At 42.0% G+C, this 57,671-nt stretch carries 57 protein-coding genes (1 of these 57 only partly in view); 23 read left to right on the top strand and 34 right to left on the bottom strand.

The window, feature by feature from the left end; genetic code table 11:
* The 4 genes in view from ACST14_RS10510 to ACST14_RS10495 are tightly spaced (at most 19 nt apart) and all read left to right on the top strand, a layout consistent with a single transcriptional unit that may run on beyond the window.
* On the top strand, nucleotides 1-804 hold the 3' portion of the coding sequence (locus ACST14_RS10510) for an OmpA family protein (protein WP_459463333.1). The gene continues 1,203 nt to the left of window position 1, outside the view; the window shows 804 of its 2,007 coding nt (coding positions 1,204-2,007); the start codon falls outside the window, past its left edge; its stop codon occupies nucleotides 802-804.
* Nucleotides 797-2,134 carry a dihydroorotase gene (locus ACST14_RS10505; protein ID WP_459463331.1) on the top strand — a complete coding sequence of 446 codons (1,338 nt, stop codon included), beginning with the start codon at nucleotides 797-799 and terminating at the stop codon, nucleotides 2,132-2,134. Before ACST14_RS10510 ends, ACST14_RS10505 begins: the two co-directional genes overlap by 8 nt.
* Before the next feature lies 1 nt (nucleotide 2,135).
* Nucleotides 2,136-2,723, top strand: coding sequence for a ribonuclease HII (locus tag ACST14_RS10500; protein WP_459463329.1), 588 nt, complete (start codon nucleotides 2,136-2,138; stop codon nucleotides 2,721-2,723).
* A gap of 19 nt (nucleotides 2,724-2,742) precedes the next feature.
* On the top strand, nucleotides 2,743-6,606 hold the full coding sequence (locus tag ACST14_RS10495; RefSeq protein ID WP_459463327.1) for a S8 family serine peptidase: 3,864 nt from the start codon (nucleotides 2,743-2,745) through the stop codon (nucleotides 6,604-6,606).
* Here ACST14_RS10495 and ACST14_RS10490 read toward each other — a convergent pair.
* Nucleotides 6,603-7,358, bottom strand: coding sequence for a class I SAM-dependent methyltransferase (locus ACST14_RS10490; protein ID WP_459463325.1), 756 nt, complete (start codon nucleotides 7,356-7,358; stop codon nucleotides 6,603-6,605). The genes ACST14_RS10495 and ACST14_RS10490 overlap by 4 nt on opposite strands.
* Nucleotides 7,358-8,296 carry a GDP-L-fucose synthase gene (fcl, locus tag ACST14_RS10485; RefSeq protein WP_459463323.1) on the bottom strand — a complete coding sequence of 313 codons (939 nt, stop codon included), beginning with the start codon at nucleotides 8,294-8,296 and terminating at the stop codon, nucleotides 7,358-7,360. Before fcl ends, ACST14_RS10490 begins: the two co-directional genes overlap by 1 nt.
* 105 nt (nucleotides 8,297-8,401) lie before the next feature.
* Between fcl and ACST14_RS10480 the strand changes: the two genes are divergently transcribed.
* The 3 genes from ACST14_RS10480 to can are packed head-to-tail and all read left to right on the top strand — an operon-like array spanning nucleotide 8,402 to nucleotide 11,727.
* Entirely contained in the window at nucleotides 8,402-9,538 is a 1,137-nt protein-coding gene (locus ACST14_RS10480; RefSeq protein WP_459463321.1) for a toxin-antitoxin system YwqK family antitoxin, read from the top strand.
* A gap of 30 nt (nucleotides 9,539-9,568) precedes the next feature.
* A complete protein-coding gene (locus tag ACST14_RS10475; RefSeq protein ID WP_459463319.1) occupies nucleotides 9,569-11,095 on the top strand; it encodes a SulP family inorganic anion transporter in 1,527 nt (508 codons plus the stop codon).
* A gap of 2 nt (nucleotides 11,096-11,097) precedes the next feature.
* Nucleotides 11,098-11,727, top strand: a complete 630-nt coding sequence (gene can / locus ACST14_RS10470; RefSeq protein WP_459463317.1) for a carbonate dehydratase — start codon at nucleotides 11,098-11,100, stop codon at nucleotides 11,725-11,727.
* Nucleotides 11,728-11,784: 57 nt separating this feature from the next.
* Here can and aspS read toward each other — a convergent pair whose 3' ends face one another.
* A complete protein-coding gene (gene aspS / locus ACST14_RS10465; RefSeq protein WP_459463315.1) occupies nucleotides 11,785-13,548 on the bottom strand; it encodes an aspartate--tRNA ligase in 1,764 nt (587 codons plus the stop codon).
* Between the two features lie 90 nt (nucleotides 13,549-13,638).
* Between aspS and crtD the strand changes: the two genes are divergently transcribed.
* Together crtD and ACST14_RS10455 are read left to right on the top strand one after the other, a co-directional pair.
* Nucleotides 13,639-15,108: a 1-hydroxycarotenoid 3,4-desaturase CrtD gene (gene crtD / locus ACST14_RS10460; protein WP_459463313.1), complete on the top strand. Its 1,470-nt coding sequence runs from the start codon at nucleotides 13,639-13,641 to the stop codon at nucleotides 15,106-15,108.
* Nucleotides 15,109-15,132: 24 nt separating this feature from the next.
* Complete coding sequence (locus ACST14_RS10455) at nucleotides 15,133-15,609, top strand: DUF4293 domain-containing protein (protein WP_459463311.1); 477 nt, start codon at nucleotides 15,133-15,135, stop codon at nucleotides 15,607-15,609.
* A 3-nt stretch (nucleotides 15,610-15,612) separates the two neighbouring features.
* On the opposite strand, the gene ACST14_RS10450 is transcribed toward ACST14_RS10455, so the two are convergent.
* Nucleotides 15,613-16,581 (bottom strand): KpsF/GutQ family sugar-phosphate isomerase, encoded by a 969-nt coding sequence (locus ACST14_RS10450; protein ID WP_459463309.1) that lies wholly within the window; start codon nucleotides 16,579-16,581, stop codon nucleotides 15,613-15,615.
* A gap of 82 nt (nucleotides 16,582-16,663) precedes the next feature.
* Here ACST14_RS10450 and ACST14_RS10445 point away from each other — a divergent pair, with 82 nt between their 5' ends.
* The 8 genes from ACST14_RS10445 to ribD all read left to right on the top strand — a co-directional run bounded on the left by ACST14_RS10445 (nucleotide 16,664) and on the right by ribD (nucleotide 27,936).
* Nucleotides 16,664-18,976, top strand: coding sequence for a RecQ family ATP-dependent DNA helicase (locus ACST14_RS10445; RefSeq protein WP_459463307.1), 2,313 nt, complete (start codon nucleotides 16,664-16,666; stop codon nucleotides 18,974-18,976).
* A gap of 7 nt (nucleotides 18,977-18,983) precedes the next feature.
* Nucleotides 18,984-20,270, top strand: a complete 1,287-nt coding sequence (purD, locus tag ACST14_RS10440) for a phosphoribosylamine--glycine ligase (RefSeq protein WP_459463305.1) — start codon at nucleotides 18,984-18,986, stop codon at nucleotides 20,268-20,270.
* A complete protein-coding gene (locus ACST14_RS10435) occupies nucleotides 20,260-21,771 on the top strand; it encodes a PSP1 domain-containing protein (RefSeq protein WP_459463303.1) in 1,512 nt (503 codons plus the stop codon). Before purD ends, ACST14_RS10435 begins: the two co-directional genes overlap by 11 nt.
* The gene (locus ACST14_RS10430) at nucleotides 21,662-22,240 is read left to right on the top strand and encodes a gliding motility lipoprotein GldH (RefSeq protein ID WP_459463301.1); all 579 of its coding nucleotides are present in this window, start codon (nucleotides 21,662-21,664) and stop codon (nucleotides 22,238-22,240) included. The genes ACST14_RS10435 and ACST14_RS10430 overlap by 110 nt, the downstream gene beginning before the upstream one ends.
* Nucleotides 22,241-22,244: 4 nt before the next feature.
* Nucleotides 22,245-22,727, top strand: a complete 483-nt coding sequence (locus ACST14_RS10425) for an Lrp/AsnC family transcriptional regulator (protein ID WP_459463299.1) — start codon at nucleotides 22,245-22,247, stop codon at nucleotides 22,725-22,727.
* 62 nt (nucleotides 22,728-22,789) lie between these two features.
* The gene (locus ACST14_RS10420; protein WP_459463297.1) at nucleotides 22,790-23,881 is read left to right on the top strand and encodes an efflux RND transporter periplasmic adaptor subunit; all 1,092 of its coding nucleotides are present in this window, start codon (nucleotides 22,790-22,792) and stop codon (nucleotides 23,879-23,881) included.
* A 7-nt stretch (nucleotides 23,882-23,888) separates the two neighbouring features.
* Entirely contained in the window at nucleotides 23,889-26,963 is a 3,075-nt protein-coding gene (locus tag ACST14_RS10415) for an efflux RND transporter permease subunit (RefSeq protein WP_459463295.1), read from the top strand.
* Nucleotides 26,953-27,936 carry a bifunctional diaminohydroxyphosphoribosylaminopyrimidine deaminase/5-amino-6-(5-phosphoribosylamino)uracil reductase RibD gene (ribD, locus tag ACST14_RS10410; protein ID WP_459463293.1) on the top strand — a complete coding sequence of 328 codons (984 nt, stop codon included), beginning with the start codon at nucleotides 26,953-26,955 and terminating at the stop codon, nucleotides 27,934-27,936. Before ACST14_RS10415 ends, ribD begins: the two co-directional genes overlap by 11 nt.
* Here ribD and ACST14_RS10405 read toward each other — a convergent pair.
* Nucleotides 27,884-29,206: an Nramp family divalent metal transporter gene (locus tag ACST14_RS10405; RefSeq protein WP_459463291.1), complete on the bottom strand. Its 1,323-nt coding sequence runs from the start codon at nucleotides 29,204-29,206 to the stop codon at nucleotides 27,884-27,886. The genes ribD and ACST14_RS10405 overlap by 53 nt on opposite strands.
* A 71-nt stretch (nucleotides 29,207-29,277) precedes the next feature.
* Here ACST14_RS10405 and ACST14_RS10400 point away from each other — a divergent pair, with 71 nt between their 5' ends.
* Entirely contained in the window at nucleotides 29,278-29,943 is a 666-nt protein-coding gene (locus ACST14_RS10400; protein ID WP_459463289.1) for a metal-dependent transcriptional regulator, read from the top strand.
* Here the strand turns inward: ACST14_RS10400 and ACST14_RS10395 are convergent.
* Genes ACST14_RS10395 through ACST14_RS10380 form a run of 4 tightly spaced genes read right to left on the bottom strand, consistent with a single transcriptional unit; the run spans nucleotide 29,935 to nucleotide 35,495 of the window.
* Nucleotides 29,935-32,871 carry a DEAD/DEAH box helicase gene (locus ACST14_RS10395; protein ID WP_459463287.1) on the bottom strand — a complete coding sequence of 979 codons (2,937 nt, stop codon included), beginning with the start codon at nucleotides 32,869-32,871 and terminating at the stop codon, nucleotides 29,935-29,937. The genes ACST14_RS10400 and ACST14_RS10395 overlap by 9 nt on opposite strands.
* A gap of 47 nt (nucleotides 32,872-32,918) precedes the next feature.
* A complete protein-coding gene (gene prmA, locus ACST14_RS10390; protein ID WP_459463285.1) occupies nucleotides 32,919-33,740 on the bottom strand; it encodes a 50S ribosomal protein L11 methyltransferase in 822 nt (273 codons plus the stop codon).
* Nucleotides 33,741-33,744: 4 nt separating this feature from the next.
* On the bottom strand, nucleotides 33,745-34,692 hold the full coding sequence (locus tag ACST14_RS10385) for an MlaD family protein (RefSeq protein ID WP_459463283.1): 948 nt from the start codon (nucleotides 34,690-34,692) through the stop codon (nucleotides 33,745-33,747).
* A 5-nt stretch (nucleotides 34,693-34,697) separates the two neighbouring features.
* A complete protein-coding gene (locus tag ACST14_RS10380; protein WP_459463281.1) occupies nucleotides 34,698-35,495 on the bottom strand; it encodes an N-acetylmuramoyl-L-alanine amidase family protein in 798 nt (265 codons plus the stop codon).
* A 90-nt stretch (nucleotides 35,496-35,585) separates the two neighbouring features.
* Here ACST14_RS10380 and ACST14_RS10375 point away from each other — a divergent pair, with 90 nt between their 5' ends.
* Nucleotides 35,586-38,291: a putative LPS assembly protein LptD gene (locus ACST14_RS10375; RefSeq protein ID WP_459463279.1), complete on the top strand. Its 2,706-nt coding sequence runs from the start codon at nucleotides 35,586-35,588 to the stop codon at nucleotides 38,289-38,291.
* Here the strand turns inward: ACST14_RS10375 and msrA are convergent.
* The gene (msrA, locus tag ACST14_RS10370; protein WP_459463464.1) at nucleotides 38,288-38,941 is read right to left on the bottom strand and encodes a peptide-methionine (S)-S-oxide reductase MsrA; all 654 of its coding nucleotides are present in this window, start codon (nucleotides 38,939-38,941) and stop codon (nucleotides 38,288-38,290) included. The genes ACST14_RS10375 and msrA overlap by 4 nt on opposite strands.
* A gap of 58 nt (nucleotides 38,942-38,999) precedes the next feature.
* Between msrA and ACST14_RS10365 the strand changes: the two genes are divergently transcribed.
* Nucleotides 39,000-39,617, top strand: a complete 618-nt coding sequence (locus ACST14_RS10365; protein ID WP_459463277.1) for a phosphatase PAP2-related protein — start codon at nucleotides 39,000-39,002, stop codon at nucleotides 39,615-39,617.
* Here the strand turns inward: ACST14_RS10365 and ACST14_RS10360 are convergent.
* The 3 genes from ACST14_RS10360 to ACST14_RS10350 all read right to left on the bottom strand — a co-directional run bounded on the left by ACST14_RS10360 (nucleotide 39,614) and on the right by ACST14_RS10350 (nucleotide 43,200).
* The gene (locus ACST14_RS10360; protein ID WP_459463275.1) at nucleotides 39,614-41,530 is read right to left on the bottom strand and encodes a polysaccharide biosynthesis protein; all 1,917 of its coding nucleotides are present in this window, start codon (nucleotides 41,528-41,530) and stop codon (nucleotides 39,614-39,616) included. The genes ACST14_RS10365 and ACST14_RS10360 overlap by 4 nt on opposite strands.
* Nucleotides 41,531-41,643: 113 nt before the next feature.
* Nucleotides 41,644-42,669: a thiamine-phosphate kinase gene (gene thiL / locus ACST14_RS10355; protein WP_459463273.1), complete on the bottom strand. Its 1,026-nt coding sequence runs from the start codon at nucleotides 42,667-42,669 to the stop codon at nucleotides 41,644-41,646.
* A gap of 48 nt (nucleotides 42,670-42,717) precedes the next feature.
* Nucleotides 42,718-43,200, bottom strand: a complete 483-nt coding sequence (locus tag ACST14_RS10350) for a hypothetical protein (protein WP_459463271.1) — start codon at nucleotides 43,198-43,200, stop codon at nucleotides 42,718-42,720.
* A gap of 83 nt (nucleotides 43,201-43,283) precedes the next feature.
* Between ACST14_RS10350 and ACST14_RS10345 the strand changes: the two genes are divergently transcribed.
* The 3 genes from ACST14_RS10345 to ACST14_RS10335 are packed head-to-tail and all read left to right on the top strand — an operon-like array spanning nucleotide 43,284 to nucleotide 45,841.
* Nucleotides 43,284-43,511 (top strand): cytochrome b5 domain-containing protein, encoded by a 228-nt coding sequence (locus ACST14_RS10345; RefSeq protein ID WP_406778161.1) that lies wholly within the window; start codon nucleotides 43,284-43,286, stop codon nucleotides 43,509-43,511.
* A gap of 1 nt (nucleotide 43,512) precedes the next feature.
* Nucleotides 43,513-44,370: an N-acetylglucosamine kinase gene (locus ACST14_RS10340; protein WP_459463268.1), complete on the top strand. Its 858-nt coding sequence runs from the start codon at nucleotides 43,513-43,515 to the stop codon at nucleotides 44,368-44,370.
* Between the two features lie 58 nt (nucleotides 44,371-44,428).
* Nucleotides 44,429-45,841, top strand: coding sequence for a TonB-dependent receptor (locus ACST14_RS10335; protein WP_459463266.1), 1,413 nt, complete (start codon nucleotides 44,429-44,431; stop codon nucleotides 45,839-45,841).
* Nucleotides 45,842-45,870: 29 nt separating this feature from the next.
* On the opposite strand, the gene carA is transcribed toward ACST14_RS10335, so the two are convergent.
* The 21 genes from carA to rpsQ all read right to left on the bottom strand — a co-directional run bounded on the left by carA (nucleotide 45,871) and on the right by rpsQ (nucleotide 57,671).
* On the bottom strand, nucleotides 45,871-46,971 hold the full coding sequence (gene carA, locus ACST14_RS10330) for a glutamine-hydrolyzing carbamoyl-phosphate synthase small subunit (RefSeq protein ID WP_459463264.1): 1,101 nt from the start codon (nucleotides 46,969-46,971) through the stop codon (nucleotides 45,871-45,873).
* A gap of 95 nt (nucleotides 46,972-47,066) precedes the next feature.
* Nucleotides 47,067-47,753 carry a 50S ribosomal protein L17 gene (gene rplQ / locus ACST14_RS10325; RefSeq protein ID WP_459463262.1) on the bottom strand — a complete coding sequence of 229 codons (687 nt, stop codon included), beginning with the start codon at nucleotides 47,751-47,753 and terminating at the stop codon, nucleotides 47,067-47,069.
* An 87-nt stretch (nucleotides 47,754-47,840) separates the two neighbouring features.
* Complete coding sequence (locus ACST14_RS10320) at nucleotides 47,841-48,830, bottom strand: DNA-directed RNA polymerase subunit alpha (protein WP_459463260.1); 990 nt, start codon at nucleotides 48,828-48,830, stop codon at nucleotides 47,841-47,843.
* Between the two features lie 74 nt (nucleotides 48,831-48,904).
* Nucleotides 48,905-49,510, bottom strand: a complete 606-nt coding sequence (gene rpsD, locus ACST14_RS10315) for a 30S ribosomal protein S4 (RefSeq protein ID WP_459463258.1) — start codon at nucleotides 49,508-49,510, stop codon at nucleotides 48,905-48,907.
* 100 nt (nucleotides 49,511-49,610) lie between these two features.
* Nucleotides 49,611-50,006, bottom strand: a complete 396-nt coding sequence (rpsK, locus tag ACST14_RS10310; RefSeq protein ID WP_130895422.1) for a 30S ribosomal protein S11 — start codon at nucleotides 50,004-50,006, stop codon at nucleotides 49,611-49,613.
* Between the two features lie 45 nt (nucleotides 50,007-50,051).
* Nucleotides 50,052-50,429 carry a 30S ribosomal protein S13 gene (gene rpsM, locus ACST14_RS10305; RefSeq protein WP_459463255.1) on the bottom strand — a complete coding sequence of 126 codons (378 nt, stop codon included), beginning with the start codon at nucleotides 50,427-50,429 and terminating at the stop codon, nucleotides 50,052-50,054.
* A 46-nt stretch (nucleotides 50,430-50,475) separates the two neighbouring features.
* Nucleotides 50,476-50,592 carry a type B 50S ribosomal protein L36 gene (gene ykgO, locus ACST14_RS10300; protein WP_130895424.1) on the bottom strand — a complete coding sequence of 39 codons (117 nt, stop codon included), beginning with the start codon at nucleotides 50,590-50,592 and terminating at the stop codon, nucleotides 50,476-50,478.
* Nucleotides 50,593-50,623: 31 nt separating this feature from the next.
* A complete protein-coding gene (gene infA / locus ACST14_RS10295; protein WP_127803117.1) occupies nucleotides 50,624-50,842 on the bottom strand; it encodes a translation initiation factor IF-1 in 219 nt (72 codons plus the stop codon).
* Nucleotides 50,843-50,852: 10 nt separating this feature from the next.
* Nucleotides 50,853-51,659 (bottom strand): type I methionyl aminopeptidase, encoded by an 807-nt coding sequence (gene map / locus ACST14_RS10290; RefSeq protein ID WP_459463253.1) that lies wholly within the window; start codon nucleotides 51,657-51,659, stop codon nucleotides 50,853-50,855.
* 1 nt (nucleotide 51,660) lies between these two features.
* Complete coding sequence (gene secY, locus ACST14_RS10285; protein ID WP_459463251.1) at nucleotides 51,661-52,983, bottom strand: preprotein translocase subunit SecY; 1,323 nt, start codon at nucleotides 52,981-52,983, stop codon at nucleotides 51,661-51,663.
* 17 nt (nucleotides 52,984-53,000) lie between these two features.
* Entirely contained in the window at nucleotides 53,001-53,447 is a 447-nt protein-coding gene (gene rplO, locus ACST14_RS10280; protein WP_459463249.1) for a 50S ribosomal protein L15, read from the bottom strand.
* 46 nt (nucleotides 53,448-53,493) lie between these two features.
* Nucleotides 53,494-53,673, bottom strand: a complete 180-nt coding sequence (rpmD, locus tag ACST14_RS10275; RefSeq protein WP_205753085.1) for a 50S ribosomal protein L30 — start codon at nucleotides 53,671-53,673, stop codon at nucleotides 53,494-53,496.
* Between the two features lie 34 nt (nucleotides 53,674-53,707).
* Nucleotides 53,708-54,226, bottom strand: coding sequence for a 30S ribosomal protein S5 (gene rpsE, locus ACST14_RS10270; RefSeq protein WP_459463247.1), 519 nt, complete (start codon nucleotides 54,224-54,226; stop codon nucleotides 53,708-53,710).
* A 9-nt stretch (nucleotides 54,227-54,235) separates the two neighbouring features.
* A complete protein-coding gene (gene rplR, locus ACST14_RS10265) occupies nucleotides 54,236-54,583 on the bottom strand; it encodes a 50S ribosomal protein L18 (RefSeq protein ID WP_459463245.1) in 348 nt (115 codons plus the stop codon).
* A 42-nt stretch (nucleotides 54,584-54,625) separates the two neighbouring features.
* Nucleotides 54,626-55,183 (bottom strand): 50S ribosomal protein L6, encoded by a 558-nt coding sequence (gene rplF / locus ACST14_RS10260; protein WP_459463243.1) that lies wholly within the window; start codon nucleotides 55,181-55,183, stop codon nucleotides 54,626-54,628.
* A gap of 58 nt (nucleotides 55,184-55,241) precedes the next feature.
* Entirely contained in the window at nucleotides 55,242-55,637 is a 396-nt protein-coding gene (gene rpsH, locus ACST14_RS10255) for a 30S ribosomal protein S8 (protein ID WP_130895432.1), read from the bottom strand.
* A gap of 75 nt (nucleotides 55,638-55,712) precedes the next feature.
* Nucleotides 55,713-55,982, bottom strand: coding sequence for a 30S ribosomal protein S14 (gene rpsN, locus ACST14_RS10250; protein ID WP_130895433.1), 270 nt, complete (start codon nucleotides 55,980-55,982; stop codon nucleotides 55,713-55,715).
* Nucleotides 55,983-56,025: 43 nt separating this feature from the next.
* On the bottom strand, nucleotides 56,026-56,580 hold the full coding sequence (rplE, locus tag ACST14_RS10245; RefSeq protein ID WP_459463241.1) for a 50S ribosomal protein L5: 555 nt from the start codon (nucleotides 56,578-56,580) through the stop codon (nucleotides 56,026-56,028).
* Nucleotides 56,581-56,623: 43 nt separating this feature from the next.
* Nucleotides 56,624-56,959: a 50S ribosomal protein L24 gene (rplX, locus tag ACST14_RS10240; RefSeq protein ID WP_459463239.1), complete on the bottom strand. Its 336-nt coding sequence runs from the start codon at nucleotides 56,957-56,959 to the stop codon at nucleotides 56,624-56,626.
* A 41-nt stretch (nucleotides 56,960-57,000) separates the two neighbouring features.
* Nucleotides 57,001-57,369, bottom strand: coding sequence for a 50S ribosomal protein L14 (rplN, locus tag ACST14_RS10235; protein WP_377978501.1), 369 nt, complete (start codon nucleotides 57,367-57,369; stop codon nucleotides 57,001-57,003).
* 44 nt (nucleotides 57,370-57,413) lie between these two features.
* Nucleotides 57,414-57,671 carry a 30S ribosomal protein S17 gene (rpsQ, locus tag ACST14_RS10230; RefSeq protein WP_406778149.1) on the bottom strand — a complete coding sequence of 86 codons (258 nt, stop codon included), beginning with the start codon at nucleotides 57,669-57,671 and terminating at the stop codon, nucleotides 57,414-57,416.

Below are 57,671 nucleotides of genomic sequence, written 5' to 3'. Positions count from 1 at the left end.
AGCTCAAACCGCGTAGGTGGTAAAGGGGATGATGACATTTATTATTTTGAGTCCACGGGTTCTGAGGATCGCTGGTGGTCGAATGAAATCACGATTACAGAAAGTACTGAGCCAGTAAAAGTGGCTTTATATCATCTAAGAACACAAATCCTTAATGCTAGAAACAAGCCGATCGCTAACGCTAAAGTAGGAGTTAAGCGCAATGGAGAAATTCAGCCGGTGATGTTTACGGACGCCAAAGGATATTTGGAAATCATCGACTTAAATCCTGCCGACCAAATCAGCTTCAACGCCAGCAAGGAGAAATTCTTAACCAAACGCAGCGAGTTTTTGATGGATGGCCGGGATATTCCGAAGCAATTATTGAAGAAGGAATTGACTGACACGACTTTTGACCATAAAATCATCCTAGGCCAAGCCGAAGTGGGCGAGGAAATAGGTGCCTTATTTGACGTAAACCCTATTTATTACGATTTAGATAAATCAACTATTCGTCCAGATGCCGCCGTCGAATTAGACAAAATTGTACAGGTTTTAAAGGATAATACGGATATTTCCATCGAATTAGGCTCACACACGGATGCGCGTGCGAGTGCGAGCTATAACATGAAATTATCGCAAAGACGAGCTGAATCAGCCGTTAAATATATCATCGAACACGGAATCGAGGCAGCTAGAATCAAAGCCAAAGGCTATGGAGAAACGCAACTCATCAACGGTTGCAGTGATGGCGTAGATTGCAACGAAGAAGCACACCAAGAAAACCGCCGAACTGAATTTAAAATCACTGATTTAAATGACTAATTACGTTCTAAAAAATGCCCAAATCGTTAATGAGGGCAAAATTATCGCATCCGATCTTCGAATAGCGGATGGACGCATTGCTAAAATCGCTTCAGATATCCACCCGGCAGCAGGGGACGTCGTAATAGACCTTAGTGGAAAACACATTTTCCCAGGTATGATCGACGATCAAGTGCATTTTAGAGAGCCTGGCTTGACCCATAAAGCAACTATCGCTAGTGAAGCGCGCGCAGCTGTGGCGGGAGGAGTGACGAGTTTTATGGAGATGCCGAACACGATTCCCAATGCTTTAACTCAGGAATTATTGGCGGATAAATACGCGATTGCGGCGGCTGGATCTTTGGCAAACTACTCCTTCTTCATGGGGGCCGGAAATGATAATTTAGAGGAGGTTTTAAAGACAAATCCGCGCGATGTTTGCGGAGTTAAAATATTTATGGGCTCATCGACGGGCAATATGCTGGTAGATAATACGCAGACTTTGGAAAAATTATTCTCCAGCTGCGAAATGCTGATCGCGACCCATTGTGAAGACGAACCCACGGTAAGAGCTAGAACGGCCGTTTTCAAGGAAAAATACCCAGAAAACGCTCCTGCTTACATCCATCCTTTAGTTAGGAACGAAGAAGCTTGCTATTTATCATCTTCGATGGCGGTGGATTTAGCGAAGAAAAACAATACTCGATTGCACATTTTGCACATTTCCACCGAGGAGGAATTAGCCTTGTTTGAAACGGGTAAAGCGGTGAAGGACAAGAGAATTACGGCAGAAGTTTGCGTGCACCACCTTTGGTTTGACGCCTCTCAATATGATACGCTTGGCAATCAAATTAAATGCAATCCTGCGATTAAAGATGCGCGCCACAAGGCGGCTTTACGTAAGGCTTTGGTCTCCGGGGAACTCGATATTATTGCCACAGATCACGCGCCACACACCTGGGAGGAGAAATCCCAGGAATTTTGGAAGTCGCCAGCAGGTTTACCCTTAGTGCAACACCCCTTATTAATTATGATTGAAATTGCCAAGGAAGGTCACATAAGCCTCGAGCTCATCGCCGAGAAAACGGCGCATGCCGTAGCGGATTGTTTCCAAATCGAAGAGCGCGGCTACATTCGCGAGGGATATTGGGCTGATTTAGCAATCATTGATTTACAAAAACCGACAAGCGTTTCTAAGGAGAATATTCTATTCCAATGTGGCTGGTCGCCTTTAGAGGGTCAAACCTTTTCCGCCTCCGTAGAACAAACCTTTGTTTCTGGTCAACTGGCCTATTCCAATGGCTCGTTCAACGAAGCCGTTCGGGGAAAACGCTTATTATTCAAGCGCTAACATGTCCTCGCTGCTCCCCTTTTATGCACCTATCGGGCTGGAAGCCGGCTTAGATGAAGCAGGGAGAGGTTGTTTAGCGGGTCCAGTAGTTGCCGCAGCGGTTATTTTGCCGCGGGATTTTCACCATCCTTTTCTAACGGATTCAAAGCAAATGACCTTGCGTCAACGCAATGAATTAAAGCGTTTAGTGCGCGAATATGCGATTGATTATGCCATCGCGGAGGTAGATGCGGCAAAAATTGACGAAATCAACATATTAAAAGCGAGCATTTTAGCCATGCACTTAGCGGTGGATAAATTAACGCATCGTCCGGAACACCTGTTGGTCGACGGAAATCGTTTTTATAGCTACCCTTTAACCCCGCATACCTGCATTGTGAAGGGGGATTCCAAGTATTTTTCGATAGCTGCTGCCTCTATTTTGGCCAAAACCTACCGGGACGAATGGATGGAAAAAGCAGCTTCTGAGCACCCTGGTTATGGTTGGGAACGGAATGCCGGCTATCCTACGCTTCAACACAGAAAAGCCATACTCGAAAAGGGTCAAACAATACTCCACCGAAAAACGTTTAAGGTAGAAATAAAATAATTTCTTAAATTAGCCTTCTATGAAGCTACGTATATTCTTTCTTTTCCTGATCAGCTACTCTGCACTGGCACAAGAATCCTTCCGCAAAGAGCGCGCTAACCGATTCGGCGTTGAACAAGATTTAATTTATCAGAACGCTCAGGCGACCGCAAAGAAAAAAGGAATCCCGCTTAAACTGGATTTAGGAAAAGACAAAGTCCTTCATTTCCAAGGCTTTTCTGAAATAGGGGAAGCACTCTATTTAAAGGCTGAATCGAATGCGCAGGCGGCGAAGATGACTAAGACGAACCTGCTACATCCAGGCGGAACTTTAGGCACTGGACTTACAGGTAAATCTGATTCAATAAAAGGAAAATTAGGAATGTGGGACGGCGGAGGAGTATTAACGAGCCATCAAGAATTCGGTGGTAGAGCTACGGCAGCACCAGCACAAACTGCGAGTACAAATGATCATGCTACTCACGTAGCTGGAATTTTAGTAGCAGGCGGCGTTAGCCCTTCAGCGAAAGGAATGGCTTATGAGGCGGATTTGAAGTTTTGGGATTTTTCGAATGATAATTCAGAAATGAGTACGGCTTCCACCTCCTTATTAATAAGCAATCACTCCTACGGTTATCAAGCTGGCTGGGTATACGACGAAACTAAAAAGAAATGGCAGTGGTGGGGAAATGACGCGGTAAGTGAAAATGAGGATTTTAAATTCGGATTATACGACGCCAATACCCAGACCTGGGATCGCATCGCTTACACTGCCCCTAATTACCTCATCGTAAAATCAGCTGGAAACAATAGAAATGAAAATGGTCCTGCCTCAGGAGAATACTATTTTTTACGTTCTACGAGCGATTCATCTAACAAAGCAAGAGCAAAAAACGATGGATATGATATCATTTCTACCTCTGGAACATCGAAAAACATCCTAACGGTAGGAGCTGCGTCTATTTCTTCCCTTATTCCCACGAAGGGATCCGACGTAAGTATTTCAAGCTTTACAAGCTGGGGTCCTACAGATGATGGACGAGTAAAACCTGATGTGATGGCCATAGGAACCAGTATGTTCTCTACAGATAACTCAAACGATAAAGCCTACGATACTAAAAGTGGAACTTCCATGTCTTCTCCACAAGCAGCAGGTTCTCTCTATTTAATTCAACAATTATACAATCGTCTAAATAAAAATACCTTTATGTTATCTTCCACTTTAAAAGCGGTGGCGATACATACTGCTTTAGATATGGATGCACTAGGCCCAGACTATAAAACGGGTTTTGGATTGATTCAATTAGATAGAGCGGCGGCTTTAGTGCGAAATGATGGAAACGGCCATTTACTAAAAGAGGAGAAATTAAATCAAGGGCAAACAAAAACCTACACATTTACAAGTTCAGGCAATGGCCCTTTAAAGGCAACGATCGCCTGGACAGATCCAGAAGCGTCGACGTCATCAGCTTTGAATGACCGTACTCCCCGATTAGTAAATGATCTAGACATACGTTTAACTAGTGGTTCGACGACTTATTTACCTTTCATCTTAGACCCTGCGAACCCTGCAGGCTTAGCTATCCCCGGTGATAATATCCGCGATAATGTAGAGCAAATAGTTATCCCTAATACCCTTCCTGGACAGACATTTACCTTAACAGTTAGCCACAAAGGTACCTTAAAGAATAGCGTTCAAGACTTTGGAATAGCGGCTTCAGGAATAGGTGGAACGGCTTATTGTGCTATTACTCCCACGACTACCACGACTAATTTTCAAACATTTACCTTAGGAACGGTCAAGGATTCAACCGGGCTTAAACCGGCATTTACTGCAGAATTTGGAGCTGCAGTTCCAGTGAAATTTAATTTTGCCGGATCCGGATCTAGACAGGTCCGCTTATACGCAGATTGGAATCAAGATGGAGATTTTATCGATTCAGGAGAGGAGTTATTTAATTCGGCAAATACTGCCACTACAATAAGCATTCCAAGCACCTTAAAGCAAGATAATTATTACCGAATGCGTTGGGTAGCAGAAAATGGCACAGGATCTGCGCCATCCTGTGGAGGAATTAGCTCTGGAGAATCTAAGGATTATGCTTTGCAAATCTTACAGGCTTCGAAAGATGTTTCCGCCGTTTCCATTGCTCAAATCACTCCTGGTTTTTGCGCTAGCAATGGAGTGACTAATTTTGTGGCCCGCATAAAAAATGCGGGATCTTTGACTCAAACAAATGTTCCAGTTTTATTAGAAATTAAATCTGGTACCTCGACTATAGGTACTGCTACTGGAACTGTAAGTAGTTTAGCTTCAGGCAGAGAAGTAGATGTAACACTTTCCGGAAACGTGACCTTAGTGGCGGGATCTAGCTATTCCTTCGAGCTGAAAACACAGTTAACAGCCGACCAAAATTCAGCGAATGACTTATTCACAATTAGCAAAACGATTGAAAATCCAGCCTCACCTGTGGTTACGGGAACGATTTGTAGCGGAGCAACTGAATTGAATTTAGCAGCGACTACTGGTAGTCCGCTTTGGTATAATGGTACAACATTTTTAGGTGCCGGAGCGACATTGAAAACACCGTCTACCGGGACTTTTTATGCGGCATTTGATAATTTAAGTACGACAATGGGCCCGGCGACAAAAGCAGATTTTGGGTCAGGTAATTACTACAGCAACTTTGGCCCTGAACCTATTTTCGTTGTCACCCAACCTACTATTTTAGAGTCAGCAGTCGTATACATAGGTACCTCAGGAACGGTGACTTTTGGAATATTTGACAAAGACACGGGCGAATTAATCGCCTCCGTTGCGAAAGATCTGACCGCAACTCGAACTTCTGCTAACGCCACTACAGTAAACAGTCAATTAATCGACGATAAAACGGACCCAGGACAAACGGTGACCTTAAATCTACCGTTCCCTAAGGCTGGTAAATACTTATTATCCCATGTATGTTCAAATGGCGCGTCTATTTTCAGAAGTAATCGTACGAAAGCAGATACAGTGAATGCCGTAACAAATATAGGCTACCCTTATACCATTCCTGGAGTACTTAGTTTAACTAGTGCTTTATTTAATGGAGCGGAAATTCAATCTGCCTACTATTACCTATATGGCATGAAGTTCAAATCGTATGCCTGCCCTAGCCCGAGAGTACAAGTGAATGTCACGACGGGCACTAGTCCTGTGGTCGCTGTTAGTCCGACAGGGGCTTCTAAACTTTGCCAAGGTGACAAGTTACTGTTAACAGGTACTCCTGCCTCCGGAACGCCTACCTACCAATGGTATAAAAATAGTGTAGCCATTCCTGGAGCTACAACGAATAAATTAGAGGTAAGTACCTCAGGAGCTTACGCGTTGTATTCAAGCTTCGATGGCATTTGTCCTGTATTATCACCTGCGTCCACTATTACAGTAACGAGTCCATTAGAACCGTTAATCACCTTTAATCAAGGTATTTTGACGACATCTGCTGGAACAGAGATCCAATGGTATTTGAACGACGTAGCCATCTCAGGAGCTACAGCCACTACGTATAAACCGACAGCTAATGGTATTTATAAAGTGAAATTAAAGGATGCCAATGGCTGTTTAGCCTCCGCATCTTATGGCATAACGATTTTAGCTGCCACGGCTGACAATCCTTATTCAACTTTTTATGCCTTCCCTAATCCGGCCAGCGAAGAATTACACATTGCAATCCCTAGCCCTTTTGTAGCATCCTCCTACCGAATCCGTATCAGTGATATGCAAGGGAGGGAGATGAGAGATTATAAAGTGGAGAGTAGAGATTATAGCTTAAGGGTAGATATCTCCGCTTTACCGGCTGGAAATTATGTACTGAATTTCCCAGAATTAGAAAACCAGGTAACCATTAAATTTCAGAAGAATTAAATTTTAGTTGTAGTTTTAGTTTTAGCCCAAACAAAGATCATTCGAGGCGATACTGCCTCATCGAAAGGCGCTAGTCTGTAGTCGCCTTTCAGGTCGACTAGGATAAATCCTGCTTGTGCGGCATAGGCGATGAAGTTATTCTTCGCCACTAATTCCACTTTTTCTACGAAAGAATAGTTTTGCCCATTATCTGTAAAATCAATTGATTTATACAAGTATCCTGCCTCTGACCAACGCTTTATCTGGAAAGAAATTCCGTCTCGTTCTACCGTTTCTATAGGGACTAAATTCGCTAGAATATAGGTCGGATTGAAGAAATCCAACACTAATAAGCCTCCCTCTTTTAAACCTGCAGAGAAGGTATTAAAGGCTTTTTGATTGTCATTTTGATCATCGAAATAGCCAAAACTAGTGAAGAAATTAAAGATGGCATCGTAGTGATTTTCTAAAGGCAAAGGTTCCCGTAAATCGTGCACAAAAAACAAGAGATCTTTGTTTTCAAACTCTTGGGCTGCCTCGATATTCGAAGGGGATAAATCAAAGGCGTCCACGGTGAATCCCAGTTGCGCTAACGTGATGGCGTGACGACCTTTTCCGCAGGCCGCATCTAAAACACGTGCTCCGGCAGTTAAACGTAGCTTTTGTTGAAGTGAGGTAATAAAACCTGCCGCTTCACTTTCGTCCCGCTGCGCATACAGAATGTGATAATAAGGGGAATCAAACCAGGTACTAAACCACTCTTTAGACTCCATTATTTGCGAATATTGACATTCGTTAAGAAATCATGGTAAGCTAAAGCGATCCCGTCTTTCAATTCAATTTTATGTTTCCAACCTAATGAATGCAATTTAGATACATCCATCAATTTTCTGGGGGTACCATCGGGGCGAGTTGAGTCCCATTGAATAGCCCCTTCAAATCCAACGATTTGCTTTACCGTTTCGGCTAATGCTTTAATCGTTACGTCAATTCCTGTCCCGATGTTCACCAGTTCAGAATCGCTGTAGGTTTCCATTAGATAGACACAAGCTTCCGCTAAATCATCCGCGTGTAAAAATTCGCGCATTGGGGATCCTGTTCCCCAAAGAGTCATGGAAGCATCACCGCGTTCTTTTGCTTCGTGAAACTTTCGAATCATGGCAGGCAACACGTGGGAGTTTTCTAAATCATAATTATCATTCGGACCGTAGAGATTCGTAGGCATCACCGAGATGAAATCACATCCGTATTGTGCCCGGTAGGCCTCGCACATTTTAATGCCGGCAATCTTCGCAATCGCATAAGGCTCATTCGACTCCTCCAGATATCCACTTAATAAATAAGACTCTTTTAGAGGTTGAGGCGCTAATTTAGGGTAAATGCAAGACGAACCTAAGAATTGTAATTTCTTGACTTTATTCACAAATGAGGCGTGAATGATATTGTTTTGGATGGCCAAATTTTCGTACAAAAAATTGGCTCGATAGGTGCTGTTCGCTATAATTCCGCCTACTTTAGCGGCTGCTAAAAACACATAATCAGGTTTTTCGCTGGCAAAGAAAGCAGCTACCTTCGCTTGGTCACGTAGGTCTAATTCAGCTGAAGTCTTCAGCAACAAATTCGTATATCCTACACTTTGTAATTTTCTAACGATAGCGGAACCCACCATTCCGCGGTGTCCAGCTACATATATTTTTGCTTCTTTTTCCAATGTTGTAATCCAATAAGGCCTCAAAAAATCCTTACAAAAATACACAAAGTCTCTGAGGTAATAAGTTTAATTCGTAGTTTTGGGAAAATTTATAGTGCGCTTATAATGCTGACTCGTTTACCCCTTTTCTGTCTACTTATTTGTTTGAGCCTTTTCGTTCAAGCACAGAATAGAGCTATTACGACCAATAAACCCCTCATAGACACCTCTGTTCATGAAAAAGGATTATTTAGCGGTCGATTCTCTACAGGTTTAGAAGACAAAGCGGCGGAAGCGAAAAAATTCAAAGAAGATAGCAAAGCCTTTATTGAGAGCTTGGGTGTGAAGGATTTGGGCAAAAAAATAGTCAAAACCGCTAAGAAAAAATTTCAACCAAAAGACGAATACGAAGGCATCAAAACCGAACGCAAACTAGGCAATTACGGAAGTGGCGTTCGAATGACCGTGGAAGAAGTTAATGTAGTCAAATATATAGAAGATGAGGTTTTAAGCCCCTATTCACAAGATATTTTCATCTTTGACCCATCACAATCCCGCGTTGTTTCGATTCCATTAAAAGACGCGAAGAACGCTCAAGTCTGCCACGGACCTTTCAAGAAATATGTGAATCAAAAACTCATCGAGGAAGGTTTCTACTTTATGGGCGCGAAGGATGGGCGCTGGGAAAACTATGGCCCTGAAAATGAATTAGAAAATAAGGTCTACTTCGAAAAAGGGTATACATCAGGGTCTATCATTCATTATTACGATGCGTCTAAAAAGAAAATTCAAGAGGTCATTCCTCGCTTTTATGGGAAAGTGCGCGGCACCTATTATTCCTTCTATCCGAGTGGAAGTCTTAAGGAAGACGGTCGCTTAGACGATAGCGTAAAAGTAGGCCGCTGGAGAGAATACCACGAGTTTGGTCGTGGCGGTCGCTTGAAAAAAGAATGGATATTCGCAAAGGATAAATTCGATACCTCCGAGCCTATTTTAATTCAGGAACGAGATCAACAATCGAAAGTGATTTTTCAGACCAAAGAACCTCTTTCCCAGCACAAGTCTGAAAATATCCCTCCGATTAACTCAGATGATGAAGATTTAGTGGATGAGGATTCAACCGAAAATTCGGACTATGTTCACCATTTGCATCCATATGCATTTTCGTACAGTTCAATTCGACTACTAATTCCTGGGGAAGACGCTGATCTTGCCTCAGGATATTTGAATATCCACCAAACCCCGCCTGATTTTACTGTTTAATTGATTTTCTACAACCATTTAAACAACTTTATGAAACAATCAGAATACATTCAATCCTTCATTAAAGGGGATTGGAAATCAGGAATTGCAGTCTTTTTAGTCGCTTTACCCCTTTGCCTAGGTATCGCTTTAGCTTCTGGAGCTCCCTTATTAGCTGGCCTTGTGGCTGGTATCGTGGGAGGAATTATCGTTTCTCTTATATCGGGATCAGAACTGTCTGTCAGTGGCCCAGCTGCAGGATTAACCATCATCGTGGCGACAGCCATTATTGAATTAGGTTCATTTCCGGGCTTTTTAGTAGCTGTCATACTTGCCGGTGTAATTCAAATTGCACTTGGGCTGCTGAAGTTGGGTAAAATCGGTGGATTCTTCCCTTCATCTGTCATTCGAGGCATGTTAGTTGCGATCGGAATTGTTATTATTTTAAAGCAAATTCCACATGCCATTGGGGATGATTTGGACTTTATTGGAGAATTAGAATTTAACCAAAAAGATGGAAAAAATACCTTTTCGGAAATTTTAGCCTCCTTTTCTACCCTGAAAGCTGGGGCTTTACTCATTTCTGCCATCGGATTAATTATTCTGTTTTCTTGGACGAAGCTAGGTGAAACATTTCGCTTTATGAATGCGCTTCCTGCCTCCTTATTTGTGGTTTTGGCGGGAGTGGCGATGAATGAAAGTTTTGCTTTATGGGCGCCTGATTGGTATTTAGGGGATTCGAAAGACCACATGGTGAATCTGCCCATTTTTGCTTCGACTAGCGAGCTTTGGGGTGGATTAGTTTCGCCTGATTGGAGTTTTCTTACAAATTCCAAAGTGTATTCCATCGCCTTGACATTAGCGATTGTTGCTTCACTAGAATCCTTATTATCCTTAGAGGCGACAGATTCATTAGACCCCTTAAAGCGAATTTCGTCACCAGATAGAGAGCTTTTAGCGCAAGGTGTGGGAAATGTAACCAGTGGATTATTAGGCGGGATTCCTATTACTTCGGTGATTGTGCGATCCTCCACAAATGTCTATTCAGGTGGAAAAAGCCGCATGTCTGGATTTTTCCATGGTATTTTACTTCTTGTCGCGGTGCTTGCTTTGCCGCTGTATTTGAATAAAATACCATTAGCCTGTTTAGCCAGTGTTTTATTGTACACGGGCTATAAACTTGCCCATCCTTCCGGTTTCAAAAAAGTGATTGCAGAAGGTTGGAAGCAATGGGTTCCCTTTTTAGTCACTATCGCCGTGGTCGTAGGTGTAGACTTGTTATGGGGAATCTTTATCGGGACTTTGGTAGGCTTAGTATTCGTCGTACTGACGAATTATTCGTCTGTCTTCACCGTTTTCATAAAGGGAAATGAGGTATTAATTAAATTCCAAAAGGACGTAACTTTCTTACACAAAATGGCCTTAAAAGAAGCGCTACGGAAGATTCCAACGGGATCTGAGGTATTTATTGATATTTCCAAAGTCCATTTCATGGACCACGACATTAATTTACTTATTCAAGAATTTATCGCCACAGCTCACGAAAGAGGGATTGAGGCAGATTTAAAACAGAAATAATCATGAAAGAATACAAAAAATTACTTTTGAGTAATAAGGCTTGGGCTAGTGAAAGACTAGAATTAGACCCGTCCTATTTTGACAATTTGTCGAAAACCCAAACCCCTCTTTTCCTTTGGATCGGTTGTGCTGACAGCCGCGTACCTGCGGAAGAAATCACGAATGTGGGTCCAGGTGATATTTTCGTTCATAGAAATGTGGCAAATATGGTAGTGCATACAGATATTAATTTATTATCCGTTTTGCAATATGCCGTAGAGGTTTTAGAGGTGAAACACATTATCGTTTGCGGACACTATAATTGTGGTGGGGTGAAAGCGGCGATGACCAATCAAGATTTTGGCCTAATTAATAAATGGCTTCGCAACATCAAAGAGGTCTATGAAAAACACTACGAAGATTTGCATGACATCAAGGATGAAACGGCTCGCTTCAATAAACTAGTGGAATTGAATGTCGCGCAACAGATCCAAAACTTAGCCAAGACGTCTATCGTCCAGAAAGCTTGGAAAAAACGCCAATTCCCTCACTTGCACGGTTGGGTATTCGATATCCACAAAGGCGAGATTAAAGAGGTGTTGAATATCAACGCCGGAGAATGGGAAAGCCCGGTGTTTAAATACGAGCTTTAACAAAAAAAGAAGGGGCCGCTGCGCGGCCCCTTCTTTCATTCTATTCAGTAAATTAAATTATACCGTCGTCTTAATCTTCAATTCATCTAACTGAGCTTGCGCTAAAGGAGATGGAGAATCAATCATCACGTCACGTCCCGCATTGTTCTTAGGAAAAGCAATGTAATCGCGTATCGAATCTGTTCCACCAAATAACGAGCAAAGGCGGTCAAAACCAAAGGCTAAACCACCGTGCGGCGGCGCCCCATATTCAAAGGCATCTAATAAGAATCCGAATTGAGCTTGCGCTTCCTCCGGAGTAAATCCAAGTACTTCGAACATTTTCGATTGCAGGTCTTTTTGGAAAATACGAATCGAACCTCCTCCTACTTCCACGCCATTCACGACTAAATCGTATGCGTTCGCGCGAACTTTACCCAATTCCCCAGCTAACATCAACGGAATATCCTCTGGCTTAGGACTAGTAAATGGATGGTGCATCGCAAACCAGCGATCTTCCTCCTCACCGTATTCTAATAGTGGGAAATCCACTACCCAATGTACTTTATAGTTATTCGGATCACGTAATCCCATACGTGTTCCCATCTCTAAACGTAATTCGTTCAATTGCTTGCGCGCTTTGTCTCCATCGCCTGAAAGCACTAAAATTAAGTCCCCTGGCTCCGCGCTAAACGCCGCTGCCCAAGTCGCTAAATCTGCTTCAGAATAGAATTTATCTACGGATGATTTCACCACGCCATCTGGTTGAACGCGGGCATAAATTAAACCTTTTGCGCCGATCTGTGGACGACGAACAAAATCCGTCAATTCATCCAGTTGCTTGCGGGTATATTCGGCTGCACCTTTCACACAAATACCGACTACCGTGTTCGCCGTATCAAAAACTTGGAAATCTTTTCCTGACGTCAAATCCACGCCATCGCCTTTCAATTCCACGAATTTCATATCAAAACGAATATCTGGCTTGTCCGAACCATAGTTTTTCATCGCGTCCGCATAGGTCATACGTGGCACCGTCCCGATGTCGACTCCTTTTACGTTTTGAAACAAATGACGAATCAATCCTTCAAACATATTCAGGATATCTTCTTGCTCCACGAAAGACATTTCACAGTCGATTTGAGTAAATTCTGGCTGCCGATCTGCGCGCAAATCTTCGTCCCGGAAACACTTCACAATTTGGTAGTAGCGGTCAAAACCCGAGACCATCAACAATTGCTTAAAGGTTTGTGGAGACTGTGGCAAGGCATAAAATTCGCCTGGATTCATCCGGGAGGGCACCACGAAATCACGCGCACCCTCTGGGGTTGATTTAATTAAAACGGGTGTTTCCACCTCGATAAAATCTTGCTTATCTAAGTAATTGCGTACTTCGCGACCCACGTGGTGACGCAATTGCAAATTTTCACGAATCGGATTACGACGCAAGTCTAGATACCGGTATTTCATGCGAATATCATCGCCACCATCCGTTTCATCTTCAATTAAGAAAGGAGGTAATTTAGCGGGATTCAATACGCGTAACTCGCTCACTTTGATTTCAATATCTCCGGTAGGCATCTTATCGTTTTTAGACAATCGCTCTACCACTATACCTTTAGCCTCCACCACAAATTCACGACCTAAACTACGGGCTAGCGTTAAAGCCTCCGCAGACGATTTTCCTTCCTCTAACATCAATTGAGTGACTCCGTAACGATCCCGAAGATCCACCCAAATCATTCCCCCTTTATCTCGTGAGCGCTGAACCCAGCCACAAAGTATTACCTCGGTGCCCGCGTGTTCGATGCGCAATTCGCCATTTGTATGTGTACGTAGCATAGAAAAATTTAAAATTCGAGCAAAATTACGGAAAAGGTCAGGGAGTGAAAAACATTTACCCTTTTATTCTTTTTTAGCTAATTTTGAGTTATGCCAAAAATAGGAATAGTCGGATCAGGTATGGGTAGCTTGGGCTTTGCCATTCGCAGCGCGGTAGCAGGGCACGAAGTCAGTGTTTTCGAGGCTAATGCCTATGTCGGTGGCAAACTAGCCCAAATTGAAATGGATGGCTTTCGTTTCGATGCCGGCCCGTCCTTATTCACGATGCCTCATTTAGTGGATGAATTATTCACGCTGGCAGGTAAAAATCCCCGAGATTATTTCTCTTATGAGCGATTGCCGGAGATTTGCCGCTACTTTTGGGAAGATGGCACCCGCCTGCAGACGAACGCTGCACCGGAAGAAACGGCGGCGGCGATCGCGGCTTCTCTAGGCGAATCGTCGGAAAATGTGGCGAGTTTTTTACGCGGAATCGGCGAGAATTACCACATCATTAGCGAATTGTTTTTAGACAATTCCTTACATTCTTTATCTACGTGGACAGGACCAAAAGCGCTAAAAGGTTATGCGAACCTGCACCGTTTGGGCTTATTCAGTACGATGCACCGCTCTCACCAGCGGCGTTTTAAGAACCCTAAAACGGTTCAATTATTCGACCGCTATGCCACCTATAATGGCTCGGATCCCTACCAAACGCCTGCAACTTTATCGATCATCCCCCATTTAGAATACAATATCGGTGCCTTTTTTCCGAAAGGAGGCATTATTAGCATTCCGCGTGCTTTGCATCGCCTGGCAACGGAATTAGGCGTGAAGTTTCATTTAGAGGAAAAGGTTTCTAAAATAGTGACGGAAAATAATACCGCCACAGGTCTAGAGACAAACAAAGGTTCGTACACATTCGATTACATCGCCAGCAACGCGGACATTCGGCCGAGTTACGAGAAATTACTGTCACAAGAACCAGCGCCTAAGAAGCTATTAACCCAGCCCAAATCCAGTTCCGGCATCATCTTCTACTGGGGAATGGACCGCAGCTTCGACGAATTAGGCGTACACAACATATTCTTCTCAGACGATTATCAAGGCGAATTTAAGGCCATCTTCGAGGACAAAACCATCAACAACGACCCCACCATTTACTTGCACATCTCTTCTAAAATGGAAAAGAACGATGCCACGGAAGGTGGCGAAAACTGGTTCATTTTGATGAACGTTCCGGCGAACGAAGGGCAGGATTGGGATGCGCTCGTGGCGAAAATGCGTAAAAATGTGATCGAGAAAATTTCGAGAACTTTAGGCGTGGATGTAGCGAAACACATCGTGGCAGAGGATTATTTAGACCCGATACGCATCGAAGAACGAACCTCTTCTTCTGGTGGCGCACTCTATGGAAATGCCTCGAACAACCGCTTTGCGGCCTTTTTACGCCATCCGAATTATAGAAATGCCATCAAAAACCTGTATTGGGTGGGTGGTAGCGTCCATCCGGGAGGTGGAATTCCGCTTTGTTTATCTTCGGCAAAAATTGCAGCGAAGCTTTTTGTAGAAAATGCGTAATTTCGCCTATTAATTGATAAAAATATGATTCAGAGACCACAATCCATTTTCTTAGCCCTAGTAATCATTGCGAATAGTATCGCGACATCGGGCATTTCTATTTGGCAAAAAATAGGTTCATCTGGCCAAAAAGCCGAGCTTTTCGCCAACCAATGGCAATTATTCCAAAACGAAAAAGAAGTGGCGGCGCATAGTACCATCGCGATCGCACTTTTAGTGACTTTATCGACGATAATCACCTTAGTGACTGTCTTCTCATTCAAAAACCGTATCCGTCAAATGATGCTAGGTTTGATCAATTCCCTGGTATTAGCAGGAGCGATGGGTTATGCTTTTTGGGTAATTTTCAAGGAGGCGGTGCCTACTTTTGAGCCAGAGATTCAGGGCAAATATGGTTACGGATTCTACGCGTTGGTGGTTTCGCTGCTAGCGAATATGATTGCGAACCGTTTGATCCGCAAGGACGAGATGCTAGTGCAATCGTCGAATCGTATGCGGTAAATTTTAGACGATACCCTCTTTCAACAGGTCGTGGAGATGTACAAATCCCACGGCCTTTTTATTTGCCGTCACCACCAACTGTGTGATATTTTTACTTTGCATGAGTGCCAAAGCTTCGGTAGCAAATGCCTCCACTTCAATCGTTTTGGGAGTTGTATTCATCATATCCGCCAAAACGATAGTAGACCAATCTTTCGAATTCTCTAACGTACGGCGAACGTCACCGTCTGTAATGATTCCCACTAAATCCCCTTTCGCGTCTAACACCGCTGTGGCGCCTAAACGCTTCGATGAAATCTCGTGAATGGCCTCTTGAATAGATGCGGAATGCGGAATAGCAGGAAACTCGTGTATCGGATAAAGATCCGCCACTTTTAAATAAAGGCGTTTGCCTAGGGCGCCGCCTGGATGGTATTTGGCAAAATCATCCGCCGTAAATCCTTTGCATTCTAACAAACAAACCGCTAGCGCATCGCCTAAAGCCAAAGCTACCGTCGTGGATGTGGTAGGTGCTAGATTCAATAAATCTGCCTCTTGATCCGCTAAGGCATGTAATATATAATCAGATTGCTGGCCTAAATAAGAATTCTTATTCGAAACCATCGCAATTAACTTCACTTTCAAACGCTTAATCAACGGCACTAACACCTTTATTTCCGGCGTATCGCCAGACTTCGAAATGCAAATCACCGCATCGCCGTCCTGAATCATTCCTAAATCCCCATGAATCGCATCCGCCGCGTGCATAAACAAAGCCGGAGTCCCGGTGGAGTTCATGGTGGCGACGATTTTTTGGGCAATAATGGCCGACTTACCTATTCCTGTAAATACAATTCTTCCTGGAATACTTAATAAATGTTCCACACAAGCCTCAAAACGGGAATTAATTCCGGCGCTCACTTGCAGAATTGCCTCTGCTTCCTGAGTTAAAACATTTTTTGCTGTAGATTGGATATTTTTGCTTAATTTCAATGTTAGAAGAATTTATAGGGGCAAAGATAAGTAGAAGCCCGCAGAAATTAACAATCGCCGAAACATCACATATAATCAAATTATGCCCCATCCAATAACTATCGATAGCTTAAAGGAACAGCTAAAAAAAACCTTTGGATTCAGCCAATTTAGGGGAGAACAAGAAGCCATTATTTTAAATACCGTTCAAGGCAAGAATAGCTTTGTTCTGATGCCTACGGGCGCGGGTAAATCGCTTTGTTATCAATTACCTGCTATTGTGATGGAGGGAACAGCCATCGTCATCTCCCCATTAATCGCTTTGATGAAGAATCAAGTGGACCAAATGGTGGCTTTTGGCATTAATGCTCAATTTTTAAATTCCTCTTTAACGCGTGCTGAAATCAACCGCGTAAAAGCTGAGGTCATTTCTGGAGTCGTTAAATTATTATATATCGCCCCAGAATCGCTGAATAAGCAAGAGAACTTGAACTTCTTAAAACAAGCTAAAATCTCCTTCGTAGCCATCGATGAGGCACATTGCATCTCGGAATGGGGACATGATTTCAGACCTGAATACCGCAAAATACGTACCATCATCGAGACGATCGATGAGAAAATGCCCATCATTGCTTTAACGGCAACGGCGACACCGAAGGTGCAAATCGACATCCAAAAGACCTTAAATCTAGAAGATGCAACCGTATTTAAAACCTCCTTCAATCGCAAGAATCTCTATTATGAGATCCGCTCGAAGAAAGATATAGACAAGCAATTAATTCGTTTCATTAAGTCGCATAACGGGAAAGCGGGAATCATTTATTGCCTTTCAAGAAAGCGCGTAGAGGAAATTGCTGAATTATTGCACGTGAATAGTGTGAAAGCCCTGCCCTACCACGCCGGATTAGAACCACAGGTAAGAATGTCGAATCAAGAAGCTTTCTTGAATGAAGAGGTGGATGTGATGGTGGCGACGATCGCTTTTGGAATGGGAATCGATAAACCTGATGTGCGTTTTGTGATTCACTATGACGCCCCTAAATCATTAGAGGGTTATTACCAAGAAACGGGGCGGGCTGGACGCGATGGTTTAGATGGGACTTGTATCCTATTTTATACCTACGACGATATATTGAAATTAGATAAGTTTAATAAAGATAAAGCCGTTACAGAGAAGGAGAATGCCAAAATTCTACTATCTGAAATGGTCTATTACACGAATTTAGGTGTTTGCCGACGTAAGCAATTATTGCATTATTTTGGAGAGCACATGGCAGAAAACTGCGGATTCTGTGATAATTGTATGCACCCTACACCTACTTTTAAGGCTGAAGACGAAGTAAGTTTGGTCTTGAAAGCAGTGCAACAAACGGGGGATCAATTCGACGCCGAACACATCGCAGACTTCTTAGTAGGTAAATCCAATTCCTTCATTGCGAGCCACGAGCAGGAGAAGTTATCCTTGTTTGGGACAGGAAAAAATCTTTCCTGGATTAGCCCTGAAGTAGATGAGGACGACGACGATGATGACGACGATTCAGATGAGGACACGCCTAAGAAGCCGAAAATGCGCAAAACCGCATCAAAGCCAGTGCCCATCGAAGACGAAAAATCACCTTGGATCTCGTTTATTAAGCAAATGGCGATCTTTGGCCTCCTAGAAAAAGACATCGAAAATTATGGTGTTCTTAAAATTTCTAAGGCCGGTACCGCTTTCCTAAAGCAATCCTTCCCTATTACCTTTTACCGAGATCATGACTACGAAAAAGAGGCAGAGCCTACAGAAAGTGATGATGATAGCGCGGCATTAGGCGCGAAAGCCTATGATGATGCGCTTTTCGAAATTCTGAAAACCCTACGCAAGAAAATTGCGAAAGAGAAAAATTTACCTCCTTACGTTATTTTCCAGGATCCTTCTTTGGAAGAAATGGCAACCACTTATCCGACTACACAGGACGAAATGGCCCAAATCAACGGGGTAGGAATGGGTAAAGTGGTGAAATTTGGTAAACCTTTCATCGAAGTAATTAATCGCTATGTGGAGGAAAACGAGATCGAAACAGCGAAAGAAGTGGTGGTTAAATCGACGGTTAATAAGTCCAAAATAAAGATTTACATCATCCAACAAGTGGATCGTAAAATCGACTTAGACCTGATTGCCGAACAAAAAGAGGTCAGCATGGCGGAATTGATAGAGGAAATCGAGACAATCTGCTTCTCTGGAACGAAACTTACCCTGGACTATTACATTAATCAGGTCATCGAGCTAGATAAGCAAGACGAGATTTACGAATATTTTATGTCTGCTGACACTGATGACATCGCGGATGCATTAGAAAATTGTGAGATTGAAGATGTGACCGAAGAGGAACTTCGATTAATGCGTATTAAGTTTTTAAGTGAATTAGCCAATTAATCAACATATGAACGTTTTAATTTTAGGTGCTGGAGGCCGTGAACACGCTTTTTCTTGGAAGATTAGCCAAAGCCCTATCCTAGGTAATTTATACATTGCCCCTGGTAATCCAGGAACCGCACAATGCGGAACGAATTTAGCTATCGGTGTGACCGATTTTGAAGGAATCGTGGCGGCCATTCGCAAACATGACATCGGATTAGTGGTGGTAGGTCCAGAAGAACCTCTTGTAAAAGGCGTTCGAGACTTTATCGAATCACACGACGATCTAAAACACGTGGGCATTGTAGGCCCTGGCGCAGACGGAGCCCAAATCGAAGGCAGTAAAGACTTCTCGAAGAACTTTATGCATAAATACGGCATTCCTACAGCTGCGTCACAAACATTTACAAAAGATACGATTGCTGACGGCATAGCCTACCTTCAAAAACAATCTCTTCCCATCGTGTTAAAAGCAGATGGATTAGCGGCTGGGAAAGGGGTAATTATCGCATTAACCCTTCAAGAGGCTGAAACTGCTTTGAATGAGATGCTTTTAGAGGCGAAGTTTGGCGATGCAAGTTCTAAAGTCGTGATTGAACAATTCCTTCGAGGCATCGAATTATCTGTTTTTGTCCTATCAGATGGAGAAAATTATGTGGTCCTTCCTGAGGCGAAAGATTATAAGCGCATTGGCGAAAATGACGAAGGTTTAAACACGGGAGGAATGGGAGCGGTCTCACCGGTTCCATTTGCGAATGAAAAATTCATGGAGGTGGTTCGTGCCAAAGTGATCGAACCGACGGTGAAAGGTTTGAAAGCCGAAAATATTGACTACAAAGGATTCATCTTCATCGGTTTAATGAACCACGAAGGCGAGCCTTATGTGATCGAATACAATGCAAGAATGGGGGATCCTGAAACCGAGGTAGTTTTACCAAGAATCGAATCAGATTTCCTATCTTTGTTAATTGCAGCCTCTAATGGCACGCTGAGCGAACAAAAAATTTCGATTTTGGATCAATTCGCTGTTACTACGATGTTAGTCGCAGGTGGATATCCAGAAGAATACCGCAAAGGCGATGTCCTATCAGGGCTAGAAAAAGTGGAAGACGCGATCGTTTTCCACGCAGGAACAACGTCGAAAGACGGTGAAATTAGTACCAGTGGTGGCCGTGTAATGGCCGTAACTGGGACTTCGAATACCTTGGAAAGAGCAATCCAGAAATCACAAAAGGCCGCTCAAACCATTCAATTCGAAGGCAAAAACTTTAGACGAGACATCGGATTAGATGTATTAAGATATGGCATGTAAATCGTGTTCTAGCGGATCTTGTGGATCTGCGAGCGAAACTGGTGAAGTAAAAGGTTGTCAAAGTAATGGCGGCTGTGGCACCGGTGGCTGCAATAAAATGAATGTCTTTGACTGGCTTTCAGACCTAGATGTACCTTCTTTTCAACGCTACGACATCGTAGAGGTGAAGTTCAAAGGGGGTAGAAAAGAATATTTCCGTAATGCGGATGTTTTAGAATTGCATACGGGGGATTCCGTGATGGTCGATTCGAGCAGCGGAACCCAATTAGGCGTCGTTTCCCTTCAAGGGGAATTAGTTAGGCTTCAATTATTGAAGAAAAACATCAAAGACGACGATAAGATCAAAACGATCTTCCGTTTTGCAACGGATAAAGACATCGAAAAGCATGAGCTATCGATGGCGCGCGATTTACCCACTATGTACCGTGGCCGTCAAATCATCCATGATCTTAAGATAAATATGAAATTATCGGATGTGGAATTCCAATCCGATGGATCAAAAGCGACCTTCTATTATTCTTCAGAAGACCGTGTCGATTTCCGAGAATTAATCAAATTACTCGCGACCGAATTTAAGATTCGGGTCGAGATGAAACAGATTTCATTACGCCAAGAGGCGGGTCGATTAGGTGGAATCGGGGTTTGTGGACGTGAGTTGTGCTGCTCTACTTGGTTATCTGATTTCAAAAACGTGACCACCTCAGCGGCACGCTACCAGAATCTATCCCTCAACCCAGTTAAATTAAGTGGTCAATGTGGTCGCTTGAAATGCTGTTTGAACTACGAATTAGAGACTTATATGGATGCCCTTAAAAGCATTCCAGCCATCGAAGGCCGAATTAAAACTAAGCGCGGGGAAGCTGTCCTTCAAAAGACGGATATTTTCAAGCGGATGATGTGGTTTGGCATTGTGGGAGAGGAAGCTATTTGGATTCCGGTGAGTTGTGATCGCGTAGCGGAAATCGTTGATTTAAATAAAAAAGGTATTATTCCCGAGTCGTTTGAGGATCTGAATCCAGATGCTCCTACAGTGGAAAAACCTACGTTATCTGAGCTAAACTCTGATTTAGAGCGGATGGATAAGAAATATGGTGGTGTAAAATCAGGAAATCGCAATAACCGCAAGCCAGGTGGAAATCGGGAAGGTGGTAATCGCGGACCACGTCCAGAAGGACAAGATCGTGGGCCTCGCCCGGATCGTGGACCTAGACCGCCGCGTCCAGAAGGTGAAAACCGCGGACCTCGTCCGGAAGGGCAAGATCGCGGACCTCGTCCGGATCGTGGACCTAGACCGCCGCGTCCAGAAGGTGAAAACCGAGGACCACGTCCAGAAGGTGAAAACCGCGGACCTCGTCCGGAAGCACAGGAGGGACAAACCCGTCCAGAAGGCAATGCGCCTCAGGCGGATGGATCAACGGCTACACCGAAGCCATTCAAGAAGAAAAAGAAGTTTAAACCAAGACCTCCTAGAGATGGTGCAGCACCTACCCCTGAAGCTTAGTTTTGGAATAATCATACTATTGGGCCTACTGCTAACCGCCTGTGGTGACGCTGGAGTTGCTTTAAACGAGACAAAAAGTTTTGATGAAATGGGTTGGATTCAAAAGCAACCCGTAGTTTTCAAAGTAACTATTCCCGATTCTGTCAGCAGCTATGCGGTGTATGCCGTGTTGCGACAAAATAACTCCTACCCTTTTTACAATTTGTATTTCAGCCCTAGCATTATGGATGCAAAAGGCAAAACAATACAAAAAGGCTTAGCCGAAGCTATTTTATATGACCCAAAGACGGGGAAACCGAAAGGTGCTGGTTTTGGTGATATCTATGAGAAAAAATTTCTTGTATATCCTGCTTTGAAATTTCCTCAAAAAGGACTCTATAAAATTCAAATGGAACAATCGATGCGCGTGGATACGCTGGCGGGGATGGTTTCCTTTGGCCTCCTCCTAGAAAAAAACGAGAGAAAATAAGAGCATGGCAAAAATAGATGAAATCGATAAAAAGATTCTCGCATTTCTACACGAAGATGCCTTTCTTTCGAATAAAGAAATGGCTCTAAGACTAGGAATGAGCGCAACACCTATCCATGAACGAATTAAGCGAATGGAAAAGGATGGTGTGATTACGGGCTACCGGGCGATGATTAACCCTGCCAAACTAGGTAAAACATTGACTGTTTTTTGTGACATTTCTTTAAAAGAACATGCTGCGGAATATTTGAATCAATTCGAAAAAGATGTGATGAATTTAAAAGAGGTAGCAGAATGCTATTGCGTGTCAGGACACAGCGATTTTCTCCTCAAAATAGTTGTCACAGATATGGATGAATACCGAGATTTCATTTTACACAAACTAGCGAGTATAAAAAATATTGGCAATGCACAGAGTCATTTCGTGATGAATGAAATAGAAAATGAGCACTTTATGCCCTGGATTTCTAATTCTTTAACCAATTAAGCCTATAAGATAGGGTAAGCCTTTTTGCAGATTTGATTACCTTAGTATGTAAACCTATTACCATGAATAAAATAACAAAGACATTACTGTCGATACTATCCATTGCCATCATCTTAGGATTGGCATTTTACCCGAAAATTAAATCCACTTTTTTCTCAAATGAGACGAAGGGAAAAGGCAAAGAAAAGGGGGGTCCTGGCGGAAAAGGGGGCAAGACGGCGGTGATTGTAACCGTTGTTAAATCAACTCGTTTGGACGATATGATCAATTCAACAGGGTCTATTTTACCTAATGAAGAAGTTGAAATCCGTTCAGAAATCGCCGGACGTATCATTTTATTGAATATCCAAGAAGGTGATGTGGTCGCAAAAGGCACCGTTTTACTTCGCATAAATGACGATGATTTACAGGCCCGTCTTCGCAAACTAGGCTTTAATAAAAAATTAGCCGAGGATAATGAAGCGCGCCAAAAAATCCTTCTTCAAAAAGAAGCGATTTCACAGCGCGAATATGATATTGCCGTGAACTCGGTCAATACGATTTCGGCAGATATCGAAGATTTAAAAGCACAAATCTTAAAAACTACTTTACGTGCACCATTCGCGGGAAGAATTGGTTTCCGTTATGTGAGTATGGGAAGTTATATATCTCCTAGCACTCAAATCGCGACTTTAACCAATACGAATCCAGCAAAAATCGAATTCTCCATTCCGGCAAAATATGCCACACAAGTAAAAAATGGGGGTACTATTGAGTTCATGACAGAGAACGAGGATAAAACTTTCATTGGCCGCGTTTATGCCATTGATCCTAAAATCGACCCTCAAACACGTACATTACAAATTAGAGCACAATCCCCAAATCCAGGAAATCAACTAGTTCCTGGTGCTTTTGCGAAGGTGAATTTGATTTTGAAAACAAAAGGGTCTGCGATCTTAATTCCGACGGAAGCTGTTGTTCCTGAAGCAAGAGGTAGCAAGGTTTTTGTCGTGAGAAATGGAAAATCAGTTTCTACCAAGGTGACTTTGGGAACACGTGGCGATAAGACCGTGGAAATTTTAGATGGTTTAGCGATCGGAGATACCTTGATTACGAATGGTATCCTTCAAGTGAAACCGGATGGCGAAGTAGAAATTAAAGAAGTCGTAAAATAATCCAGCTATGGCATCTTTCTCAGAGATCAGTATAAAAAGACCCGTACTTGCGATTGTGATGTCCATCACAATCATTGTATTCGGTATCATCGGATATACCTATTTAGGGGTCCGGGAATATCCATCGGTGGATCCGCCAGTGGTGAATGTGCAAACCTCCTATACGGGAGCGAATGCAGACATTATTGAATCCCAAATCACGGAACCACTAGAGGAATCGATTAATGGTATCGCTGGTATTCGTACCCTTTCAAGCTCTAGCCGCGATGGCCGTTCCAGTATCACCGTCGAGTTTGACTTGTCGGTTAATATTGAAGATGCGGCGAACGATGTACGTGATAGGGTATCGCGCTCGATGGGGCAACTTCCTAAAGACGTGGACCCTCCTATCGTGGCGAAAGCGGACGCAGACGCAAGTCCGATTTATAATATTAACGTATTTTCTACAACGCGTAACCTCCTTTCATTAAATGAATTAGCTACACGAAATATCAAGGAGAAATTCCAAACCATTCCAGGTGTTAGCTCGGTACAATTATGGGGAGAGCAAAAATATGCGATGCGTTTGCATATCGATCCGGAACGCTTAGCGTCTTTCCGATTGACGGCGCCGGATATTGTGAATGCTTTGGCCAAACAAAATATCGAACTTCCTTCTGGAAGTATCGAAGGAGCAAATACAGAATTAACCGTGAGAACTCAGGGTCGCATGACCACAGAGGAGGATTTCAACAATTTGATCATCAAAGAAGAAGGGGGTCGTTCGGTGAAATTTTCTGATGTAGGAAGGGCTGAGCTTTCGCCAGAGAATAACAAGACCTTCTTTAAACGGGATTTGAAGCCGATGATTTCCATCGCGGTAATTCCTCAACCAGGTTCGAATCAAATCGAAATCGTCGATGCCATTCACAAGAAAGTGGAGCAAATTCGCTTGACTTTACCGGCAGATGTGGAGATGAAAGAAGGTTTCGATAATACCCGTTATGTGCGCAAGTCGATCGAAGAAGTACAAGAAACAATTTTTGTGGCTATTTTACTCGTGACCATCATCATCTTTTTGTTCTTGCGGGATTGGAGATCCACGATTATTCCTTTGACGGCCATTCCGGTCAGCTTGATCGGTGTATTCTTCTTTATGTATTTAGCGGGTTTCTCTGTAAACGTGTTAACCTTATTAGGTATCGTTCTTTCTATTGGACTCGTCGTGGATGACGCGATTGTGGTTTTAGAGAATATTTACACCAAAATCGAGGAAGGTCTCAGTCCTTGGGACGCCGCGATCGAAGGATCGAAAGAAATCTATTTTGCCGTTATTTCGACTACGGTTACGTTAGCGGCGGTATTCTTGCCGGTGATTTTCTTGCAAGGTATTACGGGGCGTTTATTCCGTGAATTTGGAATAGTGGTCGCGGGATCCGTGATTATTTCTGCCTTTGTGTCTTTGACCTTAACTCCCATGTTAAGCTCGCGATTACTCAAGGGAGCCCATACTAAACCGTGGTTCTATACAGTTACTGAGCCTTTCTTTGTCGCTTTAACGAAAGGCTACCAAGATTCCTTAGCTACCTTTATTAAAATTCGGTGGATGGCTTGGGTAATTATGATCACTTTATTTGGCATTATTTACGCCCTATTCAAATTCGAAGCAATACCATCGGAATTAGCTCCTTTAGAAGATCGAAGTGGCCTTCGTATTAATGCGACGGCACCAGAAGGCGCCACTTTTGAGTATATGTTAAATTATACGGATGAGATGGCGAAGTTTTTAATCTCTGAGATTCCTGCCAAAGAACGGTATGCCGTTTACTCGATTACCTCCCCTCCTTTTGGAAATGGCGGGTCAAACACAGGAAGTATGCGCGTGATTTTAGCAGATCCATCAGGTAGGCGAACGCAACAACAAATTGCGGACGTGCTACAACCGAAGATTAAGAAATTTACGGGAGCGCGCGCGACCTTGATTCAGGAGCCCACTTTATCCACTGGACAACGTGGTGGGGGTGGCTTGCCCGTAGCATTCGTAATTCAGGCTTCTACTTTTGAGAGTTTGAAGAAGAATATTCCTTTGTTTATGGCTAAAGTTCGGGAGAGCTCGAAGTTCGAGGTGGCAGATGTTAACTTGAAATTTACTAAGCCTGAACTACGTCTAGAAATTAACCGCGATAAAGCCCAAAACCTCGGTGTTTCCATCCAAGATGTGGCAACAACCTTGCAGCTAGGCCTTTCGGGTAGACGTTTTGGCTATTTCGTTATGGATGGAAAGCAATACCAAATCATCGGTCAAATCGACCGCCCCATGCGTAATGACGTATCTGATTTAAAGTCACTCTACGTGAAAAATAATCGCGGGGATTTGATACAGCTAGATAATCTAGTGAAGATCACGGAGCAAAGTACGCCTCCACAGCTCTTCCGTTATAACCGCTACGTAGCGGCCACGGTGACCGCGCAAATGGCAAAAGGGGTTACCTTAGGGGAAGCCTTGAATGAGATGGATAAATTAGCAAAGGAGACTTTTGACGTATCTTTCTCTACTGCTTATGATGGACAAAGTAAGGAATTCAAAGAGTCTAGTTCTTCGCTACTTTTCGCCTTTGCTTTAGCGATTTTATTGATCTATTTGATCCTTTCGGCCCAATTCGAAAGTTTCATCGATCCATTTATCATCTTGTTTACCGTTCCTTTAGCGGTAGCAGGTGCCTTATTAACGCTTTGGGACTTCAGCCAAACCTTGAACATTTTCTCTCAAATTGGTATCATCGTCCTCATCGGACTGGTCACGAAGAATGGTATTTTGATCGTAGAATTCGCGAACCAACGCAAATTGTCTGGATCTGAAAAAATAAAAGCGGTACAAGAAGCAGCTGTCGCTCGTTTCCGCCCGATTATTATGACCTCGCTTTGTACGATTCTTGGTATTTTGCCGATCGCCTTAGCTTTAGGTTCTGGATCTCAAAGCAGGGTTTCCATGGGTATCGCCGTAGTAGGTGGCATGTTATTCTCTACGACCTTGACCTTGTACATCATTCCAGCGATTTACAGTTATTTATCGAGTAACCGAAAACCAGTACATGCTGAATAAAGAGATTTGGATGCAGCGCGCTTTCGACCTAGCCTTGTTAGGTACAGGGCGCGTTGCACCTAATCCTCTAGTAGGTTGTGTCATCGTACAAGGGGATCGCATCATAGGCGAAGGTTATCACCAGCAATTCGGTGGTCCACATGCAGAAGTCAATGCAATTCTTTCCTGTACTGAATCTGTTGAAGGTGCCACGGCCTTTGTGACCTTAGAACCTTGCTCGCATTTTGGCAAAACACCTCCCTGTGCTGATTTATTGATTCAATCCGGCATCAAAGAAGTTTTTATCGCTAACCTAGATCCGAATCCTCTGGTGTCAGGAAAAGGAGTATCTGCATTAGAAGCCGCAGGCATCACCTGCCATATCGGTTTATTAGCCTCTACGGGCGAATGGATAAACCGCCATTTCTTTACTTTCCATCGCCTAAAAAGACCCTATATCACGTTTAAATGGGCAAGTTCTGCAGACGGATTTATCGCCTCTAGCGGAGGAGAACCGCTTCAGCTATCGAACGAACTTTCGGCAATCCGTGTCCACCAAATGCGTGCAGAACACCAAGGGATTTTAGTCGGGGTCCAAACCATCATCAATGATAATCCTTCTTTAACCACTCGACAGGTGAAGGGAAATAATCCGTTACGAATTGTCCTAGATCCACACGGAAGGATTCCAGCTGATGCGAAAGTATTGACGGATGGAGGGGAGACTCGTGTTTTAAAATCTGCAGCGGAAATAGCGGAATTAAAAATTCAATCTATCCTAGTGGAAGGTGGGGCTAAAACCATGGAACGCTTATTTGCGGACGGGTTGGTGGAGGAAATTTGGAAAATACGATCGCCTAAGACCCTTGAGGAAGGGATTTCAGAACCGAAACTGGCTGTCAAATGGAGAGCAATTGATTACCTAGGAAATGACACCTGGTTTAAAGGAATCCTAAAACCTGAGCCAGCAGGTACATATTCAGGCCTAAAATAATGGCGGTGATCGCCCAAACGATTCCCTGCAAAAGCGCCGAATTCGCAAATTTACCCATCTTCTGTTTATCCCCCGTGAAGAGCACGAGCGGAATCACCGCAAAACTCAATTGCATGGACAAAATCACTTGAGAAAAGACTAGCAGTTCCCCTATCTTCGATTCACCGTAAATCCACGTGATAAAAAAGGCAGGAATAATCGCGATCAAGCGAGTAATGAGGCGACGGAGCCAAGGAGTAATCCGCAAATCGAGGAAACCTTCCATGACGATTTGGCCTGCAAGTGTTCCTGTTAAGGTCGCATTCTGGCCTGAGGCTAACAAGGCCACGGCGAATAAGATACTGGCTAATTTACTCCCTAAAACCGGATCTAATAATTGATAGGCATCCCGAATATCTGCCACATGCTGTAGATTATTTCCATGAAAGGCAGCGGCGGCTAAGATTAATATTCCCGCATTAATAAAAAAGGCTAAGCCCAGTGATAAGGTAGAATCCCAAGTAGCGTATTTAATTGCTTTGGCTTTATCCTCATCCGTATCCTTAATGGCACGAGTCTGCACGATACTCGAATGCAAATACAGATTATGCGGCATGACCGTAGCTCCTAATATACCGATCGCTACATAAAGTTGACTCGGGTTCATCACGACGGATGATTGCGGAACCAGGCCGGCCATGATCCCAGACATGGAAGGCTGCGAGATAAATAGCTCGTAAGCAAAGCAACAAACGATGACAATGAGCAGGGACAAAACGATGGATTCGATGACCTTGAAGCCTTTGTTTTGGAAATATAAAATCAAAAAGACATCTAAAATCGTAATCACAATTCCGGCCAGAATCGGAATCCCAAAAAGCAATTGCAAGGCTAGCGCCGATCCAATCACCTCGGCTAAGTCGCAGGCCGCAATGGCTATTTCACAGACGAACCATAAAAAGATGGCAACCGGCTTCGAAAAAGCATCCCCGCAAGCTTGCGCTAAATCACGACCTGAGGCCACGCCTAATTTTAACGCTAAATGCTGTAAAATGATGGCAAAGATGCTCGAAACAAGGATAACCGAAAGGAGGGTATAGCCGAATGAAGCACCACCAGCTAAATCAGTTGCCCAGTTTCCTGGATCCATATAGCCTACTGCGACTAAAAATCCTGGGCCCATAAAAGCGCGCAAATTCTTCCAGAAACCATTCCCCGTAGGCACGGGTATCGTCCCAAACACTTCGGAGAGGGATTTCATTTTAGGACTAGAACGCCAAGGACTCGACATAATTTAAATTTTAACAAATTTAAAAATATTTTTTAGATTAACCTAAAAATTTAATTTACTATATTTGCCCTATGGCAATTTCATTTACAGAAGAAAACTACCTAAAGGTCATTCACCGTCTATCAGAAGCTACTTCTGAAGATATTTCGACGAATGCTGTTGCGGAGCTAATGCAAACAAAAGCGGCATCTGTTACAGATATGTTACGCAAATTAGCGGACAAGGGTTGGGTGAATTACCAGAAATACCAAGGCGTGCGCTTGAGTGCTACGGGTGAAAAGATTGCACTTTCAATCGTGCGGAAGCACCGGCTTTGGGAAGTATTCTTAGTCGATAAAATGGGCTTTAACTGGGATGAAGTGCATGAAATCGCGGAACAATTAGAGCACATCGAATCGGATGACTTAGTCAATAAATTAGATGAGTACCTCGGATTCCCTAAAACCGATCCACATGGTGACCCCATTCCGAACAAGGAAGGTGTTTTACCTGAATTAGCCTATTCTCACCTATCAGAAATCAAGGCAAACAAAACCTGTAAATTAATGGGGGTGGCGCAAGATTCAGCGGTATTCTTACAATTGCTAACTAAGCTACATTTGAGTTTAGGAGCAAAGCTGAACATTAAAGAGATCAATGAATTTGATCGTTCGATTTTTGTCTCCATTAATGACGCAGAGCCCATCTTCATCAGTCATGAAGTGGCTAAAAACATTCTCGTTAAGATTTTAGCTTAATAAATCGAGTACCTCGTCTTCACTTAAGGCGCGTAAGATGCTCTCATCTGACGTGACTAATTCGGAGGCCAAATCCTTCTTGCGTTGCTGCAAGGCTAGAATTTTCTCTTCCACCGTTTCTTTCGAGATGAATTTATAGGTGAATACCGTTTTCTTTTGGCCGATACGGTGTGCCCGGTCTATCGCCTGAGCCTCTGCCGCTGGATTCCACCACGGATCTAATAAAAATACGTAATCAGCCGCTGTCAAGTTCAAGCCTACCCCACCCGCTTTTAAGGAAATAAGGAAGACCGATTGCCCATCGTCTTTTTGGAAACTCTCTACCTGACCTTTGCGGTCAATTGTACTACCATCTAAATAGGCGTAAGCTATACCGCGCTCGTCTAAAGCCTTTTTAATCAAGTTCAAGTGCTGCACAAACTGACTAAAGATCAATACTTTGTGATGTTGCTCTAATACCGTTTCTAATTTCTCTAAAACAGCTTCCATCTTACCAGAATCCCCCGTATAACCCTCCTCGCATAGCGATGGATGATTCGCAAGCTGCCGCAATTTCGTCAGACCTTGCAAGACGGAGAATCGAGATTTCTGTAAACCTTCGTCTTTAATCTGCTTTAATAATACATCGCGGTAGAACGATTTCGTCTTGTCGTACAGGCGCTCCTGCTCATCGGTCATCGAGCAATACGTCACGGACTCCATTTTCGCTGGTAAATCAGCGGCTACTTGACGCTTCTCACGACGTAATAAATAGGGCTTAATTAAGAAATATAGACGTTTTTTCTTCTCCATATCTGCCTTCTTCTCGATAGGCAATTGAAAATGATCTTTAAAATAGCGCTGCGTTCCGAGCAATCCGCTGTTGACAAAATTCATTTGGGACCAAAGATCCATCGTCGAATTCTCCAGCGGGGTTCCCGTCATGACAAGACGGAATTTAGCGTTTAATTTTTGAACGGCTTTGGTAATATTCGCTAAAGGATTCTTAATCGCCTGCGATTCATCTAAAATCACATAGGAAAAGGCTTGCTTTTCGAACCATTCGATGTCCGATCGCACCATTCCGAAAGAGCAAAGAAGTAAATCAACCTTTCCGATCTGAGCCTGCAATTTCTCCCTTTGTGGTCCGCTATAAACTAAAGCACGTAATTGGGGGGTAAATTTCTTTGCCTCCATCTCCCAGTTGTATAACAAAGAGGTAGGCATCACCAGTAAAGTAGGCAGGGTCTCCCCTTGCTCCTTCAAACTCTGCAACAAACACAAGGTCTGAACCGTTTTTCCCAGACCCATGTCATCCGCCAAACAGGCCCCTAAACCAGCGGCCTGACGCGTACGCATCCAGCGATAACCCTCTAATTGGTAGGGACGCAAGGTCCCTTTAAAGTTCTTCGGAATGGGATATTCTTTTGCTTCAAGCGCTAAATCATTGACTGTTTTAGAGCGTAAGGCCGTCTTCACTAAGTCCTGATTCTCCCATTCCTGCACCAATTGATAATGCTGACGACGTAAGAAAACACCCTCTTCCCCAGGACGCGTCTCTGAGAAATAGAATAAATCTTGGTAATCATGGAACCAGTTATCTGGAATCATCGCGATAGAACCATCCGGCAAATGAAATTCTTTCTTCTTTTGCAGAATGAGCTGACGGATTTTCAAGAAAGGAATCAAGAACTCCCCAAAAGAAATAACCGCCTGAATATCAAACCAATCTAATTTTTCTCCAATGCGAATATTGATTTCTGGCTTTCCAAGGAAATAACGGGGCGCTTGCCCATCCCCTCTAAATTGAACAACAAATCCAGCTTGATCGAGGGATTCTTTACTGGCAGTTAACCATTGAACTGCATCTCCACGCTGCATGAATGCTCGACCATCATTTTCCATCTTCAACCCTAAGGTTTTCAAAAGTTGGAAAGCGCGCTTTTCTTTTACGTGTGAACGCATAATTTTTTGGAAAGCATAGCTGTCTAACTTCTTTTCGAAAAGTACGTTCGCCTCAGACGATAATCCATCCCATGGGAATCGATTATTGCCGTATTGAAAGGACAACACAAAATTCCAGCGATCTGCCGCCTCTAAGGCTGCCTTCTTTTTCAAAGTCTCGTCCTCCTCTAATTTAGGCGCTGTGGGCCCATAAGAAAGCAAGAATTGAACAGGCTTCTCCGTATTGATAATCTCGAACCCTTTCGCATGAACTGGATAACGGGCCACCATGGCCTTAACGAATTTGCGGAAGTAATCTTCCTCCATATTCTTAGGAATCGCAACAAATTTCTTGTTTAAGAAGGGGCGTAATTTCTTACCCTCTAATTCTGGATTGAAGTGATACAACTTCTGGTTCATCAGCATCCATGCGGGTTCATCACATAAAACAATGGCCTCCTTGTGCTGGAACTCTAATTTATTGCCTAGGTATTTAAGCGTAGGGAAATAGTGTGTGTTTTCCTCATTACGCATAAAATGGAATAAAACATCTACTGCCTCTGCTTGGATTTGAACGGCTTGACGCATCGGATTTCCATCATTTCCCATAATGAAAAGCGTCTTTTCTGGACAAATAAGTCCAAAAACCTGACCCCTCTTCTTCTCAATCACCGACATAACGGCCTCTTGAATCTCCTTCTCTCCTTTTTCCGCGTCAAAAGTCTTCAAAAAGAATTCTTCCACCGTCTTTCGCTTCGAGGTATTGAACTTCTCATAAACGGCTATCGGTTTCATGCTCTCGATCAAGCCTACCGCCGTGCGATCGCGCTCATCTAATACATGTTCAAATTCGTGGAAATTCCGAGAAGTAAGCGTTTGATACTCCCATGTCAAAGCTCCTTTTTCATTTAATTGCACCACAAAGACTTCGAATAAGTATCCGAGGCATTCGTGAGACAATAAAGAATAAACAACCTGGAAAGGTTTGTTAGGGGAGATTTTCATTTAAAAAACATCCGGTTTCCCGGATTACAAGAGTCAAACCTTTAAAATTAAGGTTTTTTTCTCAATTGCAAGCAAGCCCAGTTGTTTTTTGATGCTTGTGCAACAAAATTAAGTTGCTGCTTTTCAGCCGATTCCAATAAAAGTGGGATGTCCTCCGTGTAGAAACCACTCAAGAAAAGTAGTCCCTCCGGCTTAATACGCGCAGCATACTCAGCCATTTCTGCTAATAAGATATTTCGATTAATATTGGCTAATAACACATCATAGGTGGTCGCATCCTCTTCCGCGATGGTTCCCAACGCAAAAGGAATCTCTTCGCAGCCATTTAAGCCTGCATTTTCGATGGAATTCTCTACCGACCATTCGTCGATATCGAAGCCGCGAACGAATCCTGCACCTCGCTTCTTCGCTACAAATGCCAAAAGCCCTGTACCCGTGCCTGCATCTAAAACACTTTTGTTCGTTAAATCCACATCAAACAATGCCTTCGCCATTAAGGAAGTCGTTTCATGGTGACCTGTTCCAAAAGACATTTTAGGATTAATGACTAGCTCTACCTGAAAACCAGGCTCCGAGGGATGAAAACTAGCTCGAATCAGCACTAAATCATCAATACGAATGGGATCATAATTGCTTTCCCATACTTCATTCCAGTTTTGCTTCTCTATCCGATTCGTTTCAAAAGTCTTTAGACCATAACGGGACATAATTTCATTCAAAGCCTCCTCCGAAAACTCCAACTCTGGGCAATAGGCAATCACACCCGTATCAGAATCTTCAAAAATATTGAATTGAATTTCGCCCAGCTCAGCGACTAAAATATCAGACAGCTCAGGACTGGCTGTAATTTTCACTTGAATCGTGGACATAAAATTAATTTGAAGGAGGGGTGTTTTTCTTTCCGAAAACAGAGATACCTATATAGCGCTTAGGCTGTAATCTAAAATCGAGCAACAGCTTATCCAGATCCACTAATGTTTTATTCAACCCTACATAAAGGCTATCGTTCTTAATCAATTTACCCGCTGTGCCTTCGCCACGCTCTAAACCTTGCACGATCTTCTTCAGCGAAACGACCGTAGCGTCTACTTCTTTTAACGTCTTCCCTATTCTAAGAGCCTGCAAGGAATCTGCCACTGTATTGAACTTCGTTAATAAGGGACGTAACTGCTTCTCCGTTTCCATTAAATCCGCTGACAAAATCTTCATGTTCGAAGAAATCTGAGCAATATTTGCTCGATTATCTGCCACAATACCATTCACCGACCCATTAAGGTTTGAAACCGTTTCATTCGATGTTTTCAATAAGGTATTCAAGTAAGTTCCTGTATTGTCAAACTTAGTAGAAATTTGACGAAAGGAAACTAAAAGCGAATCGGCATTAGCAATTACGGGAATCGCACGTTCTTTTAATAAGGTGGTTAAACCTACCTCCGTTTCGCCTTTTAAAAAGGAATCCTCTGCTAAATTTCCCTTGCCCTCTAAACGCAAGCGAATGATTTTTCCGCCTAAAAGCGCTCCATCAGAAAGAACAGCAACTGTTTTATCTGGAATCACCATGTCTTGGCTTAGGCGAAGGGTGACTAGGATTTTATTCGATTTTTCTGGTTGGATTTCTACCTTTTTTACCTTTCCTACTTCGATACCATTTATCATCACTTGATTAGAAACCATCAAGCCATCTACATTCTCGTATTCTACATAATAGATGCGAGCCGATGAGAATATATCATTGCCTTTCAGAAAATTAAATCCGAAATAAAGGATTAAAAAGGCTAATAATGCCAAAAACCCTACTTTCAATTCATTGCTTTTGAGCATCGTATTTATTTTTCGATTTCTTCTTTGTAAGCTTTAAAGGCAGTGGCAATTGCCGTTGCTACCTCTGATTGACCTGTGGAAGAAGTTAAATAATGCTCTTCCTCTGGGTTCGTTAAAAATCCCGTTTCCACGAGAACACTGGGCATCGCCGTGCGCCATATTACTAAAAAACCGGCCTGCTTTACCCCAAAACTCTTACGTTGATACGTCTTCGTAAATTGTTCTTCCACTTTCGATGCAAATTTTACCGAGCTAGCCATAAATGCGCTTTGGTAATTCGCCATCATAATATGTGCCAGCGGAGAGCTCGGATCAAAACCATCGTAAGTCTTTTGATAGTCCTTCTCTTGTAAGATAACTGAGTTCTCGCGCTTCGCTACGTTCAAATTACCATCCGTTTTATGCAAACCCATGGTATACGTTTCCGTTCCATACGCATTTTTATTCGCCGCCGCATTGCAATGAACGGAAATGAAAAGATCCGCTTTGTTGCGATTAGCGATATTTGCCCGTTCGTTCAATTCAATAAACGTATCCGTATCACGCGTATAAATAATCTTCAAATCGGGATGAGCCGCTTTTAGCTTCCTGCCTAACTCTTGGATAATTTGCAATGTTACAATTCCTTCATGTGAACCTTTAGGGCCTAAACATCCCGGATCTTTACCTCCATGGCCCGCATCTAAGCAAACCACTTTGATTTTATTTTTACTATCTGTTTTCTGGATGACCTTAGGCGTCCAAGCCGTCAGCAATAAACCCAGCGAGAAAAATAAACCGATAGATTTTATCTGATTAAACATTATTTTCTAATTGTTACACGTTGATAACAAGCAAAGATGTAATTTTGTAGGCTTGTATTTATTAGTGCAAATATAATTTTTAAATTCCATTTGGTAAAGAAATCCACATATTACCTTTTTATTACCCTACTTCTCCTTTTTGCTTCCCTTTCAGAAGCGAAAGCGCAGCGGGTAATTTCGACGGATACTTTACAAAAGTCCATCCCGAAAGACACGGCTGCAGATTTACAAACCACGGTTTACTATTCTGCCGTAGACTCTACGATCTTAGACGCAGATAAACAAATTGTGAATCTGTATGGTAATGCCAAAGTCAAATACGGAGAAATCTCCCTCGAAGCCAATTACATTCGCCTCGACTGGGCAAAAAATGAGGTGTATGCGATCGGAACTCAAGATACACTGACTAAAAAAATGATCGGACTTCCGGTATTTAATCAGGGAAGTGATAAATACGATTCGGACGAAATACGCTATAATTTTAAGACAAAGCGGGCCATCATTAAAGGAATCGTCACTCAGCAAGGGGAAGGATTTGTACAAGGTAAAAACGTGAAAAAAGATGAGGAGGAGAACCTCTACATTCGAAATGCCATTTATACAACTTGTAATTTAACGCATCCTCACTTCCACATTAAGGCGAGTAAGATCAAGGTGGTGGGTAAAAAAGAGATCATCTCCGGCCCCTTTCACTTTGAATTGAATGATATTCCTTTGCCTATTGGCTTACCTTTTGGCTTTTTCCCTTATTCTCAACCGAAAGAAGCTGGAAAATCAGGGATAATCATGCCCACCTATGGAGAGGAGCCGAATGGGCGTGGATTCTATTTACGGGAGGGTGGTTATTATTGGGCAGCAAGTGAAAATATTGGAGTACGATTTACCGGCCAAATATACTCCAAAGGCGGCTGGGGATTAGGCGCCAATTCGCAGTATAATAAACGTTACCGATACACAGGAAGCTTTAATTTAGCCTTCAATCGCAATAGTAATGGGGATGAATTTGACCCGACTAAGCGGACCGACTTTGCCCTACAATGGTCACATGCCCCACGGAGTTTAGGGAATTCGAGTTTCTCCGCTTCTGTCAACATAGCTTCTAATTCCTATAATCAATTTAATTCTTTCAATACGCAGCAATACCTAACGAATACCATCGGTTCTTCGGTTCAGTATTCCCGTAATTTTGGCCAAACGGTCCGTACCAGCATTAACCTAAGGATCAACCAGAATACCAGTACACGTGTTTTTGATGCGGGAACGGATTTTAACTTTGGCCTAAATCAAATCCAGCCCTTTAAAAAGAAAAACTCCTTAGGGGATCGTTTTATCGATCAATTCCGTGTCGGTTTAGATTTTTCAGGAGGCATTTCGATGACGAACCAAGTCGGTGATCCTTACACGCGTTACGAATTCGACGTATACCCCCGTTCTTCTAATTCGCTTAGAGGAACCATACAGAGACCTTTTATTCCTACTGGAGTGGACGATGTGCCAGCGGGGGTAATTCCGGTAGATGCGAGTACGCTACCTATACTTTGGGAGAAGGCCCAAACGAAATTTAATTATAGCATTCCTTTATCGTTACCTAACCTGAAATTAACGAAACATATCAACTTGACTCCGGGCGTTGCCTGGTCCGGTAATATGTACACCAGATCATATAAATACACATATGTCGCTGCTGATTCGACGGTTCGCATCGATACGGTGGGAGGTTTGCCTAAATTCAATTCACAGATTTCCTTTTCGGCGAGTATGAATACGCGATTATTTGGAACATTGCGCTTCAAAAAAGGCCGATTAGAGGCTATTCGCCATACCTTAGTTCCCTCTGTTAGTTTAAGTTATACCCCCGATAATTCAGATCCGAGTTTTGGTTATTTCCAAGATGTGCGAATCAATAACCGGAAATTCATCAATACAGACGGAAAGGAGCAGCTAGGTGATATTCGCCGTATCAGTACTTTTGATCCGCGTACGCTGAGTTATGGAAGTGCTACCGGGGCGATTTCTTTTGGTCTACAAAATACGCTAGAAGCTAAATTAAAAACGAAATCAGACACAGCCAGTGTGCTGACAGAAAAGGTCCGAATTTTAGATAATTTCGGCTTGAACGGTAGTTATAATTTGCTGGCCAAAGAATATGCGCTTTCCAATATCGGATTTAACCTCGCCTCTCGCGTGAAAGATTTTGACATTAATATGGGAGGAAGTTTCGACCCCTACCTCTATGTCGCTGATCCGCTATTTTTTGATATCGGACGCAGAACGCCTGACTATATGTTTAGCCAAGGAGCTGGTTTAGCACGCCTACAAGGTTTCAACTTCTCTGTGGGGCGTCGTTTCTCCGCTGGCAAGCCTAAGCCAAAAGAAAATAAAAATGCTAGTGAAGCCCAAATGAACCAAATAAACCGAAATCTAGACGACTATGTCGACTGGAATGTGCCTTGGAATTTCTCTTTTTCTTACCAGTATAGTATGAACAAGACTGGTTTAGCATCCCCACAAAACATCAGTGGACTTAGTTTCCAAGGCGACTTAAGTCTTTCAGAGAAATGGAAATTCTCTGTGACTTCCGGTTTTGACTTTAAATACAAAGGCCTGACTTACACGAATATGTCCGTGCACCGCGACCTGCATTGCTGGGAAATGAATTTTAACTGGACTCCGATCGCGAGCCCTTTCTATGGCCGCGCGAGTAATTATTCCTTCGATCTGCGGGTTAAATCAACCCTTTTGCAGGATTTAAAACTTTCCCGCCGACGCAGTTTTTACGATAAGGGTGGATTCTAGTTCAATTTTGATTTAAAGGTCTTAAGAAACTTATCCATTTTCGGTTTGATGACGATCTGGCAATAAGGCTCCGTCCCATTCTCATTGAAATAATTCTGGTGGTAATCCTCCGCCACATAAAACTCAGATGCAGCCGTAATTTCCGTTACGATTGGATTAGGGAAAACATGCGAATCATTTAGCTTTTGCTTCCAGGCATCTGCCTCCTTTTGCTGCTCAGGTGTATGAAAAAAGACGGCGCTGCGGTATTGAGTACCCGCATCTGCCCCTTGTCTATTTAAAGTGGTAGGATCATGTGTTTGCCAAAAAATCTCCAGCAAAGTAGCCACACTCACTTCCTTCGGATCATAACTCAATTGACAAACCTCCGCATGACCCGTCAAACCAGAACAAACTTCGCGGTAAGTAGGATTTTTCATCTTTCCACCCATATATCCTGAGCTAACTGATTTCACTCCTTTCACGCGTTGAAAAACGGCCTCCACGCACCAGAAGCATCCCGCTCCAAACGTAATTTTCTCTAACTTCTGATCCATAGTATTTGTCTGTTTAATCTTCTTATTTGCTTCTGTGGCGCTACCACAAGAAAAATGAAAAGCACTCGTGATGATGCTCAACACAATTACTGTAATTTTCGAGATCTTTTTCATCATATTTTATATTTTAGCACTAATTTCGCTTCCCAAATTACTTAATTTTCGTTCAAACTTGAAACAATCCTGGAAAGCCGCCTTTGAAAAACGCACCTTTGCCCTACAATTCGTAGGGGCCTTATCCGTGTTCTTAATTTTCCCTTTAAAAGCGGACGTCTATTTTCAATGGATACAATTACGCAAAGGAGTCCAATGGAACGATCCTTTACTTAACGCAATTCCAGCCCTAAATGTTTCCTACCTGATTTTTGGGATTATCTATATATCCGTTATTTACCTATTGTATCGCTTAATACAAGATCCGAAAAAATTCCTTTGGTTTGCTTGGGCATTTAATTTGGAGACCGCTTTTCGCTTCATAACAATCTACCTAGTCGCTCTAGAGCCGCCCTTTGGTTTAGTGGATTTACATGATCCGCTCGCTGAAATTTTCATCTATGGGGATAATTTAGCCATCACAAAAGATCTATTCTTTTCAGGACATACGGCCACGATGGTTTTTGTTTGCTTTTTTCTGCCTACTGCAAAAGAAAAGTGGCTAGCTTTCGGACTCAGCTTAGTCCTCGTGAGCTTATTGTTAATCCAACACGTGCATTATAGTCTGGACATATTAGCTGCTCCACTTTTTACTTTAGCGGCTATCTGGATCGTTAAAAAGAGTAGAATTAGTTAAGACGATTTCTTGTCTAAGGTCTCAAACACGGAATTATTTGATTTGTATTCAGGGATCATCTCCTTGATTTTCGCCACGATCGAATTATTGTCCCCACTTGAAAGCAAGAGGTTTAATTCATTTGTCGCCACTTCCATATAGGCGTAAGTCGGTGTATTTACTTCTGCTACTAAGATCTTAGGATGGTGCGTCGGAAGCGTATTTTCGTCGTTATTCAACAACTCTTCGTATAACTTCTCTCCCGGACGTAAACCTGTATATCGAATCTCGATATCCTTATCTACCCGTAAGCCACTAAGCGTAATCATCTTCTTCGCTAGATCTATAATCTTCACCGATTCTCCCATATCAAAGACGAAAACCTCCCCACCTTGACCCATGGTAGCTGCCTCTAGAACGAGTTCGCAAGCCTCCGGTATGGTCATGAAGAAACGAGTAATCTCTGGATGCGTCACCGTCACAGGACCACCACGTTCGATTTGCTTCTTAAACAAGGGAATTACTGATCCATTCGACCCTAATACGTTACCAAAACGCGTTGCAATAAACTTCGTCTTAACGCCCTCCAGCTGATTCATCGACTGCGTGTACATCTCAGCTAAACGTTTCGTCGCACCCATCACATTCGTCGGATTAACCGCCTTATCGGTGGAAACCATGACAAATTTTTCTACTCCCATTTCAGAAGCTAGCTCAGCTAAAATCCGGGTACCTATCACGTTTGTCTTAATAGCCTCGTAGGGATTATTTTCCATCAAAGGAACGTGCTTGTAAGCAGCAGCGTGGAAAATGATATCAGGACGGTGCGTTTTAAAAATCTTACTAACACGGCGCGTATCTGATACGTCTGCCACATTCACTATTAACTGCACATTAGCAGGCACTTTACCTGCTAATTCATATTCTAAATCATATAATGCGGATTCTCCCTGATCTACTAAAACTAATTTAGCTGGGAAATAAGCAATAAGTTGACGAACAATTTCACTTCCAATTGAACCCGCAGCACCTGTCACTAAAATAACCCTGCCCGAAATCTCATCACCTATGCGCTTATTGTTCATCTGAATCACCTCGCGTCCTAGAAGATCTTCAATCTTCACATTGTGAATTTGATTCATCGCAAACTCCCCTTCTACCCACTTGTCTACCGGCGGTAAGGCCTTTACGATAACACCTCTATCCAAGAAAATATCTGAAATTTTACGTTTCGACTTAGCGGACATGTTATTGATGGCCATAATGACCTCTAAACCATCATTTGACCCGATAAACTTATCCAAAACCTCTGGCAAGCTATATACCTTAATCCCTTCGATAGTTTTACCAATTTTAGACTCATTATCATCAATAAAACCTAAGATTTTATAATTCGTGCTTCGATCTGTTTGGAAAACATTCTTCGTTAGCATTCCTGTATAACCAGCACCATAAATAAGAACACCTATAGTAGGCTTAAATTGATTAATGAAGGATTCATAGAAACTCTTCACAAAAAAGCGAAGAATAATCATCCAGAATAAACAAATAAAGAAGTCAATAATTAAAATAGAAGCAGATAAATTAAACACATGCTCGAATCCCAAGGTATTTCGAATAAGCGCTGAAACGACAACCGCGCCCAATGACCCTACAAAGACAGCTTTTAAGATTAGAATCGCATCTTCAATACTCGTATGACGAATAATGCCCGCATAGGATTGGAAATATAAAAAGCCCAAAAGGCGTAATCCCAAAACAAAAACAAGCTGGGACGCAAATATGGAGAAATCAATTTCCGTCAACTGAAAATTCATTCTTAATAAAGTCGCAATGGAAAAGGAGAAGAGTACAATGAGTAAATCAAAGACTAATACCAGCCATCTCGAGAGAAAGCGATTCGAATATTTCCGGATGAAGGAAGACTTCGTCATGTTACTATCTACTTAATAAAAAATTATCAGGCAATTCCCAACATTCAAAATTACCAATTAAATCTCTTTTAAAAGCAAAAATTTATCAAACGGCTGATTTTGTAGACCAATGGCTAAGCTTTACCGAAGCCTGGCGCCGTTAAATCGACGATTGCGTCAGATTTCATGACCATTACCCTTTCATTACTAATATTGGTCATATATCCGATCGCTGTGACATCTGCGATTTTTTCTACTTTAGGAAAATCTTCCTGAGAAACAGTGAATAATAGTTCATAATCCTCCCCTCCATTCAATGCAGCCGTTAATGGGCTTACATTAAATTCGGTAGCTGAAAGATAAGTCTCATCATCAATCGGAATATTTTTCTCGAAAATACGCGCGCCTAAACCGGATGCATTACATAAATGAATGATTTCGGAGGCTAATCCATCAGAACAATCGATCATCGAGGTAGGTATAACACCTAAATCCCTTAATTCATGAATGATATCAAAACGAGCCATCGGTTTTAGCTGTCTCAATACGACATAGCTTTTACCTTCTAATTCAGGCTGCATTTCAGGATTTGATAAGAATACCTGTTTTTCTCTTTCTAACGAGTGTAATCCCATCAATGCAGCACCTAAATCGCCCGAAACACAAAGGACATCGTTCTCTTTAGCCCCAGTTCGCTTCACTAATTTCTCTTCCTCTACGACCCCTGTTGCATTCATCGCTATAATTAAACCTTGAGGACTCGACGTGGTGTCACCACCCACAAGGTCTACTTTATACTCTTCACAAGCTAACTTGATGCCCTCGTAAAGCGCATCAACAGATTCAACAGAAAAACGGTTGCTTAGGCCTAAACCTATCGTAATTTGAGCAGGAATCGCATTCATCGCAGCAATGTCAGATAAAACAACCGAAACAGCTTTAAATCCCAAATGTTGCAATGGAGTATAAGCTAAATCAAAGTGTACCCCTTCAATCAGCAATTCAGTCGTTGATACCACTTGGTTTCCTTTCGGATCTAATGCGGCTGTATCGTCGCCAATACCTATAACTGTCCAGTCCTGCTTCTCTACAAATTGTGCGGCCAGGTGATTTATTAAACCAAACTCCCCTAATTCTCCGATTTCTGTTCTCTTCTCCATATAACAAAAAAGCCGCCACAAGGACGGCTTTCATTTAATTAATTCTAATTAAGGATTTACTAAAGCCAATTTTACAATAGCACTGCTCGCTTTTACATAAGCAGTTGTTTGCTGAAGGCTAAGTCCTGTAGCTGTAGGTGTAGACAAGATGGTATAACTGATAGTGCCCCCTGTTCCTGTCGGTGCCCCTTCTGCACTTGTTAAACCATTTAATGTTAAACTAAGACCATCCGTTGCTACGGTATAAGTTCCAGTGAATATTTTACCGTCAAATTCCGTTAAAGTCACAGAACCCGCCGTAGATAAATCTAATTTATATTGAGAATAGCCTTGAACGACGTTCGAAGTACTTGTTTTATCGTATTTCGTTACACCATCCCATTGCGCAGAGTTGACCGCCCACGCTTTCTTTACTAATGTTGCCACGCTAACCACAGGCGGTGGCGGTGGAGTAGGTGTAGGAGCTGGATCGCCTCCGCCACTACATGCCATCACGGAGATAGCAAACAAAAAGACAATGAATTGTTTCATAGTAATTTTAAATGTAATGTAAAATTAAAAATCTTTCTGAAAAAAATGGTCTTTGTCCCTTTTTATTTAGCTTCGTGTAAAATATGAAGACATATACTCGCGGACAGTTAGCCCTCAGAAATGGGCAGGATAAGCCTGAGATTTGGGTCGCCTTTCAGGGCCTCATTTATGATATGACGCATTCCAAACTGTGGAAAAACGGCAAACACTACGAACATTGGGCTGGTCAAGACTTGACACCTGAACTAGCGGATGCGCCACATTCTGAGAAAGTCTTCGAGAAATTCACCCCCATCGGAATTCTAGAATAATATGATTTTAATCGTTGAGAGTGGTTCGACTAAAACGGCTTGGAGACTGATAAAGGATCCAACATCACCCTATGAAAGTTTCTCTAGCGTAGGAATAAATCCTTATTATGAGACCTCGGCTGAAATTGTGGCCTCTCAGGGAAAAGTTTTAGCTGGTTTTACCGGAATACCTATTCAAGCAGTCTTTTATTATGGAACTGGGGTGACGGGCGACGCTCAACGAGAGATTATTGCTGAGGCATTTCGACCTTTTTTCGCTACCTCTTGCACACTAGAGATCCAAAACGATTTGATTGCAGCGGCTAGATCACTTTGTGGTAAAACAAACGGCGTGGCCTGTATTTTAGGAACAGGGTCCAATTCAGGGTTTTGGGATGGAACTCAGATTTCAGCTCAAAGGCCTCCTTTGGGATTTTGGTTAGGGGACGAGGGCAGTGGGGGTCATTTAGGCAAAAGTCTGGTATTAGGTTATTTACACGGCCAAATGCCGATTGAATTGCGGGCTGTTTTTGAAAAGAGGTTTGGGGTGTTAGATCGTCTGACAGTTTTAGATAAGGCATATAAACAAGCATTTCCAAATCGCTGGTTTGCTAGTTTTTCGAAATTTTTATTTGACCATCGTAAAGAGGCCTTTTGTTATTCGCTGATCGAAAAATCCTTTGAATCATTTATTTCCTTGTATTTAAAGGGCTATGAGGATGCTGAAAGGCAGACATTTCATTTCACTGGTTCGGTTGCCTTTTACTATTCAGATATATTGAAAAAGGTAATGAAGAAAAATGCTTTGAAGCTAGGGCATATCAGTGAGGAGCCGATGGCGGGACTATGCTTGTATCACAAAGGGGAGTTTTGGCCATAAATTTGTAAATTGCACTATAAGCTGAAAAGCCTAAGACAACAAACTTAAAACATTGCCTATGCCATCTCATATTAAATCCATAGGGACTAAACAAAAAGCACTTCAGGTTAATTTAGATCGCAGTATCTACGGTTCTTTCGCGGAGATCGGTGCGGGTCAAGATGTGGCTGCTAATTTTTTCAAAGCCGGCGGAGCGTCCGGAACCATTGCAAAAACAATTTCTGCCTATGATATGGCCTTTTCGGATGCCATTTATGGTGAAGAGGCTTCTGGTAAATATGTATGCGAAACACGATTAATGAAGATGTTAAATCGGGAATTCAAATTATTGAATGTCCGTTTAACTGAATCAGCTGCTGAAAAGCGCTTTTTCGCCTTCGCAGACACAGTTTCTGCTCTGAATTTTCAAAAGACAAACGATGCCCACGGCTGGATCGGATTACGTTTTCAGTTAACTCCAAATGGTGGATTTAACGATGTGGTTATTCACGTAAATATGCTGGATAACGATAATATTTTACAACAACAGGCTTTAGGAGTTATTGGGGTGAATCTATTGTATGGATGCTATAATTACTACGAAAATCCTGAAAAGTTATTATTATCGCTTTTAGATGATTTAAACAAAGACCGTATCGAAATCGATATGATTCGCTTCGAGGGGCCAGACTTTAAGGAGGTAGATAATCGCCTCATGTCGCTTTATTTAGTGAAGCACGGGTATACGATGGCCGCTGTTTTTGGTCCAGATGGCAAGGTGATGCAGCCTTATGATGCTTTGGCCAAAAAACATATCGTAGCCGTTCGTGGTCGATTCCGTCCCGTAACGAATATTTTTTCAGACATGTTGAAAAAAGGCGTTGCTCAGTTCGAGCAAGAGTCGGATGTGGACGATGATAAAATCTGTGTGCTGTCTGAATTAACATTGAAAAGCTTAGAAAATGAAACGCATAAAATCGACGAGAAAGACTTCTTAGACCGCGTGGATATTCTATGTTCATTAGGCCAAACCGTCTTAATTTCTAACTTCCACGAATACTTCAAATTAGTTGACTACTTAAGCAAATTCTCTAAATTAAAAATGGCCCTAGTGATGGGTATGCCTAATTTAGCTTACATTTTCGAAGAAAATCATTACAAAGATGTGCCGGGTGGAATTATGAGCGCTTTTGGATGTTTGTTCGGTTTGAAAATAAAATTATACCTCTACCCTACCGTTTCATCAACGGGCGAAATAATTCAATTGAAAAATTTCCAACCGGAAGGACATCTACAAGGATTATTCCAATATTTGATCGAGAATGATAAATTAGCCGAGATCAAAAATTACGATGAGAAACTGATGAATATTAGCACCGATCAGGTGTTAGAAATGATACAATCTGGAACGGACGAATGGGTACAATATGTGCCAAAATCCGTTTCTAAAATGATCAAAGAGAATTCGCTCTTTGGCTATAAAGCTTCATAAAAAAAGCCCTGATCTCTCAGGGCTTTTTTTTATTTCATTAGATCGATAAACTGATCAAATAAATAGCGAGAATCATGTGGTCCTGGGCTTGCTTCTGGGTGATGTTGCACCGAGAAGGCTTTGCGACCTTTCACACGAAGACCTTCGACTGTTTGATCGTTTAGGTTAATGTGCGTTAATTCTGCCTGATCTGACGATTTCAATTCGTCCATCTTCACCGCAAAACCGTGGTTTTGTGACGTGATTTCCGAAAGGCCTGTGATTAAATTCTTCACTGGGTGATTCAATCCACGGTGTCCGTTGTGCATTTTGTAGGTACGTAAGCCGACTACTTGTGCTAGAATTTGGTGACCTAAACAAATCCCAAAAATAGGCTTATCGCTCTTCAAGAATTCTGCCACCGTATCAATCGCATAAGACATCACAGCTGGATCCCCTGGGCCATTCGAAACAAAGTAGCCATCTGGATTCCAAGCGGCAATTTCTGTATAAGTCGTCTTCGCAGGGAATACTTTTAGGTAGCATCCTCGTTCCGCAATATTGGTCAAAATACTTTTCTTCACTCCTAAGTCTAACACAGCGACCTTGCGCTCGGCTTTCTCATCCCCTAAGAAATAGGCTTCCTGAGTACAAACTTGTGAAGATAATTCTAAACCTTCCATGGAAGGAATTTTGGCAAGTGCCGCTTTTAAAGCTGTTTCGTCAAAAATTTCTGACGAGATTAAGCAATTCATTACACCCTTTGTACGAATGTGACGAACCAAAGCGCGTGTATCTATGCCTGATATTCCCACAATCCCCGCATTTTCTAAATAATCTTGCAAAGAACCATCTGCCGTTTCACGCGAGTGAATACTGGAGAATTCATTACAAACCATGCCGGCGATTTGGACCTGATTGGATTCCGCTTCCTCTGTATTCATCACACCATAATTACCGATGTGTGCTGTTGTATTAATAATCACCTGACCTGCATAAGACGGATCAGTATAAATTTCTTGGTAACCCGTCATACCGGTATTAAAACAGATCTCACCTCCGTGAGTTCCTATTTTTCCTAGTGCTTTCCCGTGGAAAATAGTTCCGTCTTGTAAAAGTAAAACTGCTGGTGTGGACTCAGTAAATCTCATAATAATCTGTTATAAAATATGGGTCAAATCCTAATTGCCTAAAAAAAGGGCTTCAACGGAAAGTTGAAGCCCTTTAAAAAATAATAAGAGAAAGATTAAGCGTCTTCTCCTTTTTCTTCTGTGGACTCCTCAGTTGCAGGCGCTACTGGAGCTTCTTCTTCAGCCAACTCTGGTGCAGCCTCTTCAGCTACAACTTCCGCTACTGGAGCTTCTTCTTCAGCCACCTCGGGTGCAGCCTCTTCAGCTACAACTTCCGCTACTGGAGCTTCTTCAATTACTTCTGCAGATGGTTGCTCAGCAGCAACAGCTACCGGAGCTGCAACTGAAGCCGCAGCTTCAGTTGTTTCTGTTGCTTTTGCAGCGCCTCCACGACGGCTACGACGAGTTTTACCCGCTTTCTCCGCTGATGCAGCTAACATTGTTTCGTTAAAGTCAACTAATTCAATGAAGCACATTTCTGCGTTATCACCTAAACGATTACCTAACTTGATAATACGTGTATATCCACCTGGACGATTCGCTACTTTCTCAGAAACGATAGAGAACAATTCTTTTATTGCATCCTTACTTTGTAAATAAGAGAATACAACACGACGATTGTTTGTGCTATCTGTTTTTGATTTTGTGATCATTGGCTCTACGTATTTACGTAATTCCTTTGCTTTAGCAACCGTAGTTTGGATGCGTTTGTGCAAGATCAAAGAAGATGCCATGTTAGATAACAAAGCAGCTCTGTGTGAAGCCGTTCTTCCTAGGTGATTAAATTTTTTACCGTGTCTCATTGTGTTATTTCGTAAGTTAAAAGCTCTTGCGAGCTGCGGTTAGTTTACCTCACGGCAAACCACCTATTACTTTGTTTAAATTATTAATTAATCTTCGTCTAAACGATATTTAGAAACATCCATTCCAAAGGTCAAGCCTTTTTCCTCGATCAATTGCTCTAATTCAGTTAATGATTTCTTTCCAAAATTACGGAACTTCATCATATCAGAGATTTCTAATTTCGCTAATTCACCTAAAGTGCGAACGTCAGCTGATTTCAAGCAGTTGTAAGCACGTACAGATAAATCTAAGTCAGCTAATGAAGTCTTCAATAACTTGCGCATGTGAAGTAATTCCTCATCTACTACATTATCTTCTTCTGCTTTAGGAGTTTCAAATGTCATTGTTTGATCAGAGAACAACATAAAGTGTTGGATCAAGATATACGCTGCACCTTTCAATGCATCTTCAGGATGGATTGAACCATCCGTCTCGATATCTAAAACTAATTTCTCATAATCCGTCTTCTGCTCTACACGCGTGTTCTCAATGCTAAACTTTACATTTTTGATCGGAGTGTAAATCGCATCAGTAGCAATGTGTCCGAATGGCAACTCGTTTGCACGAGGCTCATCAGCGGCTACATAACCACGACCCTTTTCGATTACTAAATCAATTTCAACTTCTTTCGAAGAATCTAAATTGCAAATAATCAATTCTGGGTTTAAAATTTCAAAGTAAGGAGTAAACTTAGCGATGTCACCTGCAGTGATAGCTGTTTGTCCTTTGATTTTCATAGAAACTTTGTTATCCAAAATTTCCTGTGTCTTCTTGAAACGAATTTTTTTCAAGTTCAAGATGATCTCAGATACATCTTCGTGAACGCCTTCAATGGCTGAAAATTCGTGTAACACACCAGAAATCTTAACGCTTGTGATAGCATATCCTTCTAAAGAAGAAAGTAAGATTCTACGAAGTGCGTTACCAATGGTAACACCGTAACCTTTTTCGAGTGGCTTGAACTCAAATAACCCATGGAAGTCTGTGGCTTTTTCCATCACAACTTTTTCGGGCATTTGGAATGCTAATATTGACATATTTCGTAGCTTAAAATGATACTGAAAAAACGTTATTGGTACTCTTTAAAAACTCTAGCAATCTCGTTAGGAGATTACTTAGAGTATAATTCGACAATTGCTTGTTCGTTAAAGTTTTCAGGGATCTGATCTCTTTCTGGCATAGCAATAAACTTACCTACCAATTCAACACCATCCCATTCTAACCAGTTAAAGATCTTAGGAGAACGAGCTGCTAACGAATTAGAAACTACTTCTAAAGACTTTGATTTTGCACGAACACCTACTAATTGACCTGGACGTAAAGAGTAAGATGGCACATTTACTACTTCACCGTCCACATTAATGTGTTTGTGAATAACTAATTGGCGCGCTGCACGACGAGTAGGAGCAATTCCTAAACGATATACAACGTTATCTAAACGTGCTTCACATAATTTGATCAAGTTTTCACCGGTGATCCCTGCCTTTACAGCAGCTTTGTGGAACAAGTTTTCGAATTGGCGCTCTAAAATACCGTACGTGTATTTCATTTTTTGCTTTTCCTTCAGTTGCACTGCGTATTCAGAAACCTTTGAACGTTTTCCTTTACCGTGCATACCTGGTGCATAGTTTTTACGAGCTAATGCTTTGCTCGGACCTAGAATTGCTTCACCGAAACGACGTGCAATCTTGGATTTGGGACCTGTGTATCTAGCCATTTTTCTTAAAAGTCATTGGACCTCTTATGCCCAATGAAGTAATTAAATTGTGAATAAAAGCGGGGGAAAATAATTACTAATTACCCCTGCATAAAAATTATTAAACGCGACGGCGTTTTGGAGGACGACATCCATTGTGAGGCATTGGAGTAATATCTTTGATGATAGATACTTCAATTCCTGAGTTTTGGATAGTACGGATAGCTGACTCACGTCCTGCTCCCGGTCCTTTTACAAAAACCTCTGCTTTCTTCATTCCTGCTTCAACAGCTACCGCTGCGCAGTTAGATGCTGCCATCTGTGCTGCGTAAGGTGTGTTTTTCTTAGACCCACGGAAACCCATCTTTCCTGCTGAAGCCCAAGAGATCACTTGACCCGCTGAGTTTGTAATGGAGATAATAATGTTGTTAAAGGAAGCTTTGATGTGTACTTGACCGTTTTGTTCAACGACAACTACTCTCTTCTTCGCTTTATCTTTTCTTTTTGCTTGTGCCATAATTTGAAAATGAAAATACGACGAGGTGTTACCCTCTTCTATTTATTATTTAGTTACTTTTTTCTTGTTAGCAACTGTTTTTCTACGACCCTTACGAGTACGTGAGTTGTTCTTCGTGCGTTGACCACGTACTGGAAGACCTTTACGGTGACGTAATCCACGATAACAACCGATGTCCATTAAACGCTTGATGTTTAATTGAACCTCAGATTTCAACTGACCTTCCGTTTTGAATTCAGCAGCGATGATCGCACGGATGGCGCTAGCCTCCGTATCGTTCCACTCACCAGCTTTCTTGTCAAACGAAACCGCAGCTTTCGTTAATATTTTTTGAGCAGTGCTGCGACCTATACCAAAAATATAAGTTAGTGCAATTTCTCCTCTTTTTTTGTCGGGAATATCAACCCCTGCAATACGAGCCATATAGGTAATTAATTGTTGTTATTAATCAATTTAAAATTCTGTCGAATTATCCTTGTCTTTGTTTGAACTTAGGATTCTTCTTGTTGATTACGTAAAGCTTTCCGTGACGACGGATTACTTTGCAATCTGCACTACGTTTCTTGATAGATGCTTTAACTTTCATATTAACTGTATTTATAAAATCAAACCTTTAATTATTTGTATCTGTAAACAATTCTAGCCTTACTTAAATCATAAGGAGACATCTCTAGCTTCACCTTATCTCCTGGTAAAATCTTGATGTAGTGCATCCTCATCTTGCCTGAAATATGTGCAATGACTTGGTGCGTATTTTCCAATTCTACCCGAAACATGGCGTTCGAAAGAGCTTCCAAAATAATTCCGTCTACTTCAATCGAGGACTGTTTGGCCATAATTATTAATTTATATATTCAACAATACTGTTGATGTTTTAATCACTTCTTCAATCGGGACAAAAGTCGTCAAAATGATCGGTCCTTCTTTCCCTACCGCTACCGTGTGTTCAAAGTGAGCACTTGGCTTGCGATCTTGTGTTCGGATAGTCCAGCCATCCTTATCAACTGAGATTTGACGCTTCCCTAAGTTAATCATCGGCTCGATCGCAATAACCATTCCTTCTTTTAACTTAGCTCCTTCCCCGCGGCGACCATAATTAGGCACCTCTGGACTTTCGTGAAGCTTCTTACCTACACCGTGACCCACTAGCTCTCTCACTACACCGTAACCAAAAGATTCCGTGTACGATTGAACGGCGAATCCAATGTCGCCTACTCGCTTGCCTGGTGAGGCTTGATTCAAACCTAAATACAAAGACTCTTTCGTCCGTTGTAATAATTTAACTACCTCCTCAGCCACATTTCCTATGGCATAGGTATAGGCGCTGTCAGCGTGGTAGCCATTCTTATAAACTCCTCCGTCTATCGAGATAATATCTCCGTCTTTCAGGATTAATTCTCCTGGTAAGCCGTGAACCACCACATCATTGACCGAAATACACAAAGAGTATGCATATTTTTGGGCTCCTACTTGGTAATTCAAAAAAGATGGATGCGCTCCATTATCTTTAATATATTCGTAAGCGATTTTATCTAAAGCCAAAGTACTAACTCCCGGCACTATCGCCTTCGCTACTTCTGCATGACACTTCGCTAATATTTCGCCATTCTGTTGAATGATCGCTAAATCAGCTGGTGTCTTTAAATAAATCATCTTAACGGCTAATCATCTCCGAGCGACCTTTCACTCGTCCTGATTGCATTAAGCCTTCATACTTACGCATCAACAAATAACTTTCTATTTGTTGCAATGTATCTAATACTACACCGACAAGGATAAGAAGTGATGTTCCTCCAAAGAAGGATGCAAAACCTCTCGTCACGCCAAACAAGTTAGCAACTGCAGGAAGAACCGCGATTAACGATAACATCACTGCACCTGGTAAAGTAATACGATCTAAAATAGTAGCAATAAATCCTGCTGTTTCTTCACCTGGCTTCACACCTGGTACAAAACCTCCACCACGCTTCATATCATCTGAGATTTGAGTCGGGTTAATGGAAATGGCTGTGTAGAAGAAAGTGAACACAATGATTAAGAAAGCAAACAATACGTTATACTGCCAAGTCGTGAAATCACCAAAAGCAGATGCAACCGAAGAGGCAAACTCTGACTTCTCAGCAAACGACTGAGCTACTAAACCTGGGATAAACATTAAGGCTTGAGCAAAGATGATCGGCATAACACCTGAAGCATTTAACTTCAAAGGAATGTATTGACGCTCGCCACCTACAGCTGTTGCTTTGCTTCCCACTACTTGCTTCGCATATTGAACAGGGATACGGCGAACTGCTTGAGTTACCATAATCGCACCCATGACAACAAAGAATAAAGCGATTAATTCAATGATGAACATCAAAGCACCTGACATTCCGCGTGATCCTGCTTCTTGTAAAATAGAGGCTGGGAAACGAGAAACGATACCGATCATGATCAACATAGAAATACCGTTACCAATACCTTTATCTGTAATCTTCTCTCCTAACCACATACACAGCATAGTACCACCAATTAAGATAGCCACGCCATATAAACGGAAAAACCAAGGATCGACCATGATGGCATCAGATGGAATCGTTACTTGTAAATAAGTAAACGCTTGTGCAGCTGTTACAAAAATGGTTAAGATACGGGTGATTTGGTTTAACTTCTTACGACCTGACTCACCGTCTTTCTGCATTTTTTGGAAATACGGAAGCGCAATGGTCAATAACTGAATCGCGATCGAAGCAGAAATGTAAGGCATGATACCTAAAGCAAACACCGAAGCATTACTTAAAGCACCGCCTGAAAATATATTCAACAAACCGAAAAGTCCGCCTTCTCCAGGTTCAGATAACTTAGTAGCGTCTACACCTGGTAAAGCGATATAAGAACCTAAACGGAAGAATGCAATGAAAAGAAGCGTATTAATAATACGTCCTCTTAACTCATCGATGGAGAAAATATGCTTGAAAGTTGTTATTAACTTGTTCATTCGATTAGAATAGAGGATTAACCTACATTTGCTTTACCGCCTGCTGCTTCAATCGCAGCTTTAGCAGCACCTGAGAAACCTTTTACTGTAACGTCTAAAGCAGCTGTTACAGATCCACGTGATAAAATCTTCACTAAGTCAGACTTAGATACAAGACCATTCGTGTAAAGTGTTTCAAATGTGATCACCTTGGTTCCGATTGCATCAGCTAATGCTTGCAACGTATCTAGGTTGATTGCTTTGTATTCCACGCGGTTATGGTTCTTAAAACCAAACTTAGGAACACGACGTTGTAATGGCATCTGACCACCTTCAAATCCTCTCTTGCGAGAATAACCTGAACGAGATTGAGCACCTTTGTGACCACGAGCAGAAGTTCCACCTAATCCAGAACCTTGACCACGACCAACTCTTTTTCTAACTTTTACCGAGCCTTCAGCAGGCTTTAATGATGATAATTTCATTCTAATTGGGGCTTAGCGCTACTGTTTCCAGTAACTCGCATGTTAATTAAATATTTTCAACTACAATTAAGTGGTTTACGGCACGAATCATACCTGCAATTGCTGGATTCAATTCAACCTCAACACTCTTACGGATTTTACCTAATCCCAAAGCTTGGATCGTACGTTTCTGTACTTCCGGGCGCTTAATTGCACTTTTAACTTGAGTAATTTTAACTTTAGACATTGTATGTTCTATTAGAGAGGCTTGCGCGCTCTGATTATCCATTAAATACTTTAGCAATAGAGATTCCGCGTTGGAAAGCTACCGTGTGTGGTGCTCTCATCTTAACTAATGCATCGATGGTTGCCTTCACTACGTTGTGTGGGTTAGATGAACCTTTAGACTTAGCTAGGACATCATGCACACCTACTGATTCTAATACAGCACGCATCGCACCACCGGCGATCAATCCTGTACCTGGAGCAGCTGGCTTAATTAAAACGAAACCGCCAGAGAATTTTCCTAATTGCTCGTGAGGAACGGTGTTCTTCAACAAAGGAATTTGGAACAAATTTTTCTTAGCATCTTCGATACCTTTTGTGATAGCATCAGTTACCTCGTTTGCTTTTCCTAAACCGTATCCTACGACACCAGCTCCGTCACCTACGACAACGATCGCTGAGAAACTAAAACGACGACCACCTTTAACTACTTTTGCAACACGGTTGATGGCTACTACTTTCTCCTTCAACTCTCCTTCGTTAACCTTTACTGGTTTTGCTTGTAAATGCGACATATCTATTTCTTAAAATTGTAAGCCACCCTCGCGAGCACCTTCAGCTAATGATTTAATTCTTCCGTGATACAAATAACCGTTACGGTCAAAAACTACCTTCACAATTCCAGCAGCCTTCGCTTTCGCAGCGATCGCTAAACCTACTGTCTTAGCAGCTTCAACGTTATTATTCACTTTATCTTTCTTGTATGAAGTAGCAGCAAATAAAGTCTTGCCAGCTAAATCATCAACTAATTGCGCGTAAACTGCAGAATTAGAACGATATACACTTAAACGCGGACGCTCCGCTGTTCCTGCGATCTTAGCACGAATCGCACGTTTAATGCGGGTTCTGCGTAAATTTTTAATTGTTGCCATTTGTTAACTTGTTTGTGTGGATTTCCGGCCCACGCTTATAATTTATTTTTTACCGCCTGCTTTACCAGCTTTACGACGTACTTGCTCTCCTAAGAAACGAACACCTTTACCTTTGTATGGTTCAACTGGACGTAGAGACTTGATTTTCGCAGCTACCTGACCGATTAATTGCTTATCGATAGACTTCAGAGAAACCAATGGACTCTTACCTTTTTCCATGGCAGTTACAATAGAAACTTCAGCAGGAATAGCCATGAAAATCGAGTGAGAATAACCTAAACTCAATTCCAATATATTTCCTTGATTGGTGGCCTTGTAACCAACACCGATGATTTCCAAATCTTTTTGGTAACCTTCACTCACACCCACGACCATGTTATTGATCAATGAACGATATAAACCGTGCATCGCTTTGTGACGCTTTTGTTCCGTAGGACGAGCCACAGTTAAAACACCCTCTTCGATGGTAATGATCATATCTTGATCCACTTGTTGTGACAAAGTTCCTTTAGGACCTTTAACTGTCACTAAATTACCAGCACTAATTTCTACAGTAACTCCTGCAGGTATGGTGATAATCTTCTTTCCAATTCTTGACATTAGACTTTAATTATAGCTTAAATTCCGAGATTACTCCCCTTTCAGCGTGAAACAATTATTAATATACGTAACAAAGTACTTCTCCACCTACGTGTAAAGTACGAGCCTCTTTATCTGTAATTACTCCTTTAGAAGTAGATAAGATAGCGATACCCAATCCGTTCAATACGCGTGGCAACTCTTCAGCACCATTGTATTTACGAAGACCTGGCTTAGAAATACGAGTCAAGTTCACGATAGCAGGTTGCTTCGTAACTGAATTGTATTTCAACGCAATTTTGATGGTTCCCTGCACGGATGAATCATCGAATTTATAGTTTGAAATGTATCCTTTATCAAAAAGTACTTTCGTAATTTCCTTTTTAATGTTGGAAGCAGGAATTTCAACTACCCTATGGCGTGCCTTCAAGGCATTTCTCAATCGGGTTAAATAATCTGCTATTGGATCTGTCATTGTTTTTAAATTTGCCGCAGGGTTTTCAAATGAGCCTGCAAAATTACAAAAATGAATTTAATTAATCAAATAATATTACCAGCTTGACTTAGTCACACCTGGAATCAAACCGTTAGATGCCATCTCACGGAACGTAACACGGCTAATGCCGAACTTACGCATATATCCACGAGGACGTCCTGTTAATTTACAACGGTTGTGTAAACGTACAGGAGATGCATTTTTTGGAAGTTTATCCAATCCAACGTAATCTCCAGCTGCTTTTAAAGCTGCGCGCTTCACTGCATATTTTGCAACTGCTGCTTCGCGTTTTCTTTCTCTTGCTTTTACTGACTCTTTAGCCATTTTGTAAAAATTTAAAGGTTTTTATGAAAGCCTTGCGGGCTACTTATTTTTTTTGATTTGAAAAAGGCATTCCAACCGCTGCTAATAAAGCATAAGCTTCTTCATCCGTTGCTGCACTCGTCACAAATGTGATGTCCATACCAGAGATCTTGCTTACTTTATCGATTGAAATCTCAGGGAAGATAATTTGCTCTTTTACCCCTAATGTATAGTTTCCACGACCATCAAATCCTTTTTCAGAGATTCCTTTAAAGTCACGAACACGTGCTAAAGAAACAGTTGTCAAACGATCTAAGAATTCGTACATACGATCTCCACGTAACGTTACTTTCACACCAATAGGCATGTCCTCACGTAACTTAAAGTTCGAGATAGCTTTCTTAGAGATCGTAGCTACCGCCTTTTGACCAGCGATTTGCGAGATTTCCTCGATAGCGATATCGATTAATTTTTTGTCCGACACTGCGGCTCCCACGCCCTTGTTGATTACGATTTTAGTAATCTTAGGTACTTGCATGATAGACTTGTACTGAAACTTATCTTTTAAGCTTGGTACAATCTCCTTAACAAAACGTTCTTTTAATCTAGGTACTGCCATTGTAGTATATTTTGTGGATTTCCGACCCACGGTTAAGTTCTAATTATGCGATAAATTTACCAGTCGCTTTAGAATAGCGTTGTAATTTACCCTTCTCGTTCATTTTACGACCTGTACGTACAGGTTTTCCATTTTCTACAACCATTAGGTTAGAGATGTGAATTGAACCTTCACGCTTTTCGATTCCTCCTTGAGGATTAGCTGCAGATGGCTTAACGTGCTTCGTTTGCAAGTTAGCTCCTTCTACGATTGCACGAGATTTATCAACAATCACTTGTTTGATCACACCTGTTTTGCCTTTCGCATTACCTGCGATAACTTGAACAGTATCTCCTTTTTTAACGTGCAACTTTGCTGGTTTACTTGTATTTTTTTCCATTGTATGATTATTAAATTGGGTTCACCCAATATTTCATCTAATTATAAAACTTCTGGGGCTAGGGAAACAATTTTCATGAATCCTGCATCACGCAACTCACGCGCAACTGGCCCGAAAATACGAGTTCCTCTCGGCTCATCATTTGCGTTTAATAAAACGGCTGCGTTATCTTCGAAACGAATGTAAGAACCATCTTTACGACGAATTTCCTTCTTCACACGAACAACTACTGCTCTTGAAACGGTTCCTTTCTTCATACTTGAAGAAGAAAGAGCTGATTTCACAGAAACGACAATCTTGTCACCAATAGAAGCGTATCTTTTGCCAGTACCGCCTAAAACGCGAATGACTAAAACTTCTTTTGCTCCAGAATTATCCGCTACACCCAATCTTGATTCTTGCTGTAACATACTATTTGATCTTTAAATTTTAAATTTTGTATAACAATATAGAATTACTTCGCCTTAGCGACTATTTCTATTAATCTCCAACACTTATTTTTAGAAAGAGGACGTGTTTCCATTACTTTCACTGTGTCACCGATTCCGCACTCGTTGTTCTCATCGTGTGCCATCAATTTTGTCGTCTTTTGTACGAACTTTCCGTACAATGGGTGTTTTACCTTACGGTCAACGGTTAGCGTGATAGACTTATCCATCTTGTTGCTCACCACTTTCCCAATTCTAACTTTTCTTAGATTTCTTTCTTCCAT

It is taken from the genome of Aquirufa sp. A-Brett2-15D, assembly GCF_054558735.1.
This window is presented reverse-complemented; position numbering and strand designations above follow the sequence as displayed.

Excerpts from the sequence above, each read along its gene's own strand:
- ACST14_RS10505 (WP_459463331.1), top strand. The coding sequence starts at position 797 with ATGACTAATTACGTTCTAAAAAATGCCCAAATCGTTAATGAGGGCAAA.
- ACST14_RS10500 (WP_459463329.1), top strand. The coding sequence starts at position 2,136 with ATGTCCTCGCTGCTCCCCTTTTATGCACCTATCGGGCTGGAAGCCGGC.
- ACST14_RS10495 (WP_459463327.1), top strand. The coding sequence starts at position 2,743 with ATGAAGCTACGTATATTCTTTCTTTTCCTGATCAGCTACTCTGCACTG.
- ACST14_RS10490 (WP_459463325.1), bottom strand. The coding sequence starts at position 7,358 with ATGGAGTCTAAAGAGTGGTTTAGTACCTGGTTTGATTCCCCTTATTAT.
- ACST14_RS10480 (WP_459463321.1), top strand. The coding sequence starts at position 8,402 with ATGCTGACTCGTTTACCCCTTTTCTGTCTACTTATTTGTTTGAGCCTT.
- ACST14_RS10475 (WP_459463319.1), top strand. The coding sequence starts at position 9,569 with ATGAAACAATCAGAATACATTCAATCCTTCATTAAAGGGGATTGGAAA.
- can (WP_459463317.1), top strand. The coding sequence starts at position 11,098 with ATGAAAGAATACAAAAAATTACTTTTGAGTAATAAGGCTTGGGCTAGT.
- aspS (WP_459463315.1), bottom strand. The coding sequence starts at position 13,548 with ATGCTACGTACACATACAAATGGCGAATTGCGCATCGAACACGCGGGC.
- crtD (WP_459463313.1), top strand. The coding sequence starts at position 13,639 with ATGCCAAAAATAGGAATAGTCGGATCAGGTATGGGTAGCTTGGGCTTT.
- ACST14_RS10455 (WP_459463311.1), top strand. The coding sequence starts at position 15,133 with ATGATTCAGAGACCACAATCCATTTTCTTAGCCCTAGTAATCATTGCG.
- ACST14_RS10445 (WP_459463307.1), top strand. The coding sequence starts at position 16,664 with ATGCCCCATCCAATAACTATCGATAGCTTAAAGGAACAGCTAAAAAAA.
- purD (WP_459463305.1), top strand. The coding sequence starts at position 18,984 with ATGAACGTTTTAATTTTAGGTGCTGGAGGCCGTGAACACGCTTTTTCT.
- ACST14_RS10435 (WP_459463303.1), top strand. The coding sequence starts at position 20,260 with ATGGCATGTAAATCGTGTTCTAGCGGATCTTGTGGATCTGCGAGCGAA.
- ACST14_RS10430 (WP_459463301.1), top strand. The coding sequence starts at position 21,662 with ATGCGCCTCAGGCGGATGGATCAACGGCTACACCGAAGCCATTCAAGA.
- ACST14_RS10425 (WP_459463299.1), top strand. The coding sequence starts at position 22,245 with ATGGCAAAAATAGATGAAATCGATAAAAAGATTCTCGCATTTCTACAC.
- ACST14_RS10420 (WP_459463297.1), top strand. The coding sequence starts at position 22,790 with ATGAATAAAATAACAAAGACATTACTGTCGATACTATCCATTGCCATC.
- ACST14_RS10415 (WP_459463295.1), top strand. The coding sequence starts at position 23,889 with ATGGCATCTTTCTCAGAGATCAGTATAAAAAGACCCGTACTTGCGATT.
- ribD (WP_459463293.1), top strand. The coding sequence starts at position 26,953 with ATGCTGAATAAAGAGATTTGGATGCAGCGCGCTTTCGACCTAGCCTTG.
- ACST14_RS10405 (WP_459463291.1), bottom strand. The coding sequence starts at position 29,206 with ATGTCGAGTCCTTGGCGTTCTAGTCCTAAAATGAAATCCCTCTCCGAA.
- ACST14_RS10400 (WP_459463289.1), top strand. The coding sequence starts at position 29,278 with ATGGCAATTTCATTTACAGAAGAAAACTACCTAAAGGTCATTCACCGT.
- ACST14_RS10395 (WP_459463287.1), bottom strand. The coding sequence starts at position 32,871 with ATGAAAATCTCCCCTAACAAACCTTTCCAGGTTGTTTATTCTTTATTG.
- prmA (WP_459463285.1), bottom strand. The coding sequence starts at position 33,740 with ATGTCCACGATTCAAGTGAAAATTACAGCCAGTCCTGAGCTGTCTGAT.
- ACST14_RS10385 (WP_459463283.1), bottom strand. The coding sequence starts at position 34,692 with ATGCTCAAAAGCAATGAATTGAAAGTAGGGTTTTTGGCATTATTAGCC.
- ACST14_RS10380 (WP_459463281.1), bottom strand. The coding sequence starts at position 35,495 with ATGTTTAATCAGATAAAATCTATCGGTTTATTTTTCTCGCTGGGTTTA.
- msrA (WP_459463464.1), bottom strand. The coding sequence starts at position 38,941 with ATGAAAAAGATCTCGAAAATTACAGTAATTGTGTTGAGCATCATCACG.
- ACST14_RS10360 (WP_459463275.1), bottom strand. The coding sequence starts at position 41,530 with ATGACGAAGTCTTCCTTCATCCGGAAATATTCGAATCGCTTTCTCTCG.
- thiL (WP_459463273.1), bottom strand. The coding sequence starts at position 42,669 with ATGGAGAAGAGAACAGAAATCGGAGAATTAGGGGAGTTTGGTTTAATA.
- ACST14_RS10350 (WP_459463271.1), bottom strand. The coding sequence starts at position 43,200 with ATGAAACAATTCATTGTCTTTTTGTTTGCTATCTCCGTGATGGCATGT.
- ACST14_RS10345 (WP_406778161.1), top strand. The coding sequence starts at position 43,284 with ATGAAGACATATACTCGCGGACAGTTAGCCCTCAGAAATGGGCAGGAT.
- ACST14_RS10340 (WP_459463268.1), top strand. The coding sequence starts at position 43,513 with ATGATTTTAATCGTTGAGAGTGGTTCGACTAAAACGGCTTGGAGACTG.
- ACST14_RS10335 (WP_459463266.1), top strand. The coding sequence starts at position 44,429 with ATGCCATCTCATATTAAATCCATAGGGACTAAACAAAAAGCACTTCAG.
- carA (WP_459463264.1), bottom strand. The coding sequence starts at position 46,971 with ATGAGATTTACTGAGTCCACACCAGCAGTTTTACTTTTACAAGACGGA.
- rplQ (WP_459463262.1), bottom strand. The coding sequence starts at position 47,753 with ATGAGACACGGTAAAAAATTTAATCACCTAGGAAGAACGGCTTCACAC.
- ACST14_RS10320 (WP_459463260.1), bottom strand. The coding sequence starts at position 48,830 with ATGTCAATATTAGCATTCCAAATGCCCGAAAAAGTTGTGATGGAAAAA.
- rpsD (WP_459463258.1), bottom strand. The coding sequence starts at position 49,510 with ATGGCTAGATACACAGGTCCCAAATCCAAGATTGCACGTCGTTTCGGT.
- rpsK (WP_130895422.1), bottom strand. The coding sequence starts at position 50,006 with ATGGCACAAGCAAAAAGAAAAGATAAAGCGAAGAAGAGAGTAGTTGTC.
- rpsM (WP_459463255.1), bottom strand. The coding sequence starts at position 50,429 with ATGGCTCGTATTGCAGGGGTTGATATTCCCGACAAAAAAAGAGGAGAA.
- ykgO (WP_130895424.1), bottom strand. The coding sequence starts at position 50,592 with ATGAAAGTTAAAGCATCTATCAAGAAACGTAGTGCAGATTGCAAAGTA.
- infA (WP_127803117.1), bottom strand. The coding sequence starts at position 50,842 with ATGGCCAAACAGTCCTCGATTGAAGTAGACGGAATTATTTTGGAAGCT.
- map (WP_459463253.1), bottom strand. The coding sequence starts at position 51,659 with ATGATTTATTTAAAGACACCAGCTGATTTAGCGATCATTCAACAGAAT.
- secY (WP_459463251.1), bottom strand. The coding sequence starts at position 52,983 with ATGAACAAGTTAATAACAACTTTCAAGCATATTTTCTCCATCGATGAG.
- rplO (WP_459463249.1), bottom strand. The coding sequence starts at position 53,447 with ATGAAATTATCATCATTAAAGCCTGCTGAAGGCTCGGTAAAAGTTAGA.
- rpmD (WP_205753085.1), bottom strand. The coding sequence starts at position 53,673 with ATGTCTAAAGTTAAAATTACTCAAGTTAAAAGTGCAATTAAGCGCCCG.
- rpsE (WP_459463247.1), bottom strand. The coding sequence starts at position 54,226 with ATGTCGCATTTACAAGCAAAACCAGTAAAGGTTAACGAAGGAGAGTTG.
- rplR (WP_459463245.1), bottom strand. The coding sequence starts at position 54,583 with ATGGCAACAATTAAAAATTTACGCAGAACCCGCATTAAACGTGCGATT.
- rplF (WP_459463243.1), bottom strand. The coding sequence starts at position 55,183 with ATGTCAAGAATTGGAAAGAAGATTATCACCATACCTGCAGGAGTTACT.
- rpsH (WP_130895432.1), bottom strand. The coding sequence starts at position 55,637 with ATGACAGATCCAATAGCAGATTATTTAACCCGATTGAGAAATGCCTTG.
- rpsN (WP_130895433.1), bottom strand. The coding sequence starts at position 55,982 with ATGGCTAAAGAGTCAGTAAAAGCAAGAGAAAGAAAACGCGAAGCAGCA.
- rplE (WP_459463241.1), bottom strand. The coding sequence starts at position 56,580 with ATGGCAGTACCTAGATTAAAAGAACGTTTTGTTAAGGAGATTGTACCA.
- rplX (WP_459463239.1), bottom strand. The coding sequence starts at position 56,959 with ATGGAAAAAAATACAAGTAAACCAGCAAAGTTGCACGTTAAAAAAGGA.
- rplN (WP_377978501.1), bottom strand. The coding sequence starts at position 57,369 with ATGTTACAGCAAGAATCAAGATTGGGTGTAGCGGATAATTCTGGAGCA.
- rpsQ (WP_406778149.1), bottom strand. The coding sequence starts at position 57,671 with ATGGAAGAAAGAAATCTAAGAAAAGTTAGAATTGGGAAAGTGGTGAGC.